The sequence below is a fragment of the Pseudomonas sp. PDM03 genome (assembly GCF_014852385.1).
Taxonomy (GTDB): Bacteria; Pseudomonadota; Gammaproteobacteria; order Pseudomonadales; family Pseudomonadaceae; genus Aquipseudomonas; species Aquipseudomonas migulae.
The window spans coordinates 854,583-912,253 of sequence record NZ_JACVBM010000001.1; the positions used below are offsets into that span (position 1 = coordinate 854,583).

A 57,671-nucleotide genomic window follows, 5' to 3' on the forward strand; every position below is an offset into this window, starting at 1 on the left:
TCTATCTGCCGGAACCAGTGCGGGAGATGGAAGATGTCACGCACGATCACGTACGCACCGGCCACGTTCGCCGGGCTCATGCCGGTCGACTCTTTGAGTCGCTGAACGAAGGTGATGCCCATGTGGTTCACCAGATCGTTGGCGATCTGAGTGCTGACGATCTCGCGCTTCAGACGGTGACGACGCATGGCCTCGGAGAACTTGCTCACCAGTGTTGGCGGGAAAGCAGTTTCCATGTCGCGGGTCAGGTAGTCGTCGTCCGGTACACGGGAGTCCAGCAACTGCGCCTTGAGGTCGATCTTGCTGTAGGAGATCAGCACCGACAGCTCGGCACGGGTCAGGCCGTGGCCTTCCGCGAGGCGTTCGTTGATCGCGTCTTCCGACGGCAGGAACTCGATGGCGCGATCCAGCTTGCCACGGCCTTCCAGATCGTTCATCAGGCGCTTGTATTCGGCAATCCGCACGAAGGCACGACGGGCCGCCAGGGACAGGGCCTGAGTCTGCTTGTAGTTGTTGCCCAGCACCAGGTTGCCGACTTCGTCGGTCATGCTCGCCAGTAACTGGTTACGTTGCTTGTCGGTCATGTCACCGGCGTGAACCACTTCGTTCAGCAGGATCTTGATGTTCACTTCGTGGTCGGAGCAATCCACGCCACCGGCGTTGTCGATGAAGTCGGTGTTGGAACCGCCGCCATTGAGGCCGAATTCGACACGACCCAATTGGGTCATACCGAGGTTACCGCCCTCGCCCACGACTTTGCAGCGCAGTTCGTTGCCGTTCACACGCAGCGCATCGTTGGCCTTGTCGCCGACATCGGCGTGGCTTTCACTGCTTGCTTTGACGTAAGTACCGATACCGCCGTTCCACAACAGGTCTACCGGTGCCTTGAGCAAGGCATTCAGCAGTTCGGTCGGGGTCAGCTTGTCGGCCTGAATGTCGAAGCGCTCTTTCATCTGCGGGGAAATCGCGATGCTCTTCGCGCTGCGCGAGAAGATCCCGCCGCCTTCCGACATGATGCTGGTGTCGTAATCCGACCATGCCGAACGTGGCAGATCGAACAGGCGCTGACGCTCGGCGAAGCTGTTCGCTGGCTCAGGGTTCGGATCGATGAAGATGTGCAAATGGTTGAACGCAGCGACCAGTTGCAGCTTGTCGGACATCAGCAAGCCGTTACCGAACACGTCACCGGCCATGTCGCCGACGCCCACTACCGTGATGCTGTCTTCCTGGACATTGATGCCGCGTTCGCGGAAGTGACGTTGTACGCCAACCCACGCGCCTTTGGCGGTGATGCCCATTTTCTTGTGGTCGTAACCGGCAGAACCGCCGGAGGCGAACGCGTCACCCAGCCAGAAACCGTAGTCGATGGCGATGCCGTTGGCGATGTCGGAGAAGGTTGCAGTGCCCTTGTCCGCAGCGACTACCAGGTACGGGTCATCGTCGTCATGACGCACGACGTTGGCCGGTGGTACCAGTGCGCCGTCTTTCAGGTTGTCGGTGATGTCCAACAGGCCCGAAATGAAGATGCGGTAGCAGGCGATGCCTTCGGCCGCGATCTCGTCACGGCTGCCGCCCAGAGGCAGGCGACGCGGCAGGAAGCCGCCCTTCGCGCCGACTGGCACGATGACCGAGTTCTTCACTTGCTGGGCTTTTACCAGACCCAGGACTTCGGTACGGAAGTCTTCTTCACGGTCAGACCAGCGCAGACCACCGCGAGCCACGTTGCCGAAGCGCAGGTGCACGCCTTCGACGCGAGGCGAGTAGACGAAGATTTCGAATTTCGGTACCGGCTTCGGCAGCTCTGGAATCTGGTGCGGGTTGAACTTGAAGCTGAAGTAGGACTTGTTCTGACCGTGTGCATCGGTCTGGTAGAAGTTGGTCCGCAGGGTCGCTTTGATCAGGTCGAGGTAACGACGCAGGATGCGGTCTTCGTTCAACACCTGGACGTCGTCCAGTGCTGCCAGAATCGCGTGTTCCAGACGTTGCTGCTTGTCTTCCAGATCGTCGGTGGCCAGCTTGCGCGCCAGGTAGAAGCGGGTCTTGAACAACCGGGTCAACTCGCGAGCGATGTCGGTGTGGTTGTTCAGGGTGCTGGCGATGTAGCCGAGGTCGAAGCCCAGGCGAATCTGCTTCATGTAGCGTGCGTAGGCACGCAGCAGCGCAACATCGCGCCATGGCAGGCCGGCGGTCAGTACCAGACGGTTGAATGCATCGTTCTCGGCATCGCCACGCACGATGTGGACGAAGGCGTCCTGCAAGGTGTCGTTGAGTTGCTGGATGTCGAGTTCCAGGCCTTCGGCGGCGGTGAACGCGAAATCGTGAATCCAGAACTCGCGGCCATTGTTGTGACGCAGGCGATACGGAAACTCACCCAGCACACGCAGGCCGAGGTTTTCCAGGATCGGCAACACGTCGGACAGGGCCAGCGGGGTATCGGCGTGATACAGCTTGCAGTGCAGCTCGCGCTGGCCGGAGACCTGACCCAGTGGCTGATAGAAGCTCATCACCAATGGATTTTTTTCGTTCAGGCTCAGCAGGTGCTGCATGTCGACCACAGCCGAATGCGCAGCGAAACGCTCGCGATAACCGGCCGGGAAGCCTTTCGGGAAGTCCGCCAGCACGTTGGTGCCGTGGGCTTCGCCGAAGCTTTCCACCACCAGGCTGGCGTAATCGTCCTGCCAGCTGCGGCAGGCCTGGATCACTTCGTTTTCCAGTTGCAGCGGGTCGATGTCCAGACGGTTCTTCGGATCGACGCGCAGAATCAGTTGCACGCGGGCCAGTACGGACTCGGAGAAGAAGGTCCAGAACTCGCAGTCCGAGGCTTTCAGGCGATCCATCAGCACTTGCTGGATCTTCTGGCGCACTTCGGTGGAGTAGATGTCACGCGGCACGTAGGCCAGGCAGTAGCAGAAACGGCCGTACGGGTCTTTGCGCAGGAACACGCGAATCTTGTTGCGTTCCTGGATCTGCACGATCGACATCACGGTGCTGAACAGCTCGTCGACCGGGGTCTGGAACAGGTCATCACGCGGCAGCACTTCGACCACCTGCGCCAGTTCCTTGCCCAGGTGAGCCTTGGCCTGGAAGCCGGAGCGGCGTTCGATCTCTTCGACCTTGCGGCGGATGTACGGAATGACCCGCACGCTCTCGCCATACACCGACGAGGTGTACAGGCCCATGAAACGGCATTCCTTGATGACCTTGCCGTCAGCGTCGATCTCGCGGATCGACACGTAGTCCGGGTAAGCCGGACGGTGTACGCGGCTTGGGTGCGCAGCCTTGGCGAACGACAGCAGGGTAGGTTCGCGCAGGTAGTTCACGGCGTAGTCTTCGATGCGCAGGTCATCGTAGGTCAGGCCGGTGCGCAGCAGTTTGGTCAGGCCGAGGAAGGAATTCTGGTCGTAAACGATGTGGCCGCCATCGGCTTCATCCTGAACCACGAACTCTTCGTAGCCGAGGAAGGTGAAATGGTTGCCCACCAGCCATTCCAGGAAGCTTTTGATTTCAGCTTTTTCTTCGCCGTCGACCGCAAATTTGCTGTTGTCGAGGCCGGTCAGGATTTCCTGGACCTTGGCTTTCATCGGCTCGAAATCGGCGACCGCGACGCGGACTTCACCGAGAACCTGTTCCAGCTCTTTGCTCAGGACATTCAGTTCTGCGGTGTTCGCGCAACGGTCGATTTCCAGGTACATCAGGGATTCTTGCAGGATCCCTTCGCCCTGGGTGCCTTTAGGCAGGATTTCCAGCAACTCGCCTTTGCTGCCGCGACGCACGCTCAGCACAGTGGTTTGCAGAGTATGAATGCTGTAGCCGCGACGGTTCAGCTCGGTACGCACCGAGTCCACCAGGAAAGGCAGGTCGTGATGCAGCACTTCGACCGCGGTGTGGGTCGACTGCCAGCCGTGGCGTTCGTAATCAGGGTTGAAGACGCGAACCTGCGGTTGCGCGTGATCGAAGCGCTCAAGCAGGCGCCACGCAGAAAGGGTGCAGCCGGCGAGGTCGGACAGCCGACGCTGGGTCAGCTCGTCAAGGGAAATGATGCCGAAGAATTGTTCAGCGAACAGCGCCACTTGTGGCAGTGCCTGTTCACTGATGTGCTGCGCCAGTGCCGCTTGCAGTTGGTGCTGGAAGTCGGCTTTGCTGGCTGCGGTGAAGAACGCCATCTGTGGTACTCCGCTTGGGCTTGTTATTGATGGAAGCGTCGCGTGCAAAACCCCTTTCGGGGCGATCCGTCACCCGGTTCCTGATTCTCGGGCAGAGGAAACAGGGTGACAGGTGGGTGAAGCTGGACGAGACACTCAGGTCACATTCACCTTCCATGAATGGGCATCTGCAAAAACGACTGGCAGATCGACAGCGCAATGTCTTTACAGGTGCTCATCCGTTGCGCAGCTTAACCAGTGCGGCAAGGCCCGTGCTTGCAGCGCTGCGACATATTCGGTCATCGGCACGCAGCCAACGCCCTGCGTATCGGACAACACTAGCAGTCGTGTAGGAAATTGGGTGTTTTATGCCCGGATTTACAGCACCTTCGTGCCAGAAATGACCAACAGCGCCCCGAATGTTCACGTCACATTCTCTGACAGTCAGCCGAGCAGAAATTCCCGAGGGCTGGCAGAATTGCCTTTTGTTGTGTTCACAACGCTCGCCGAGCCAGGAAATACCCATGAAAATGACCACCGCCCTGTTGATCGTCAACCCGTGTGACGAGGAAGAAGACAACATGGCCATGCTCGCCTGCCACAGCGATCAGGGTGAAATGTTCCTGATGAGCCGCTACCCGGACGAGGACGAGCTGGAGATCACCCTTGATGGCGAACCTTCAACACTGGACGGCGTGAAAGTGACGCTGAGCCCTACCCGCTTGCTGATCGAAATCGCTGCGGCGGATGCGGATGCGCTGAATGGTGATGATTCGCTGGAAATCATTCACAGCACTGATGCGGCGGATTTGGCCGAAGTAGAAGAAACGTTGCAGAACATTCTCAAGGGTACTGGCACCTATATAAGCGAGATTTGATGGTGCCTTGACTGGCCTCATCGCGAGCAGGCTCACTCCTACAATTGATCGTCGTACACCGTCAATGTAGGAGTGAGCCTGCTCGCGATGGGGCCGGCACAGCCACCCAATCACTCCCCTGCTACAAATCTCCAACAATTCCCCCGATCATTTCCTGCACTTTGCACAAAATGCCGTTAGTCGCCGCCCCCCGCGATAGATTAAAGTAACGCCCCCAGCCCTGGCGTTATTCGAACGTCTTCGGTCACCCTTTCCAGGAACAGTCATCGATGGAACATCGTGAAGCGCTGCTCGCGCTGCGAACCTTTCTTTCAACGCAGATTCTCGGCCAGGAAAAACTCATCGAGCGCTTGCTCATCGCCCTGCTTGCCGACGGCCACATGCTGGTCGAGGGCGCTCCCGGCCTGGCCAAGACCAAGGCTATCAAAGAACTCGCCGAAGGCATCGAAGCCCAGTTCCATCGCATTCAGTTCACCCCCGACCTGCTGCCTGCCGACATCACCGGCACGGAAATCTATCGCCCGGAAACCGGCAGTTTCGTGTTCCAGCAAGGCCCGATCTTCCACAACCTGGTATTGGCGGACGAAATCAACCGTGCCCCGGCCAAGGTCCAGTCGGCTTTGCTTGAAGCCATGGGCGAGCGTCAGGTCAGTGTCGGGCGCAGCACCTACGAGCTGTCGCCGCTGTTCCTGGTGATGGCCACGCAAAACCCGATCGAGCAGGAAGGCACTTACCCGCTGCCCGAAGCGCAGCTGGACCGCTTCCTGATGCACGTGAAAATCGGCTTCCCGGACGCCACCGTCGAACGCCGCATCCTGCAACAGGCCCGTGGCGAAGCCCTCAACGGCGAAACCAAACCGGAGCGCCGGGTCAGCCAGCAGGCCATTTTCGCCGCCCGCAAGGAAATCCTCGGTCTGTACATGGCTGACGCAGTGGAGGAATACCTGGTGCAACTGGTCATGGCCACGCGCACACCGGCCAAGTTCGACCCGGAAATGGCCGAGTGGATCGCCTACGGCGCCAGCCCGCGCGGTTCGATTGCCCTCGACCGCTGTGCCCGCGCCCACGCCTGGCTGGCCGGTCGCGACTTCGTCAGCCCGGAAGACATTCAAGCGGTGCTGTTCGACGTCTTGCGTCACCGCATCATTCTGTCCTTTGAAGCCGAAGCCGCTGGCATCGACCAGGACCGGGTGGTCCAGCGGATTCTCGACGTCGTAGCCGTCGCTTGACCCCGATGAACGTCATTCTGCCGCCCGAGCCGGGCATCCGCGTCAGCCTCGCCGAGCTGATCGAGATGCGCCATCGTGTGCGTGAAGTGCAGCTGTTTTCCACGCCGAGCCAGCGCAGCCCGCTGATCGGCCTGCACCACTCCAAGCTGCGTGGCCGTGGCGTCGATTTCGATCAGGTGCGGGTCTATCAGGCCGGCGACGACGTGCGCAGCATCGACTGGCGCGTCACCGCCCGAACCCAGGAACCGCACACCAAGCTGTTCCATGAAGAACGCGAGCGGCCGATTTTCATCATGGTCGAACAGAGCCGACGGCTGTTTTTCGGTTCGGGGCTGATGTTCAAATCGGTGCTCGCCGCCCAGGCCGCCAGCCTGATCGGCTGGGCCGCGCTCGGCCATAACGATCGGGTTGGTGGGCTGGTGTTCGGCGATAACGAACACTACGAAATCAAGCCCCGGCGCAGCAAACAAAGCCTGCTGCAATTTCTCAACCGGCTGGTGCGCGTCAATCAGTCGTTGCACACCGAAAGCGAGCAGAACCGCGATGCCCTCAACCTGGCCCTGCGTCGTGCCCGGGAGGTGCTGCGCCCCGGCAGCCTGGTGATCGTCATCTGCGATGAGCGCGCGCTGACTGAGGGCTCCGAGCAGCAATTGAGCCTGCTGTCGCGCCATTGTGACCTGCTGCTGCTGCCACTGTCCGACCCACTGGACCACGCCCTGCCCGCTGCCGGCCTTTTGCGCTTTGCCGAACGTGGCGCGCAACTGGAACTCGACACGCTGAATTTCGACCTGCGCCAGACCTACCGCGCCCAGGCCGAAGCGCGCATCGCCCATTGGGAATTGCTCGCGCAAAAACTGCGGGTGTTGTTGATGCCCCTGAGCACCCAGAGCGAAATGGTCGAACAACTGCGCGAGTACCTGAACCCGCAAAAACCGGGGAAATATCGATGAGCAGCCTCGATCAACTGCAACCGCTGATTTCCCCGCCGCCGATTGGCTTTTGGCCACCGGCACCGGGCTGGTGGTTTTTGCTGTTGTTACTGCCGCTGATCGGCTTCGGCCTGTGGAAGGCCCGGCGTTTCCTGCCGAACAAGCGCCCCATCGTTCGCGCCGAACAACCGCTGGACCCGGTGCGCATCGCCGCACTGGCCGAACTGGCGCTGATGCCCAAACCTTACGACGGCGCACCGGCCGGTGCCTGGCTGCAGCAACTCAATGGCTTGCTCAAACGCCTGTGCCGCAACCATTACCCCTACAGCCAGAGCCACACCCTCAACGGGCGCAAGTGGCTGGCGTTTCTCGACAACCGTTGCCCGGCCGCCGGGCTGACGCGCTGGATGGTACTGGTCGAAGGCGCCTACAAACCCGAATGCAAACTCGACGACAAGGCCATCGCCGGCCTGACCCAAGCCGTCGACACGTGGATTCGCAAACATGTTTGAGTTCGCCTGGCCGTGGATCTTCGCCCTGCTGCCGCTGCCGTGGTTGATGCGCATCGTGCTGCCGGTGGCCGACAGCGGCGAACCGGCACTAAAAGTCAGTTTCCTCAGTGACCTCGAAGGCCTGGCCCGACGCCGTGCCCGGGCTAACCTGCCAGCCTGGCGGCAACAAGCGCCGTTCATCCTGTTGTGGCTGTTTTTGCTGATCGCTGCAGCGCGCCCGCAATGGCTCGGCGAACCGTTGCCGATTGCCGCCAGTGGCCGTGACCTGCTGGTGGCGGTGGACGTTTCCGGCTCCATGGATTTCCCTGACATGCAGTGGCAGGACGATGAGGTCAGTCGCCTTACGCTGGTGCAACATTTGCTCGGTGATTTTCTGGAGCGGCGCGAAGGCGACCGTGTCGGCCTGATCCTGTTCGGCAGCAGAGCGTACCTGCAAGCACCGCTGACCTTTGACCGGCGCACCGTGCGGGTCTGGCTCGACGAAGCGCGCATCGGCATCGCTGGCAAAAACACCGCCATCGGCGACGCCATCGGTCTCGCGCTCAAACGCCTGCGCCTGCGTCCGGCGCAAAGCCGTGTGCTGATTCTGGTCACCGATGGTGCCAACAACGGCGGCGAAATCGACCCGCTGACCGCCGCGCGGCTGGCAGCCAAGGAAGGCGTGAAAATCTACCCGATCGGCATCGGCGCCGATCCCGAACAAAGCGGCACCGCAGGATTCCTCGGAATCAACCCGAGCCTGGACCTCGACGAGCCTGCGCTGAAGGCCATCGCCGCCGCCACGGGCGGCCAGTATTTCCGCGCGCGCGACGGCAAGGAATTGCAAACGATCAAGGAAACCCTCGATCAACTGGAACCCGTGACCCAGCAACCGACCCAGGCCCGCCCGGCGCAGGCGTTGTATCACTGGCCGTTGGCGATGGCACTGCTGTTGAGCCTGTTGCTGGTGGCGCGCGAACGCTGGCCGGATAACCCGTTGCAGCGCCTGTTTACCAAGGATCTGTTCTTGCAAACGCAACTGCCTGACTGGCGTCAGCGACTCAAGCGCCTGCGCCTGCGGAGGCGCCGATGAGTGCGCTGTGGCCTTACTGGTTCCGCCCTTGGTGGCTGCTGCTGTTGCCACTGCTCGGCTGGTTGCTCTGGCAACTCTGGCATCGACAGAAGCGCGCCGGGCGCTGGCAGATGATTCTGCCGCCGGCCTTTCATTCCGCACTGCTCAGTGGCGGCAACGGTCGCGACAGCAAATTGCCGTGGGTCGCCCTCGGTGTGGCGTGGCTGCTGACGATTCTGGCGCTGTTGGGGCCGAGCTGGGAGCGCGTCGAGCAAGCCAGCCAGAAACCGGCCGACCCGCTGGTGGTGATCCTTGAGCTGACCCCGGAGATGCTCGCCACCGACGTGACGCCAAACCGGCTGGAACAGGCCCGGCGCAAGCTGTTCGACCTGCTGCAAAACCGCAGCGACGCCCAGACCGCCATCGTCGTCTATGCCGGCAGCGCACACACGCTGGTGCCGCTGTCGGATGACCTGTCTACCAGCCGCAATCTGCTGGAGGCGCTCAAGCCGTCGTTGATGCCCCAGACCGGCCATCGCGCCGATCTTGCGGTGACCAAAGCCCTTGCGTTGCTGAATCAGAGCGCGTTGGGTGACGGCCGGATTCTGCTGATCGGTTCGTCCCTGACCGAACTGGAACGCGAAGGCATTCAGCAGGCGCTGGACGGCAAGGCGACCCGGTTTTTGATGCTCGGCATCGGCACCGCCGAAGGCGCACCGATCACTCAGGAGGACGGCAGTTTCCTCAAGGACGATCAGGGCGCGATTCTGGTGCCGCACCTGGATGAGCCGAACCTGAAAGCGTTCGTCAACGGCCTCGATGGGCGCTATCGCCACGCGCGCCTGGACGATGCCGACCTGCGCGCCCTCGGCTTGCTCGATGGCCCGCGCAACTTGCGCAATGACGGCCAGACCCTGCGTCTCGACAGCTGGGCCGATCAGGGCTACTGGCTGTTGCTGCCGCTGTTGCTGCTGGCGGCCTGCGCCGGTCGACGCGGCTGGCTGTTCTGTCTGCCGCTGCTGTTCCTGTTGCCGCAACCGAGCTATGCCTTCGATTTCGAAGACTTGTGGTTGCGCCCTGACCAGCAAGGCCTGCATCTGTTGAAAAAGAAGCGTCCGGCCGAGGCCGCGCAACATTTCCAGGATCGGCAATGGCAAGGCGTGGCGCTTTACGAGGCCGGCGACTACAGTGGCGCCGCCCAGCGGTTCGCCGAAGGCAATGATGCCCACGCCCACTACAATCGTGGCAACGCCCTGGCCAAAGGCGGTGAGCTGGAAGCCGCACTGGATGCTTACGAACAGGCACTGGAGCGGCAACCGGATCTGCGTCCGGCGCAGACCAACAAGGCCTTGGTGGAAAGCTTGATCAAGCAGAAAAACACACCGGCGCCCGTTGAACCGGACAAAACCGAAGGCGACGAGACCGGGACCCCGCAGGAACCACCGCCGGGCGCAGCCACCCAACAGTCGAATAGTGGCGAACCGAAGTCCGATGCCCAGACCACGGCACCCGATGCAGAACAGTCGGATACGACACCGGCGCGCCCCGGCACCAATGAGGTGCCCGGCAGCGAATTGGGCGACGAACAAAGCACCACCCCGCCGTTGCGCCCTGCCAGCGATACCATCGATGGCGAACAGCGCCAGGCGCTGGAACAATGGCTGCGCAAGATCCCGGACGACCCCGGCGAATTGCTCAGGCGCAAATTCTGGTACGAACAGCAGCAACATCAGGATCAGGAAAAAACCCGATGACCCGCTTCACCGCTTTCATGCTTGCACTGTTTATCTGGACCGTTCAGGCCCAAGCTGCGCAACTGGTCGCCAGTGTCGACCGCAGTCGCCTGAACTCCGGCGAAACGGTCGAGCTGACCCTGGAGTCCAACGATGTCACCCAGTTCGGCAAGCCCGACCTGACGGCGCTGGAGCCGCTGTTTGAAGTGCGCGGCACCCGCCAGGTCAACCAGTTGACGACCCTTAACGGCGGCAACGGCGCCACCACCCGCTGGATCATCACCCTGCTGCCTCGCCAGAACGGCAGCGTGGTGATTCCGTCGCTGCAACTGGGCGATGTGCAGAGCCAGCCGATCACCTTGCAAGTGGTCGAGAGCGAAACCCAGGACAGCACACAAAAACTGGCCCCGGTATTCATCGACGCCAGCCTCGATCAAAACAGCGTGTACGTGCAGGCCCAGGCGCTCCTGACCTTGCGCATCTACCATTCCGTGTCGCTGTATGACGACAGCAGCCTGACTCCGTTGCAGATTCCCGATGCGCGCATCGAGCAGTTGGGCGAGTCGCGCACTTACGAAAAAGACATCAACGGCCTGCGCCATGGCGTGATCGAATTGCGCTACGCGATCTACCCGCAACACAGCGGCCAGTTGACCATTCCGGCGCAGATCTTCAGCGCCACGCTGGTGGACGCGCAGCCGGCCAAGGACGTCGAGTCCCAGGTGCCGAAATCCGGCAAATTGATGCGTGTCAGCTCGGTCGAACTGCCGCTGACCGTCAAGCCGAAACCTGCCACTTACCCGGCTGACGTGCCTTGGCTGCCGGCCCGCAGCCTGACCCTGAGCGAGAGCTGGAATCCGGAACCGGATCACACGCAAGTGGGTGACTCGCTGACTCGCAGCCTGATTTTGGAAGCCGAAGGTTTGGCCAGTTCACAACTGCCGCCATTGCCGGCCACCGACGTCAACGGCTTGCGGCGCTATCCGGATCAGCCGGTGCTGGTCAACCAGAATAGCGAGCGTGGCCTGATCGGCAGCCGCGAAGACCGTGAGGCGCTGGTGCCTGTTCAGCGGGGGAACGTCGAGTTGCCGGCTGTGGATGTGGTCTGGTGGAACACCTTCGAAGATCATCTGGAACACAGCAGCCTGCCGGCGCGGACGCTGCAAGTGGTGAACAATCCGGGCCTGATGGTCGATACCCCGGCCGGCACGCCGCTGGTCATTTCCCCTGCCGACAATGAAGCGCTCTGGTGGTGGAAACTCAGCACCGTCATTCTCGCCTGCACCACCCTGCTGGGTTTCGGCCTCTGGTGGCGTGCCCGCTGGCAACCGGCGATCCTGCGTGCAGCCCAGACCGGCCCGAGCCCGCGCACCGTGCTCGACGACCTAAAGCGCGCCTGTCAGGCCAACGACTCCCACGCCACCCGCCAGGCCCTCGACGCCTGGGCCCGGCAACAACCGGAAACCCTGGCCGACATGGCGGCGCGATTCGTACCGTTGTCGGACGCGCTGGATGGTTTGAACGGGGCGCTGTACAGCGAAACCGGCCAGCATTGGCAAGGTGAAGAGCTGTGGCGCGCGATCAAGGCAATCCCGATTGCCGAGCGGGTTCAAGACCCGGTCGGCGACAGTGGATTGCCGCCGCTTTACCCGAAGTAACGTTCACTGACTGTTGAGACGAAACTCCTACGGATGACGCCCTGTCACGTCAGAACCTTCGACAGCGATCCGGCGCTTAACGGATCCTTCCTACGCTAAATATCGAAACGTCTGACTGTGCTATTCCGGCGATCCACGCAAAGTCCGGTGTCTTGAAATAGGCACAAGGAAATGTGGATGTTCAGCGCCGTCAAACCCGTCATTTTCAGACTCGATATTGAAGGTTTCCCCCACGACCTTCAGGTCGTCGAGTTCCGTGCCAAGGAAGCACTTAACCGGCCTTACGAAGTCAAGCTGGAGCTGGTCAGCGAGCGCCCCGACCTGGACCTCGATGCACTGTTGCATCGTTCGGCTTTTCTGCGCTTCGGTCCAGACGACGCGGGCCTTCACGGGCAGGTTTATCAAATCGCCCAAGGCGATAGCGGCAAACGCCTGACTCGCTATCAGATGACCTTGGTGCCCCGCCTCGCCTATCTCACTCACTGCCACAACCAGCGTATTTTTCAGCACCAGAGCGTGCCGAAAATCATCGAACAGGTGCTCAAAGAGCAGGGAATACAGCCCGATACCTGGCGTTTCCAACTGAGCGGCGAGTACCGGCCTCGGCTTTATTGTGTTCAGTACGAAACCGACCTGCATTTTCTTCAAAGGCTGTGTGAAGAGGAAGGTTTGCACTTCCACTTTCAGCACAGCGCCGAGGGGCATGTGCTGGTGTTCGGCGACGATCAAACCGGTTTTCCGAAACCAGAACGGTCAACCGCGTACAGGCAAGCCAGCGGCATGGTCGCCGAAGCGCCAGTCATCGACCAATTCAAGCTGCAACTGAATACCCGCCCGACCCACGTCAGCCGTCGTGATTACGACTTCGAGAAACCGAACCTGCAACTCGACAGCGTGTCTGAAAAACCGCTGGCCCCGCACCTTGAGGACTATGCCTTTCCAGGCCAGTTCCTCCATCGAGACCGTGGTAAACATCTGGCCAACCAGGCACTGGAACGTCACCGCGCCGACTACCAGCTTGCCAGCGGACGCAGCGACCAAAGTGCCCTGCGCAGTGGCCACTTTGTCGAGATGACCGAACACCCTCGCGCGCAATGGAACGGACTGTGGCTGTTGACGCAAGTCGAGCATGTCGGCTTACAGCCGCAGGTGCTTGAGGAGTCGATGCCTGACGCCAGCCCGGAGGATGGATTTCGTCAGGGTTACCGTAACGAATTTGTCGCCACGCCGTGGGAGGTGATTTTCCGACCGCCCCTTGATCACCCCAAGCCCCGGATGACGGGCAACCAGCACGCCGTCGTCACTGGACCGCCCGGTGAAGAGATTTATTGTGATCAGTACGGGCGGGTAAAAGTCCAGCTGCTCTGGGACCGCGACGGCCAGCGCAACGAACAATCGAGTTGCTGGTTGCGTGTCGCCACGGGCTGGGCCCATGACCGCTACGGCAGTGTGCAAATCCCGCGAGTCGGCATGGAAGTGCTGGTGGGTTTTACTGATGGCGATCCGGACAAGCCCGTCGTGGTTGCCTGCCTGCCCAACGCCGCGACACCGGTACCTCTGGATTTGCCCGCCGAGCACACCCGCAGCATTTTCCGTAGCCAAAGCAGTCCCGGCGGTGGTGGTTACAACGAGCTGCGCATCGAGGACAGAAAAGGCGCCGAGGAAATTGCCCTGCGCGCCCAGCGCGATTTCGTGCAGCACGTTCTGAACGATGAACGCCTTCAGGTCGACAACCAGCGCAGCGTGCTGGTCGGTGGCATCAGCAGCCACGAATTGCGCGGCGAAGAACGCCACTTGACCCAAGGCAACCGACTGACCGAACTCAGGCAGGATGATCACCTCGTGGTCCTTGGCTCGCAGCATGTTCGTGTCGCCAATCAACGACTCAGCGCTACGCAACAACTCCACTTCAGCGCCGTGCAACAAGTCGTGATCAATGGCGGGACGCACCTGGGGCTCGTGGGTGGCGGTCAATGGCTGGTGTTGGGGCCGGAAGGTATTTTCAGCAGCGTACCGATTCTGCAGGGCGGCTCACCGCCCATGAGCCTGCCGGCAGAGCCGCTGATGCCGGGCGCATTGCCCTTGCTGGAAGTGGCGTTTCACGTGGCGCAGCAACGCCGCGCCCTGGTTTCAACTCGTGCCTCGCGCTGCCTGATTTGCGAGGCCGCCCAAGCATGAAACTTTCGATTTCCCTGCCTGAAGACCTGCCCTGGAGCGAGCAGCAGGCGTTCCTGTTGCTGGACGGCACGACCTTCAGTGATTTGCCGCAGCGCTTGAAAACACTCAATCCCGCTGTCAGCACGATTGCGCTGTATGACAGTGCCCCCTTCACCGCACTGCGGGATATCTCACCGCTGCTGGTGGCCATTCCAGGTCCTGACGACCCGGTTTTTCAGTTCTATCTGCAACAGGCGCACGAAGAGTGGGGAGTGTTGTTGTTCAGCAGCCAGCCCGCACATGACGTCGCTCAACACTTACGCAAACTGCTGACCGTTGAGTTGCCCGAAGGCCTGCCGGTGGTTTTGCGCCTGGCCGATGCGGCCGTGGCACAGGCGCTGTTCGGCAGCGGCGATCAGCGTTTGTTCGGCCCGATTTCCTGCCTGGTGATGGCCGACAGCGTCGACGTCCATTGGCATCGTCATCACCCCTTGTTGAATGAATGCCCTGAGCTGCCGACGCCCTATCGCCTGAGCCCTGAACTGAATGCAGCACTGGAACATGTTGATCGGCGCCGGGCATTGCTCGAACTCGACGCCCATTTGCTCACGCACTTCCCTGCTCGCCACCGCGGCGAAACCGTCGCTCAACGCTGGCCATCGCTTGAACAACTGGAGGCGCAAGCCATCACCCTCGGCCTGAGTGGTCAATCCGAGCTTTTTTACTACGCCAACGTCATGGCCTGGCTGGACGGCTCGGCGCTCGAACAACATCCGCACATCGCCCAATTGCTTCACACGCCATCGCTGCAATCGCCCGGTGAGCGCGTCGCGCTGGCCGCAGATCTGGCCTGCCGCTTTGCCACTGAAGGGGAACGCTCATGACCCACCCTGCCAACCTTGCGGCGGCGGCCGCCTCGAAAACCGCCATCGGTTCCCCCGGTGCCTGCCCTCTGCGCAAAACCCAAGTGCAGTTGCTACCCCTGCGCTATGGCCTGGTGGAAAAGCCCCTCGACCCCGGCTCCGAACTGAAATTACCCTACGCCCTGACGGCCCGTCCGTTGGGTATTCGTATGCTGCGCGATGGCTGGTTGTATGTGATCGACAGCGTGACCGGTGAACTCCACGAATATCAGGTGCACAACGGCTTGATCAGCGCCCTCCTGCACAAGGGAAAAACGGTCGGCAGCGATCAGCGCACGCCCATTGAGGAACGTCCGGCGCTGATCTTTTCAAGACGCAGCACCCTGTATGTGAACTTTGCCGAAGTGCAATGGACGGCGACCAAATGCGCGCAAGTGCTCGACAGCCGCGAGGAACGCGAGCACTTCATGCAAGTCGTCGATCTGGGTCCGGTGGATTGCGACACCGGTGGTGAGCACTTGCTCACGGTCGACCAAGGCAGACAGTGGCTGGCGGAACTTGCGAACGTGCCGACCACACAGGCGCACACCGACGCCGTGACGCTGCCGACAGTGAAGGTCAGCGATGCCCCCGAGCACGAGCGTGAACCCTATTTGTGGGAGCAGCCACGGCGCTTTCGCGAGGCGCATATCGGTGAGTTTCTGGGCCAGGTGCGCGGACCTTATCAGGACGACACGCTGTTCCTCGTGGTGAATGACGACCTCGGTGTGCTGCGCGACCTGGCCGAGTACCAGGACACTGTCGTCGGTTGGGTCAACGACTGGATCAATGCCGATAACAACGAACGCGATTACCTGTTGGCCTGTTACATCGAATCCCTGAGCCAGCTCAGTGCCGAGGACATCAGTGCCCTGGGCAAGGCCGACACCCACCCGAAGGTCAAGGCACTGTTCGACGATCTGGAACAGCTGCCGGAGCCGGATCGCGAACGCACTCGCCAGGCCTTGCTCGACTACCTGAACAAGGGTGGCAACGTTGAACCGCTGGACGTACCGGCACCGCCGGAACTGGAGTCATTGCGCAATCAAGCCGTCGATGGCGCTCGTGAGCTGAACCGGTTCGACAGCCTCACGCCGGACTTCACGGCCGAAGAGCGCGCCATTGCAGCCGCCGATCGGCGCTTTTACACACGCAAACATTTCGCCGGCGCGCCCGACGCTTTCGTCGACCGTCACCTGCACACGCTGATTCACCTCGGCCAGGACCACCACCGACGTGTCAGTGAGGGGCTCGACGGCTCTTGGCTCAGCGGTAAACGCGGGATCAATGACTTGATCGACCGCCCGGCCATGGACGCGGCGCTGGATCGGCATCGCGACGACCTCAGCCGCTGGAACCGGATGCTCGATCGTCTCACCGCCGACCGCACAGGGCTGGTGGCGGCCGGTCACTTCCATCGTTCGGCCTGGTATTACGACGCTCAGGATCAACAGCAACTGCATCAGGCCTTCACCGCCGAATACGCCTGCCTCAAGGACATCTGCCGCAGCGACCACGCCAGCGCCATCCTGCTCGGTTATCTGGAGGAACACCCGGAACTGACCCGACCGCTGTTCCATACCTTGCCGCTGCGCCTGCAATCGGAAAAGGCCGCGCAATACACCAACGTGTTCAATGCCGTGATGGGGTGGTTCAACAACCTGCCGCTCTGGCTGGCCGAGCTGAACAAGATCGAACGACCGCACCTGCCGGCGCTCGACGACTTGCCGGAACACACCCGCACTGTCGCTGACGCAGCCCGGCAGAGCCTCAGCCCCGCGCTGAACCTGGGCCTGAGCCAGGTGCTGGAGGGGTTCGATCTGACGGGCGAGAAAATCCCCGACCTCGACGAGCTGTTCCGCAAACTGCCCAAGGCGCTATCGGGACGGATCCTCGACGCCGCAAGAACTACCGGCGTGACCTTCACCGTCGCCAGCCCGGCGGAACACGCGGCGTTGCAAACCCAGCTCAAGGAACTGCTCAGGGAACGCGACTATCTGCAAGTACTGACCCGCGAACGCAACCAGATCAACCACAACAAGAATCGCCAGGGGCACAAGACGCCACGGGCGATGGAGCTGCAGGACGAGATCCTGCGCGTGCGTCGGCAGTTGACGTTGCTGGAAGGACGATTGGCCGGCGCGTTGAGCCCGATTGCGGAACTGCCGGATCAGTCGGTGCGGTTGCATGGCGCGACACAGGCTCGGGCGGGAATGACGGTGGTGTTTCCACCGGCGCAGCAGATGGAGGTGCGGAGTTTGCTGAAGGATATTCGCCTGGGGGTTCAAGGCGTGCCGAATGGAGAGTTGATTCGAAGTGAGGGGATGGGGTTGTTGGTGTTTTTGGTGCAGGGGGTGAATTTGGTTTCGGTGGTGAGAGAGCTGACCAACCAATCCAAGAACAAGCGCGTCTGGATGCCCTTAGCCAGTGCGCTGGCAGCTACTGGTGCGGCGGGATTCACTGCGGCGCAGAGTCTGGCGCAAACCGCGCTAAAGGCGCAGAGCGCAGATCTCGTCGCAGGACTTCAGCTTCATGCCTTGCAGAATGTGCATGTGCAAGTGGGGAAAATGCATGTTGGCTTAGGCCTTTTTACGTACGGTTTTGGTCTTGTTGCTTCACTGTCCAGCTTCAATTCCCAGCAGCATAAATGGCAGCAGGCGATACGTACCGGAGATCGCGCTGAACAGAGTAGTGCCGCGCTTGCCACAGTGGGCGCAGGCGGCATGACGGGCATTAATGCTTATGGTTTAAGCCACACGACCCACGCTACCTTCAAAGTACTGACAGCAAGGGGGGCAGAAGCCCGAACGACTGCCTGGGCCGCCGCGGGCACTCGACTGTCCACGGTGTTCTTCCGCGTCAACCTGGCCGGCGCCCTGTTCACCGTATTGGAACTGGTCGGCACCTGGCTGTACAACCGCTACAACCTCAGCGCCCACGACAAATGGCTGAAAACCACACCATGGAGTCTGGATGCCGACAAGCGAGGCGACCATACCCTGGACGAATATCAACGCTATCTGGGTTATTTGCTCAACGCGCCATATGCGCAACTGGGCCCGAACGAGCATGACTCGTGGCTGAAAAACCTGCTGCTGAAAGCCAACCCCAGAGACATTCATCTGGTCCTGCCAAGGCACAAGCTCAGTGACTTTCAGCCACCGTTGAGTGGTCAACCGGCTCATCGCCTGGGGATCGGTGCACAGCGCATTTCCGTTCCCCTGCACAGCCGAGATGTGTCGCAAGAACGCAAGTCGATCATCAGCACTGAAGTGGTGAACAGTCTGCGCATCGCGCAAGCAGCCCCGGATCGGCTGGTGCTGTGCCTGCACTGTCCATTGGACACTGGCGCCGAATTTACCCCGGCGTCCGAAACACTGGAGCTGGCCGTCTGTATACAGACCTTGAACGCCAAGGGGGAGTGGGAATCGCAGATTGACGTTATTCACCTCAACCCGCGCGGTCAGGGCCATTTCCCTTCGTTACCCCGTCAATCCGTCACCGAGCATCCCCCGCTGTTGCTGGTTGAACCCCACCTGCTGGAGCTGGCTGACCATGCCCACCAAGATTGATGTATCTCCAACACCCTCGCACCTTGAGCCCTCCCGCAACGCCGGTGATGTCGAGCCGTTTCCGAGTGGGAGAATCACTTATCTCGCGCCGCTGCCATTGCCAACACCGCTGCCGCCGTTGGGGCCTCACATCGGGGAACTCAATGAGGTGTACATGGATTTCGGGCTGGGATCGCCGCAGATATTTTCATGGCAAGCCATATTAGGTGGGCCATTCAGTGTTGCTTTCTCGGTTGCGTTCCTGTTTCCACTCATAGGCGGTTTCATGTTTTTTTTGTTCGGGATGGGTTGGGACGATATATCTCACGCCATACAAGGAGTCTTCCATGCGTCCTACCCGCTAGCCGCACAGGGCGGTTTTCTCATGTTACTCATCGGCCTCGCCGTCTGGCTCTACAACCACAAAAAACGCCTCACCATCATCCCCACCCGCTTCAACCGCCAACGCCGCGAAGTCTGCTTCATGCCCGAAAACGCCACCGAACCCGTCTTCGTCCCCTGGGAATCCCTCTCCGCTTGGGTCATCGAAGCCCAAGGCGTCACCCAGTACGGCGTCCGTCGTCAATACGGCATGGGCATCGGTTTCCAGCATGGCGAAATCCTCACCAGCGTCGAATTCCCCTGCGCCGGCCTGCCCATCGCCATCAGCTACTGGGAAGCGATTCGCGGCTACATGGAGTACGAGGTCAACGACCTCAAATCCATTCAGGACCCGCTAGACCTGCAAGGCCCCGACGACCCGCCCCGCGAAGGCCTGCACACCTTCCACAACGCCCGCGCACGCATGCACGAGCAAATCCGTGACGGTTCCCGCAATCGAGTATCAGGTTTTTTCTGGTACCTGTACCACGTCATGACCTTGTGGACGATTCCCAACCACTTGGTCGAATGGGAAGTACGCCGCCTGCAGAAAATCGGCCCGCAGGCCATGCCCGACGCCATGCGCCAATGGTCCGAGCCGCTGCCGAAAGAACAATGGGCGAAACCCAGCGAAGAACTCGTGCGGATGAGCGCCCAGGTTCGCGCCTTGCACAAACGCCAGCCACGCCGACCGATCACCGAGATCTTTGCCGAGGTGCAGCGATTGAATCCGACGGACAAACGTAGAGCATGAAGTGTTTTGGCCGAGTGTATATGAACGCAAACGGCGAGTGGACTTCCCAAACCCACGCCGTTCGCGTTCCCCACCCCGAGGCAAGGCTCGTTTTTTATATTAGTGGAACGATACTGCTCGTTAGTCGGCTTATCCAAACACTGATCAAAGTCGGCGACAAGTAGAACCGGCGCGTTATTGAAATAGAAGGCCTGCACTTAGTTTTCAGTTTATGGTGCAACGACTTTTTTGGTTACCCGATCAAGAAGCTCGACTGGCTCCTGTCCCGGGAGAGGCTTGCCCGCCGGGGCCTCACTTTCAAGGGTATTGCGGGACGCACGAGACTGGCGCGCGTTGGGCGGGACTGCGTCGGGCAGTGGAGATACAGCGCGTAGTATCTGCGTCAACTCACCCATAGTTTCGCCATAGAATGCGCCAGACCCGCCCCTTATATACTGATTCATTCCGGCTCGTGTAGCGTTAAAGCAGCCATGATCAAACTCAATATCCCCTTTCCCTGCACTTACTTTGCACTCCCTGAGTTTCGCCTGTCGTGCAGTGCGATTACCCTCATACCAATGAATTGTTTTGAGGTTCTCAGGAGTACCCCTTGCAGCAGCCAAGTGTTTTTCTTTTTCAAGATCACTTCGCCTCCTACTTAGCGTTATAGATGCAGTTCGTGCATTCTCACACCACGTGTAATTCGGCACAGGGCTGTACTTTGTTAAATAGCTACATTCCCCTAGGGTTCGATATATTTCTGTTGGATTATCCATAAACCAACTAACAGTAGGCGCTTTGTCGTCTCCGCACCCGACCAATGTAAAAGAGAAAATCACTACAACAGAAAATTTTGCACTCGCCCCTATAAGTTTTGACAAGTGTAATGACTTCGTTTCTCTGGATTTTTTCATGGCGATATTCGCTCTTAAAAATGGCGACTTTGGCAAGCTGGCTCATTTAAAAATGCAGGGGTATTCAATTTTTTATGTAGGTCATTTCCGAATTTTTCTGCTTCCATAAGTTGGGAGAATCATTCACATCCCCCGTCCATTGCTTGGAGCAAATTTGATCGCGAAGGCATTTTTCGGAGGCAAGGTAAGTATTTGCCAGTAAACTCCCCCCCCTTTAGCCGCCTTCAATTCCCACGCGGCCATCACCTTATTTCCTACGGAGCTCGCCTTGCGTCTGTTTCACACCTCCGACTGGCACCTTGGGCAGAACCTGCACGGCCAGGAACGCGATTTCGAGCACGGCTGTTTCCTCGATTGGCTGCTGCATCAACTGAAACTGGACCAGCCCGATGTGCTGTTGATCGCCGGCGATATCTTCGACACGGTCAATCCACCGGTCAAAGCCCAGGAACGCCTCTACGATTTCATCGTCAGCGCCCACGAACAGCAGCCGAAGCTGACCATCGTGATGATCGCCGGCAATCATGACTCCGGCTCGCGCATCGAATTGCCTGCACCGTTGATGCGCCGTTTGCGCACGCATGCGCTGGGTCGTGTGTTGTGGCTGGATGACGGCCAACTCGACGCCGAGCGTCTACTGCTGCCACTGCCGGACGCCAAGGGCAAAACCGTCGCCTGGTGCCTGGCGTTGCCATTTTTGCGACCTGCCGAAGTGACCGGCGCGCACCTGGGCGACAACTACTTGCGCGGGATCGGTCAGGTTCACGAATGGCTGATCGAAGCCGCCAACGCCAAGCGCAAGAAAGGTCAGGCGCTGATTGCCATCAGTCATGCGCACATGGCCGGCGGTTCGGTGTCCGAAGATTCCGAGCGCAGCCTGATCATCGGTAACGCCGAAGCCCTGCCCGCCAGTCTCTTCGGCCCGAGCATCAGCTACGTTGCCCTTGGCCACTTGCACAAACCACAGAAGGTCAACGGTGAAGAGCGCATTCGCTACAGCGGCTCGCCGATTCCATTGTCGTTCTCCGAAATCGGTTATCAGCATCAGATTCTCGACGTCCAGCTCGACGGTGAAACCCTGATCAGCGTCGAACCGAAACTGATTCCCCGCGCCGTCAACCTGCAACGTATCGGCCCGGCACCTCTGGCTGACATCCTGCTGCAACTGGGCGACCTGCCGAACATCGACTTGCTCGCCGACATTCAGCGTCAGCCGTGGCTGGAAGTGCGGGTGCGCCTCGACGAGCCACAACCGGACTTGCGCCATCAGGTCGAAACCGCGCTGCAAGGCAAAGCCGTGCGCCTGGTGCGCATCGCCGCTGAGTACGCCGGCAACGGCAGCCGTGATGGCCTCGATGACGGTGCGACCCTGGTTGAACTGGACCAGCTCACGCCTCAGGAATTGTTCAGCCGCGCCTGGCAGGACAACTACGGCAGCGAGGTCGATGAGCAAACGCTGAAGGACTTCGCCGAGCTGTTGCAAGACGTGCAAATGGAGAGCGAACAGCCATGAAAATTCTCGCGATCCGTCTGAAAAACCTCGCCTCCCTGGCCGGGCCGTTTGAAATCGACTTCACCGCCGAACCGTTGGCCAGTGCCGGCTTGTTCGCCATCACAGGGCCGACCGGTGCAGGTAAAAGCACCTTGCTCGATGCCTTGTGCCTGGCGCTGTTCGGCGCCGTACCTCGGCTGAGCAACGCGCAAGTGTCGGCCAAAGCGCCGGACGCCGACGGCGAGATCAGCACCGGCGACCCGCGCACATTGCTGCGTCGCGGTACGGGTGAAGGCTATGCCGAAGTGGATTTCGTCGGCATCGATGGCCGTCGCTACCGCGCGCGCTGGGAAGCCAATCGCGCCCGGGAAAAGGCCGGCGGCAAGCTGCAACACAGCCGTCAGAGCTTGCGCGACATCGATCTGGATCAACTGCTGGCCAGTCAGAAGGTTGAATTCAAGGTCCAGCTCGAAGCTGTCCTGGGCTTGAACTTCGAGCAATTCACCCGTGCCGTGTTGCTGGCCCAGAGCGAATTCAGTGCGTTCCTCAAGGCCAACGACAACGAACGCAGCGAACTGCTGGAAAAACTCACCGACACCGCGCTCTACACGCGTCTCGGCCGTCGCGCCTTCGACAAGGCCAAAGAGGCCCGTGAAGCGCACAAGCTGTTGCAGGATCAGGCCACCGGCGTCACGCCGCTGTCGACCGAAGCCCGCGCAGAACTGGATGAACGCTTCAACGAAGCACAGCAGCAATTGAAGACTCAACAGGCGCAACTTAAACAGTTGGAGTTGCAACACACCTGGCTGAAAGAGCTGCGCCAATTGCAGGACGAGCAGCTCAGCGCCACCGAGCAACTGACCAGCGCCCGGCAGGATTGGGAAAACCTGGCCAGCGACCGCTTGAAGCTGACTCGACTGGAACAACTGGCACCACAACGGCACCAGTTCGCCCGCAAGACCGAACTGACCGCCCAGCTCACGCCCCTGGCCGCGCAAATCCAGCAGCACACCGGGCAAGAACAGGATCTGCAAACCCGTCAGACGCAACTCGAACACAGTCTCAGCGCAGCGCAAACCGCGCTGATCGAGGCACAAAGCCAACACACCTCAAGCGCGCCACTGCTGCGCCAGGCCTTTGAAGCGCAAAGCACCCTCGCCCGCCTGATCAAGGACACCGGCCTCAGCGCCGACCTCAAGCAGCAAGCGGAACGGGCCTGCTCCGAAGGCCAACAGACGATTCAAGGTTTGCTTGAGCAACAGAACCGGGTTGCCGAGCGTCTGCAACGGATTGCCGCCGAGCTTGAGCAAAGCACCCATCTGGCGCCGCTCAGCGATGCCTGGAACGCCTACCGCGACCGCTTGCAACAATTGATGCTGATCGGCAATCGATTGAACAAGGGACAGGCGGAACTGGCCTCTCTGGAGCAGAACGCCACCCATGCCGCCGAGGAATTGGCGGCGCAAAAACAGAATCTGGAAGTGCTCTACAAAGAGGCCGGCGCCGAGCCTGATGCGGTGGCCGAACAGATCCAGCTGCTGGGCACTCTGTTGCAGGACAACCGCAAGCAACTGCGCGCCATTGAAGAGCTGACGCGACTGTGGACTGGCCAGCAGGAACTGGACAAGCGCATCGCCGAATTGCAGCAACGTCAAACCGTTGCCCAGCAGGAGCGCGACCGCCTGACCCAGGACGGGGTGAAAACCAAAAACGAATTGACCGTGGCCGAACAGACCCTGACGGTGACCCGCGAACTGCTGGAACGTCAGCGTCTGGCACGCAGCGCCAGTGTCGAAGAACTGCGCGAGCAACTACAGGATGATCAGCCCTGCCCGGTCTGCGGCAGCCCGGACCATCCTTATCATCAGCCCGAAGCGCTGCTGCAAAGCCTCGGCCGCCATGATGAAAGCGAACAGGCCAACGCGCAAAAAGCGGTGGATTCGCTCAAGGAAAAACTCACCGACCTGCGTACCGAAGTCGGCGGCGTGATTGCGCAACAGAAGGAATTGCTGCAACAGCAGGAACAACTGCTCGCTCAGCAGCAAAGCCTGGCCCCGAGCCTCGATGCGCACCCGTTATCCGCGCAGCTTTTCACACAGGACAGCGCCAAACGCGATGCCTGGTTGAACCAGCAAAACAGCCAGTTGAACCAAAGCATCACGCAGGACGAACAGCGCCAGACCGCCCTGCTCACCCTGCAGCAGGACGCCACGCGCCTGCAACAGCAACTGCGCAACGCCGAAACCGCGAGTCAGCAGGCGACCCAGCATCTGGCCAACCAGCAACGCGAGTTGAGCAATGACCGTCAGCGCCTGGACGAAGAGCTGATCGCCTTCAGCACCCTGCTCCCGGCCGACACACTGGACGCCTTGCGCAACGAACCGGCTGCGACCTTCATGCAGCTCGACCGGCAGATCGCCCAGCGCCTGGAGCAACTCGACCAGCAACGCGATGAACTGAGCGAACAGCTACAACGCCAGCAGACGCTGGAGAAGGAACAGGATCGTCAACTGACCCGCGTCCAGCAGCTGGAAACAGCTCAGCGCCAGTTCACCACGCTCACCGAGCAGCAACAGGCTTGCCAGCAGCAACTGACGCAACTGCTCGGCTCCCACAGCAGCGCCGAACACTGGCAACAGCAACTGGATCAAGCCGTCGAACAGGCGCGCAATGCCCAAGCGACAGTCAGTCAGGAACTGCAATCGGTGCGCACGCGCCTGGTGCAACTGGCAGCGGAACTGAAAGCGCAGCAAGACCGTCTGCTCGCCCTTGAAAGCGAAGATCGTGAACTGGGCCTGAAGATTGCCGACTGGCGCGCCTTGCATCCGGAACTGGATGACGGCGGCCTTGAGCAGTTGCTGAGCGTCGACGACCAACAGGTCAGCGAATTGCGTCAACGGTTGCAGCACAACGAAAAAGCCATCGAACAAGCCAAGGTGTTGTTGCAGGAACGCGATAAGCGTCTGGCCAGTCATCAGGCGCAGCACAACGGTAATCTCGATGCCGCGCAACTGGCCACCGCCCTGTCCGAGCTGCAAAACCAGTTTGCCGCCAGCGAGCACCGTTGCGCCGAACTGCGCGCCGAACAGGCCGAGGACCAGCGCCGGCAGAACGCCAATCAGGCTCTGGCACAACAGATCGCCGACGCTTACAGCGAGTATCAGCGCTGGGCACGCTTGAATGCCTTGATCGGCTCTGCGACCGGCGACACCTTCCGCAAGATCGCCCAGGCCTACAACCTCGACCTGCTGGTGCATCACGCCAACGTGCAGTTGCGGCAACTGGTGCGGCGCTATCGCCTCAAACGCGGCGGCAGCATGCTGGGCTTGCTGGTGATGGACACCGAGATGGGCGACGAGCTGCGCTCGGTGCATTCGCTGTCCGGCGGCGAGACGTTCCTGGTGTCGCTGGCCCTGGCATTGGGCCTGGCTTCGATGGCGTCGAGCACGCTGAAAATCGAATCGCTGTTCATCGACGAAGGCTTCGGCAGCCTCGATCCGGAATCCCTGCAACTGGCGATGGACGCCCTCGATGGCTTGCAGGCTCAGGGCCGCAAGGTCGCAGTGATTTCCCACGTCCAGGAAATGCACGAACGGATTCCGGTGCAGATCCAGGTCCACCGTCAGGGCAACGGCCTGAGTACCCTGGAGGTGAAATGACCACGCTGTACTCCTTCCGCCGCTGCCCGTACGCCATGCGGGCGCGGATGGCCCTGCGTTACTCGGACGTTGCCGTGAACATCGTCGAGGTCAGCCTGAAGGCCAAGCCTGCCGAGATGCTCGCACTGTCGAGCAAAGGCACGGTGCCGGTGCTGAGCGTCGACGGCCAGGTCATCGATGAAAGTCTGGCGATCATGCACTGGGCATTGGCGCAGAACGATCCGCAGGATTGGTTACTCAAGGATGATCCTGCGGGGCAAGCGCAGATCGCGGCGCTGATCGAAGAGAACGATCAGGTGTTCAAGGTGCACCTGAATCGCTACAAGTACGCCGAGCGTTATCCCGAGCAGCCAATGGCGTTTTATCGCAGCGAGGGTGAGGTGTTCTTGCGCAGGCTGGACGCGTTGCTGGAGGGCCGCGATTACTTGCTGGCGGTGCATCCGAGCCTGGCGGATGTGGCGTTGATGCCGTTCGTTCGGCAGTTCGCCCATGTCGATCGCGAGTGGTTCGGGCAGACGCCTTACGTGCGGTTGCAGGCGTGGTTGCAGCGATTCCTGGAATCGGACCTGTTCACATCAATCATGAAGAAATGATCCCCCTGTAGGAGCGAGGCTTGCCCGCGAAGGGGTCATCAAGTCTGCCAAAAGCTTCGCGGGCAAGCCTCGCTCCTACAGGGGGCGGTGGCGTATCAGGCGAACACTTCACACATCTGCAGCACCGAGCAATCGACCTGGAACGGCCCGAAGAAATCGCCTTGGCGTTTGATCGGTGGATTACCGGCCAGCAGGCCCATGGCCTTTTCGGTTTCGATGCTGCGAGCGAGGTTGTGATTGGCTTCGATAGCGCGAGCCACGGAACCTGCCGAGGCTTGTCCGATGCCCAACAGTGATGAGCCGTTGGTCATGAACGCCAGGAAGGCGATGACCCAGAGTTTGCCCCCTTTCATGCCCCTGTCACTCCCGCCACGTCTGCGTGATCGATCACGGCGTTTTGTGCGCGGTGCTCGAACTGAATGGCGGGATAAGCGACCTGAATCGGTGCGTCGATTTCGTGTTGCGATTGCGCGGTAATGCTGACAACCAACACCAGCGCCACGTAAAGACCGATGGCCAGGTAGGCGCCGTGTTTGGCAGAAGTGAGGATTGCGCTGGCCATGGTGTTCTCCGTGGGCATGTTTCAGTGCCCACAGAATCGATCAAAAAAGCTGTGATAACCACTCAGGGTTATCCATAGTCACCATCAGCTTCGTTGATCATTAAGCCAGTCTATTTCAGCCTTCGATAAAACTCATCATGCGCTCTCGGGCAGCGTCAGGCTCGCCAGGAACGGGCGTTGCGGCAGATAAAATAGGGGTTGAATAGAGGAATAGAAGTACCACGGCCAGACGCATCGCCATGCTGTCGATCCTTTTTATAGTAGAAGGAGTCAATAAATCAGCGTCAAATTTAAACTCATGGCCATGTGATATCAAGCGCAGCATTAATAGCAATATGATGCTGTCGTAAACGCGTTATGCAGGAGCGACATCACTCAGGCTTTCTCGAAGCTTTTCAGCTTGATCCGCGCAAGTGACTTCGCTCCTGCATAAAGGGTGCAGGGCTTGGCTTTCAGGCTTGGGTTTTGTGATCCAGCGCTGCGTAGAAGTTGGCGCTCTGTTGCAGGTATTTCTGGGTGTAGCTCTGGGCGTGGGATTTTTTGTCGCTGATTTCAACGTTGGCGCTGGCTGGCAGAGCAACGGTGGCAGAGATGGCGGATGCGGCGATGACAGAGAAGAGATTGAAGTTCATGGCGGTATTCCTCGGATTCAGTTGGCTTGCTTGCCCGGTGGGGCCGTGAAGCAAACTTAACTGCCGAGGCTGACGCCTTGAAATCTTTTGTAGCAGTAGCAGATATCAGCGTCATTAATAGAAGGATGCAGGCCCCATCAACCGGGGCCTGCGGCCTATTGACGCACCAGGAATTTCAGATCGCTCGGGGCATCCATCGGCAGTTTCTGCACGGTTTTACCCAGCAGACCGCTCTTGGCATCGCGTTCGAGGACGACAATCTGGTTGCTTTTCTGATTGGCGATCAGCACGAACCTGCCACTCGGATCGAGGCTGAACTCGCGCGGGTGATCCCCTTCCACCGAACGGCGTTGCAGCTCTTTGAGGTGGCCGGTCGCCGGGTCAATGGCAAACACCAGCAACTGATTGGCAGTGCCACGGTTGCTGACGTAGAGGAACTTGCCATCCTTTGATGCATGCAACGCTGCGGCGGCTTTGTCCGAAGTCGGTTGCCCGGCCGCCAGATCGACCATTTGCGTTTGCTCAAGCGTGCCGTCGCGGTAATCGAACACCGCGACCTGCGCGCTCATTTCCATGGTCAGCCACGCGTGTTTGCCATCGGCACTGAACAGCAAATGCCTTGGTCCGCTGCCGGGCGGCAACTGGACCGACGCGGGTGTGGCCGCAATCAACGGCAAGTCCGGGTTGGCCTTCGGATCGAAGCGATAGACAAAGATCTTGTCCGCGCCCAAATCATTGGAGAACACAAACTTGCCATCCGGCGAGGACACCGTCGAATGCACATGCGCCGACATCTGCCGCTCGGGGTTGACCCGGCTGGACGGATGACTGCTCATTTGCACAACGGTTTTGAGCGTGCCATCGGCGCCCACCGGCAACACCGCCAGCGTGCCGCCCGGGTCTTCAGCCACCGAATAATTGCTGACGAACAGGTGGCTGGCATCGCCACTGAGGCTCGAATGGGTCGGCTCGTTGCCCAGGCTCTGGACCTGATTGATCAGGCGCAGCGCATGGGTTTTGGCGTCGATCGCATAACTGCTGACGCGCCCGACCGGGTCTTTTTGTCCCGGGCCGTTTTCGTTGACCACGAACAGGTGACGTTGATCGTTGGACAGGGTCAACCAGGACGGGTTTTCGCTGTTGACCACTTGCAACGGCTTGGCGTCGAGCTGCCCGGTGGCGCTGTCGAAACTCAGGCGATAAATGCCCTGGCTTTGCCCGGCGGTGTAGGAACCCACGAGCAATTGATAGTCGTCGGCGGATGCGGCCTGAACACCCATTGCGCCGATGCTGCCGGCGATCAACAGCGGCCAGAGATTACGCATCCTCTTGTTCGTCGTCTTCGTTGTCGCCACTGACAACGTCGCCGAGGCAGACCAGGCGGTGTTCGCCGCCGTTGTCCTTGATCAGCCAGCTCTGCAAAGTCGAATCGAAGGTTGCCGCTTGAACCTGAGCGGGGGTGAATTCCCAGTGTTTGGCCGCTCGACCGTCCATGCATTCGATGTGCAGATTGTCGTCGACATCAAGGGCGAATTCGAAGGCATGCAAGCCGTCGATTTCCACCATTCCGCAGTGTTCGAGGGCGTTGAGCAAGGTGTCGGTTGAGGCAGTCATGGCAGTCAATCTTTGAAGGGGAAAGACGCAATGATAGCGCAATGTGGAAGCCGCTCTGAGCCGACCACAAAACTCCTGCCCCCCACAGCCCCTGTAGGAGCAAGCTTGCTCGCGATGACGGTGGCACATTCAGTATCAATGCGACTGTCACACCGCTATCGCGAGCAAGCTTGCTCCTACAGGGGATCGCGTTCAGCCGTTAGAGCGCATCACGCGACGGCTGTCCATCCACCAACCGCTGAATACGCAGCGGGTTGCCGTTCTTCAACGCCTCCGGCAGCAGGCTGTCGGGGTAGTTCTGGAAGCACACCGGCCGCAGGAAGCGGTCAATCGCCAGCGTGCCCACCGAAGTGCCGCGCGCATCGGACGTCGCCGGGTACGGCCCGCCATGGACCATCGAATCGCAGACTTCCACACCGGTCGGATAGCCGTTGAGCAGGATTCGCCCGACCTTCTGTTCCAGCAACGCCGTCAATTCGCCGAACTGCTCGAAGTCTGCCGGTTCGCCAATGATCGTTGCCGTCAGTTGTCCGTGCAGGCCATTTAAAGCAGCGCTGAGTTGCGCCTGATCCGCCACCTCGACAAACACCGTGGTCGGGCCAAAGACCTCTTCCTGCAGCACTTCATCACCGTCGAGCAACAGACTGACATCGGCCTTGAACAACTGCGGCTGCGCCTGATTACCTTGCTGCGGATTACCCGCCAGGTGCGTCACGCCCGGGTGCGCGAGGAGTTTTTGCAGGCCTTGGCCATAACTGCTCAACGTCCCGGCATTGAGCATGGTTTGCGCGGGCTGATCGTTGATCAACCCCGCCACCTGCTGCACAAACGCACTGAACTGCGCCGAGCGAATGCCGATCACCAGGCCGGGGTTGGTGCAGAACTGGCCACAGCCTTGCACCACCGAAGCGGTCAGGTCACGGGCCACGCTTTCAGCGCGAACGGCCAGGGCCTGGGGCAAGACGATCACTGGGTTGATGCTCGACATCTCGGCAAACACCGGGATCGGTTGTGTACGCGCAGCGGCCATGTCGCACAACGCCCGTCCACCCTTGAGCGAACCGGTGAAACCGACTGCCTGAATCGCCGGGTGCTTGACCAGCGCTTCGCCGACCCCGCCACCGTAGATCATGTTGAACACACCGACCGGCATGCCGGTTTTTTCCGCAGCGCGCAGGATTGCATCAGCGACCTGCTCGGCCGTGGCCATGTGACCGCTGTGCGCCTTGAACACCACCGGGCAACCGGCGGCCAGGGCGGAAGCGGTGTCGCCGCCGGCGGTGGAAAACGCCAACGGGAAATTGCTGGCGCCAAACACGGCGACCGGGCCGAGGCCGATGCGGTACTGACGCAGGTCGGGACGCGGCAACGGCTTGCGCTCCGGCAGGGCCAGATCAATCCGGGCGCCATAGAAATCACCGCGCCGCAGCACTTTGGCGAACAGGCGCATCTGGCCGCTGGTGCGACCGCGCTCGCCTTGAATGCGGGCGGCAGGCAGCGCGGTTTCGCGGCAGACCACGGCGACAAATTCATCGCCCAACGCGTCCAGCTCATCGGCAATGGCATCGAGGAATTGCGCGCGGCGCTCGGCGCTCAGGCTGCGATAAGCGGGGTACGCGGCAGCGGCAGCCTTGGCGGCGGCATCGACTTCTTCCGGCGTGGCCTGATAGAAGTCGTGAGGTAACGCCTCGCCGGTACTGGCGTCGACGCTCTGGAGTTTGACGCTGCCGCAGGCACTGCGCTGGCCGCCAATATAGTTGTGACCAAGAATCATAGGTTGCTCCTTAAAGAATGCCGATGGTGCCGGGCTCGAAAGCCGCTTCAACCAGTGCGATACCGTTGATCAACGGCGCACCGAACTCGGCCTGACTGATCTCGAACACATCCCCCGGCCGGGTGCGAATGCCGTCGGCAAAGGACAGAGTCGCGGTTCCGAAGAAGTGAATGTGCACGTCCCCCGGGCGCAGGAACTGGCTGTATTTGAAATGGTGGTATTCGAGGTTTTCCAGGCTGTGGCACATGTTGGCCTCGCCGGTGAGAAACTCGTTCTGCCACAGCACTTCGCCGTCGCGCAAAATGCGGCTGGTGCCCGCCAGATGCTCCGGCAGCTCACCGACCCGAAGCTCCGGCCCGTAACTGCAACTGCGCAGTTTGGAATGCGCCAGATAGAGGTAGTTCTTGCGCTCCATGACGTGATCGGAAAACTCGTTACCCACCGCATAACCGAGGCGATACGGCTTGCCATCGTGACCGATGACGTAAAGACCGCTGAGCTCGGGCTCCTCTCCGGCGTCTTCGGCAAACGGCGGCAGCGGGAACGGTTGACCGGGGCGAACGACGATGCTGCCGTCACCTTTGTAGAACCATTCCGGTTGCACACCGGCCTGCCCCGCTGCCGGTTTGCCGCCCTCCACGCCCCACTTGAAGATGCGCAGGGTGTCGGTCATCGTTGCTTCGTCGCCGGCCTGCTGATGCATCTTGTCCCGCGCCGAAGCACTCCCCAAATGGGTCAGGCCGGTGCCGCTGACGAGCATGTGTGCTGGGTCCGGATGGTCCAGCGGCGGCAGGATGCGCAGTTTCGCCAGCAGATCTGCATAGTCGTGGCTGATACCCACGCCCAGGGCGTTCACTTGCTGCTCAAGGCTGACTCCCGCCTCGATCGCCGCCAACGCCAGATCGCGCACCGTGCGCGCGTCCTGCACCTCGCGGACCAGACCGTCCTCGACCACGCCAACCCGGCGCTCGCCGTTAAACAATTCGAATTGAACCAAACGCATGAATTTTCTCCTGTAAGCAATTCTCAAAAACACCGCAGAACCCTGTAGGAGCCGGCTTGCCGGCGATAGCGATCGGCCTGTCGACAATGATGCCGGATGTGCCGACGCCATCGCCGGCAAGCCGGCTCCTACAGGTCCGGATCAGGTGCGGGAAGCGCCACGTGCGCTGGCTGCAAACTGGTCCGCCGGCAGCACATGCTTGCGCTCCAGCAACCGATAAACCACGCCGGTCAAAATCAGCCCGAACACCATCACACCCGAGAGGAAATACAGCCCCGAAGCCAGGTTGCCGGTGTATTCCTTCAGCGCGCCGATCACGAACGGACCGATGTAGCCACCGAGGTTGCCCACCAAGTTGATCAGCGCGATCCCCGCCGCCGCACTGGCACCGGCGAAGAACCGGCCCGGCAACGTCCAGAACACCGCAGTGCAGGAAAACAGGGCGAATGCCACCAGGCACAGCGCCGCCAGTTGCAGCACCGGCACCGTCAGCCAGGCACTGAGAAACAAGCCGATGGCACCCAACACATACAGCACCGCGAGGTGGCCGTAGCGATCATTCAAACGGTCGGAACTGCGCGGGATGATCAAGAGACCGATGATCCCGAAAATGTACGGCACCGACGACACGAACCCCGTCACCAGATCAGTGCCACCGAACTGCTTGATCAACGTCGGCAACCACAAACCCAGGCCATAAATGCTCAGGGTGACCGGCAGATAAAACAGCGCCAGCAGCAACACGCGTTTGTCCTTGAGCGCATGCAGCGGATTGCCGTGGCGGGTCTGGCCGTACTCCTCAAGGTCCTTTTTCAGTTCGCCGGCCAGCCAGTCTTTCTCGGGCTGATCCATCCATTTCACCTGTTGCGGACCGTCAGGCAGCCAACGCAGCACCGGCCAGGTCAGCAGGATCGCCGGGGAACCGATGACGATGAACAGCCACTGCCAGCCGTGCAATCCGAGGATGCCGTCCATGCCGAGCAGGCCGCCGGACACCGGGCCGGTGATCAGCATGGCGATCGGTTGGGAGAGGATGAACAGGCCGAGGATCTTGCCGCGATGGCGAACCGGGAACCACTGCGTGATGTAGTACAGAACGCCCGGGAAGAACCCGGCTTCGGCGGCGCCGAGCAAAAAGCGCATCACGTAGAAGCTGTGCGCCCCTTGAACGAAGGCCATGCCGATGGTGATGGCGCCCCAGGTGACCATGATCCGCGCAAACCATCGCCGCGCGCCGAAGCGTTCGAGCATCAGGTTGCTGGGGATTTCCAGCAGGAAGTAACCAATGAAAAACAGCCCGGCACCGAGGCCGTAAGCCGCATCGCCGATACCGATGTCGGCGCCCATGTGCAGCTTGGCGAAGCCCACGGCGGAGCGATCCACATAGGCGATCAGGTACAGCAGGATCAGGAAGGGAATCAGTTTCAGCGTGATGCGACGAATAAGCCGCAGTTCCTGGCTCATGAGATCGGTCTCCGATTGTTGTTGTTATAGAACCTCGGGGGACGCCTCTCGCCAAAAACTGCCAGGGCCTTCCCTCCGTTGGAGCGGACTATATAGTAATACTATTTACGCAACAACACTTCCAAACAGATCGAATTGCGCTTATGTTACGCCTCAGTCAGAACAATATAGTCATACAATAAGAGAATCGATCATGTCTGATAAGAAACCCACCCTGCGCTCCGCCCAATGGTTTGGCACTGCCGACAAGAACGGCTTCATGTACCGCAGCTGGATGAAGAATCAGGGCATCGCCGACCACCAGTTCCACGGCAAACCGATCATCGGCATCTGCAACACCTGGTCGGAACTGACCCCGTGCAACGCGCATTTCCGCCAGATCGCCGACCACGTCAAACGCGGCGTGATCGAGGCCGGCGGTTTCCCGGTGGAATTTCCGGTGTTCTCCAACGGCGAATCGAACCTGCGCCCGACTGCCATGTTTACCCGCAACCTGACGAGCATGGACGTCGAAGAAGCGATTCGCGGCAACCCGATTGACGGCGTGGTACTGCTGACCGGTTGCGACAAAACCACCCCGGCGCTTTTGATGGGCGCGGCCAGTTGCGACGTACCCGCCATCGTCGTCACCGGCGGGCCAATGCTCAACGGCAAGCACAAGGGCCAGGACATCGGCTCGGGCACCGTGGTCTGGCAGCTCAGCGAACAAGTGAAAGCGGGCACCATCTCCATCGATGATTTCCTCGCGGCCGAGGGCGGCATGTCCCGTTCCGCCGGCACTTGCAACACCATGGGCACCGCATCGACCATGGCGTGCATGGCCGAAGCACTCGGCACTTCCCTGCCCCACAACGCCGCAATTCCGGCGGTGGATGCGCGCCGTTATGTGTTGGCGCACATGTCCGGCATGCGTGCGGTGGAGATGGTCCGCGAAGACTTGAAACTGTCGAAGATCCTCACCAAGGAAGCTTTCGAAAACGCCATTCGGGTCAACGCCGCCATCGGCGGTTCGACCAACGCCGTGATCCACTTGAAAGCCATCGCCGGCCGCATCGGCGTGGAACTAGAGCTGGATGACTGGACCCGCATCGGGCGTGGCATGCCGACCATCGTCGACCTGCAACCCTCCGGGCGCTTCCTGATGGAAGAGTTCTACTACGCCGGTGGCTTGCCTGCGGTGTTGCGTCGCCTCGGCGAAGCCAACCTGATTCCCAATCCAAATGCCTTGACCGTCAACGGCAAGACCCTCGGCGAGAACACCAAGGACGCGCCGATCTACGGCCAGGACGAAGTGATCCGCACCCTCGACAACCCGATCCGCGCTGACGGCGGCATCTGCGTATTGCGCGGTAACCTGGCGCCACTCGGCGCGGTGCTCAAACCGTCCGCCGCCACGGCTGAGCTGATGCAGCATCGCGGGCGTGCGGTGGTGTTCGAGAACTTTGACATGTACAAGGCGCGGATCAACGATCCGGAGCTGGACGTGGATGCCAACTCGATTCTGGTGATGAAAAACTGCGGGCCGAAGGGTTATCCGGGCATGGCTGAAGTCGGCAACATGGGCTTGCCGGCCAAACTGCTGGCCCAGGGCGTGACGGACATGGTGCGTATTTCCGATGCGCGCATGAGCGGCACCGCGTACGGCACGGTGGTGTTGCACGTCGCACCGGAAGCGGCGGCCGGCGGGCCTTTGGCAGCGGTGAAGGAAGGTGACTGGATCGAGCTCGATTGCGCCAACGGACGTCTGCACCTGGACATTCCGGACGCCGAACTGGCGGCGCGCATGGCCGATCTGCAACCGCCGCAACAGATGATCCTCGGTGGATATCGCCAGCTGTACATCGACCATGTGTTGCAAGCGGATCAGGGTTGCGACTTCGACTTCCTGGTCGGTTGCCGAGGTGCCGAAGTCCCCCGCCACTCCCACTAACCCCACACCCCTTGTAGGAGCCGGCTTGCTGGCGATAGCGGTGGGTCAGTCGACACATCTATCGCCTAAAAGGACGCCATCGCCAGCAAGCCGGCTCCTACAATTGATCTTCATAGGATTCAGGATTGCTTGCTCTGGCGACCGTCCTCGCCGCGCCTGCTATCATGCGCAGCACCTCCCCCGCACAGGATCGCGCCGTTCCCCATGGATTACCGCAAACCCTCCGATCGCAAAAGCATGCACTCGCGCATTGTCCAGGAACTGGGCATGCAGATCGTTTCCGGACGCTTCAAACCGGACGACAAACTGCCCGCCGAAGCCCTGTTGTGCGAGGAGTACGCGGTCAGCCGTCCGGTGCTGCGCGAAGCCACTCGCGTGTTGGTTGCCAAAGGCCTGGTGTATTCCCGTCCGCGTGTCGGCACGGTGGTCAAGCAGCGCAAGGAATGGCACATGCTCGACCCGGACGTGCTGCACTGGCTGATGCAAAGCAGCCCGCAGAATCAGTTCTTCGATCTGCTGACCAGCGTGCGCAGCATCATCGAACCGGCAGCGGCTGCCCTCGCCGCGCAATTCGCCACCGACGAAGACATTGCCTCTATCGGCGAAGCCTACCAACGCATGGAGGCCGCGCCGACGCCTGAAGCCCTGTTGCAACCGGACCTGGATTTCCACAGCCGCATCGCCGACGCCACTCACAACGACCTGCTGGCGAACCTGTGCAACATGCTGTCGGTCGCGATTGCCGAAGCGTTGAAGCATTCCAACCAGCGGCCGAACCTGCATGAATTGGCGTTGCCACGGCACAAGGCGATTCTCACCGCCATCGAGAACCGCGATGCGCTGGGTGCCCGGCATGCGACGCTGGTGCAGCTGGACGATGCGCGCAGTGCGCTGAATGTGGTGCTCGGCGCCGATCCCTCATAAAACACGACCCACTGTAGGAGCCGGCTTGCTGGCGATGGCGTCTGTTCAGACGATAAATATGTTGGCTGACCCACCGCCATCGTCGGAACGCCGCCCGCAGCAAGCCGGCTCCTACAAGGGTTACGTTGATCTTCAGATGTAAAAAAGCCGCAACCCTGGTTGCGGCTTTTTCGTTTCTGGCCTGAATACAGGCCTTAGCCTATCGCCTCGCCCAATGTGCGGTACCCGGCTACCGCACATCCCTTTCGATTCGGTTTTACGTTGAGGAATCACTCATGCAAAGGATTGCATCATGCCCACACCTGCATCACCACCCGCCGCCGCAAGCGACACCGACATCATCGCGCGCGCGGTTCATACCCGATTCAATAGCCGACCGACCTTACGCTCGCAAACCGCCCGCCTGCTCAAGGACGGTATTCTGGAAAAGTACCCACAACTGGCGTTCGACCCTGAGCGAACCAAAATTGCCCAACCGATCCCGGATGGCGCCTGGCGGCTGACGCTACTTTTGGACGTGGTACTCGATTACCTGGCCAGCGGCGCATTCCCCGATCTCAGCGAGCAATACGGTCGCAGCTGTTTTTTGACAAACCGTGCCCCCGCGCAACTTACCGCCGACAACACGACATCGCGACTGCCCGACCTGCAAGTGATTGCGCAGGTCATCCGTGAATTACCCGACATTTTCTACATCGGCGCTCAGGAATCATTGGCCGCCTGCTGGAACGAACAGGACGAAACCGGCGTCAGCCGCTGGCAATGGTTGGGGAACCTGCTCGCCGGCGTGTTGAAAACATCCGCAACGCGCCTCGCGGCAAGTGATGCCGAGCAGGCTGGGATTCTATTGGAGCTGGCCCGCCAACCCGACAACCGCGAGCGCCTTCAGCGTCCTTGGGCCAAAGGTGCAATTGAAGCCTGCACGCTTCAAGTCACGCTGAGCAGGGGCGAAGTGTCTTTCACGCTGCAAGCGCCGGATATCCTGGTGATTTGCGGCGAGACTCATTTGTTGTGCAGCGTGACCGGTAACATCGAATCGTTCCCGTCCCTGCAAACCTTCGGTGCCGCGTGGGGCGCGCGGTTTCAGCAAGACTTCACGGCAGACTCCATCACCTGGAAACGTTTTGCTCCGGACGGCAACATCTTTGATACCCAGGCAGCTCTGCTGCTGAACCGGCAACTGGAAGATTTGCAGTCGCTCAAACTGCCCGCACGCCAAAGCCTGGCTGACCTTGAAAAGCGTTTTGACGCGATCACCGATGTCGCCGCACTGTTTATCGGCAGCGACAACCACCCGACGCACCTTCACGCTCTACAGACAACGATTCCCGAGTGGTTGCAGGGCGCCAGCGCCACAGAGCGCATGGCCTGGCGTAAACACACGTTGTCGATGGCCAGTGTCAAACAGCAGACACAGGGGCGCTCGTTGCCCGACGACGTCGTTGACCTTCGCACGTTCGCCAGAAATGCGCTGCATGAGCAAATGCTCAAAGACCAGCCCTTGGCGCCCGGCTACAAGTCCGATGAACTGGAGCTGACCTTTCACGTGCCTGTCGGCGACTTGGGCAGTGGCTACCTCGAACCCGTCAAAATGTCCCTGACCGACCTGGCGATAAAAAACCTGGCCGGCAAACCCAAGGGCCGGATGACCCTGCGCCACACCGAAAACCAGCTGATTCAAGACTGGACCACCGAGGCCTATTTGCTGGATCTGGTGAGCCGGGTCGATGTCGGAAAACATTATCCCGAGTACATTGAGGCGCAGTTGCTTGGCAACAGTCCCGAGGCCAATGAGCGACTGCGACTCTTCGGCCTGGAACTGAGCCTGCATTTACCGCTGCGCGCCCTTGAGCATTCGATCAAGGGCGAGCACGGCTTCACCTCCGTGGGCTATCGATATGTCGATGCGGTGTTCCAGCCGTTGGCCGCCGAGCGCATCGTCGAGGAACAGTCCGTCGTCATCAGGCCATTGGCGTTTCAACGCAAGGTCGGGGCCTCGTGTGATGTGGCCGGCAACATGTTCATCATCGAGCCGAAAGACTTGAAGTCAGACGGCCCGCATATTCTTTACCGACCACTGTACTCAGAGCCCCTGCACCAATACCCCAACCGTCAGGACTTGCTGAGTGCCATTGCACAAACCGGCCCGTTGCAAACCAGCGTGCTGACCTGGCTGCCGGATCGCGCACGGCCGATCTACGACAACAACGGCTTCACCGAACCCCACATTGTCCACTTCCATGCCGGGGACGAATTTACACTGCATGAAAAGCCCCAACCGGCGATTCTGGCTGGCGACGAAGCGGTTGGCGACTGGCTCAGCGCGCTGGAAGAGGGTCGATTGCTGGCCAGTCTGTTCGTCAGCAATGCACGCACACTGATCGATCTGGCGGATCGACAATCGGTGTCGAATGCCGAGAGCCGCTGGGCGATCATCCTTGAGGGTGGCTGGCTGGTGTTCAACAACCTGATTCTGCCGTTGTTGCGCGGCCCTGCCATGGTGGTGGGCTGGATGCTGCAAATCGCCCACAGCCTGATCAACGATCTGCCGGCGCTGGACAGTGATGACCCGAAGGCGCGGAATCAGGCATGGATCGATGTGCTGTTGAACATTGGTCTGTTGGTTCTGCATGTCGCTCGAGAGGAAGCAGCCCCAGCACTTTCCGACAGCGCAGAGACGGCAGTTCCGGATGCCCTCGCCTCCTTGCGCCGTCCTGCGCAGACATTTTCATGGCCCGCCGAATCGACCATTACCCAGGACACTCCGGGCCTGCCCTCCGAGCCGCCGGGCAGTGGCAAGACCCTGCTCGACTTCAACCAGTCGAGCGCGCGCGATTCGGCAGCGGCCCGACTGTTCAACACGTTACGCGAGGTTCAAGTGCCATGGCCGATGCCCCTGCCAGAGCCCGTTAGCACCGGCGTGTTCAAAGGTTTGTACCGGATCGGCAATCTTTGGCACGCCACCGTCGCCGGCCTGCTGTTTCGCGTGAGCATCGTGCCCGGGTTCGGCGAGGTGTATCTGATACATCCGGAGCACCCGGATCATCCCGGCATCAAGCTCAAGACCAATGGAGCGGGCCGCTGGACTCTGGATCAAGGGTTGAAACTGGTTGGCGGCGGGCGCAATTCGAGAATCAGCGCCCAGCGAGAAATCACGGAACAACGCATCAACCTGCTGGAACTCAATCGTCAGGAATTCGTGGCTCAGCAAGTGCGGGTGCAGAAGCGCGTCGACATCGCTGAAAACCTGATGCAACTGAAAAAAAACGATCCCGCCAGCAATGAACTCGATCGCGCCACGTACAGGCAACGGTTCGTTGATGAGCTGGACAAACAGACCGAAAGCTACGCCACGCTGCTGGCCGAGAAAAGGGAATTGGCCGAGTTGACGAAATCCGATCCCGATCCTGTGCACTTGTGCAGCCTGTCGGAAAACCTCATCAACAATGCCCGTAAACGGATCGTCATCGCTGACTGGGAGCGCGAAGCTGTCGATCAAACCTATGCGGATTTGAGAAACGGTGTCGGGCATTTGCATGATGCGTTGATCCGCGAGGGCGACGTGGTACTGGATCGCTATTTTGAGTTCATGCGCAAAACCTCAGAAATCAACGAATCCATGATCAAGTGTCTGGATCAGATAGACAGCCGACTGCAGGAACTCAAGCGGGTCCCTCGTCTGGGCATCGAGTACTGGAAGAGACTGACCGGCAACAGGCCCGAAAATGAAATGACGGCGCTGCGCGTCAAGTGCTATCAGCTGAGTATTTTGCGCCTGCTCAGTCTCAAGGCCCTCGGCAGCAACACCATGGGTGTGCTCGAACATACCGTCAGCCCGCTGTTGTTGCACTCTCGCTCGCATGCCGAACTGCAAACGGAGCACACCTACACCAACAGCGACCGGATCGCCGTTCTGGAGAACCTGGTCGATCAGTACAACAAGGCACAGGACGGCCTTGAGGCAATAGGCATTTTCAGCACAGAAGAACTGCAGGCACACCCCTTCAATCGTCTGCGCGAGCTCATTGACCAGCTGCGTATCGATGCCGAACGACGTCTGGCGGAAGCGCTTCAACTGCTGCCACAACCGGAGGAGCCTTCAACGTCGGCATCGGGCCCCAAACCGCCGGTGAAACGTCCCTATTCATGGTCCAGTCGCAAGCGGGTGATCAAAACTGCCAAAGGCACATTGATCGGCGATCTTCGACAACGGGTCGCTCATCAGGAAGGAGACATTGTCGACATCAACCATCCGTTCGAAGAAAGGCCACTGGCTTCGTTCCACAAGCACGAGCCCAATGTCTGGGTAGAAATTGTCGATGCCAGACCCGCAGCTACCAAGGCAACGCGCCCCTACCAGCAGCTCAAGGGCGATGCCCGCAAGGCGTTGGCCGATGTCGATAAAAACGTGCAGAAGATCGAGGGTTACGCGCAGCGCGCCAGTTCTCCCAAGGAAATCGAAGAGCAATTGCAACGCGAGGCACAAAAGCTGATCGGGTACGCCGATGGGCTGGAACAACACGAAAGTCCCCCGGCCAACCGCGAAACAGACGTTTCGCTGATCAGCGGACTCCGCGACAAGGCGCACGTTCTCGAGACCAAGGCCACCGAACTTCGCACCCGCATGACACTGGCCCGGCCGCCCAGTAGCGAGGGGGTGGAGTATCTGTTGCGACGCAATGCAATTTTTGCGCGAATCATCGGCAACCGGGTTCAGCTGAAAACCGGGCGGCGTGACTTCATGCAAGAGTACGTCTTGTTGAATGAAGACAATCAACCCTGGTGGTACGGGCATTTTCACTACGCCAATGCGGATGATGCCAAGGCTGACTACACCCAGGCGCATCTGAAAACCAGGGAACAACGCTTCGAAACCTACGAATCGGCCATGGCCAAGGCCAAGGATCCGAAGCAGAAAATCGAAATTCATCACGGAATCATCAGCAAGGAACTGGCGAACAGCGATTTTCTACCGTTGCAACCCCGCTGAGTTTTCCAATCACCCATAAAAAAAGCCGCAACCCAAGGTTGCGGCTTTTTGGTTTTGCCTGAGGTTTAGTGAGCGAACAACGAGTTGCCCTTCTGCCCCGCCAGCTTCTCCGGTTTGATCAGGAACCGAGCCAGCGCTGGCAGCAGCCACAACGCGCCGAACATGTTCCAGAGCAGCATGAAAGTCAGCATCAGGCCCATGTCGGCCTGGAACTTGATGGCCGAGAAGATCCAGGTGCACACGCCGATCGCCAGGCACAGGCCGGTGAACAATACGGCTTTACCGGTGGACTTCAGCGTCTGGTAATACGCCTCTTGCAACGGCAGACCGGCACGCAGGAAACTTTCCAGGCGGCTGTAGATGTAGATGCCGTAGTCCACGCCAATCCCCACACCCAATGCCACTACCGGCAAGGTCGCGACTTTGACGCCGATCCCCATGAAGGCCATCAGGGCGTTGCCGAGTACCGACGTCAGCACCAGTGGCAACACGATGCACAAAGTCGCCGCCCAGGAGCGGAAGGTGATCATGCACATGGTCGCGACGCAGATGTAGACGAGGATCAGGATGGTCAGCTCGGATTCCTTGATCACTTCGTTGGTGGCCGCCTCGATGCCGGCGTTACCCGCCGCAAGGATGAATTCCAGGCCTTCCTTGTTGTTTTCCTTGGCGAAGTCCTGCACCGCATGAACTGCGCGATCCAGGGTGGCAGCCTTGTGATCGTTGAGGAACACCAGCACTGGCGCCAGGGAGCAACTGTTGTTGTACAGGCCGTCAGCGCGGGCGATGGAGTTGTTCAGCACGTCCGGGTTGCGCGACAGGGTTTCCCATTTCAGGTTGCCCTCGTTCATGCCCTTGATCATCTGCTTGGACACGGTCACCAGCGAGATCGCCGACTGCACGCCCTCGGTGTTCTGCATCTTCCACATCAGTTCGTCGATGGGTGCCATCGCTTCATAGCGCGAGCAACCTTCGGACTTGGTCTTGACCATCACCACCAACACGTCGGAACTGGTGGAGTAGTTGCTGATGATGAAGTTGTTGTCCTTGTTGTAACGCGAATCCGGACGCAGCTCTGGAGCACCTTGATCGAGGTCGCCGATTTTCAGGTTTTGGCTGTACCAGAGGCCGCCACCGAAGGCCAACAGGGCCAACACGATCGATACCGGGGCGACTTTCGGGCTGGCGAAGTTGGACAGCAGGCGCCAGAACGGGTGTTCGCGGTGCGCGTCTTTCTTGCTGCGCTCGACAGCGCGCTTGCTGATGCCGACGTATGAAATCGCCACCGGCAGCAGGATCAGGTTGGTGAACACGATCACCGCCACACCGATGGATGCGCCGATGGCCAGTTCGCGAATCACGCCGATGTCGATGATCAGCAATGTGATGAAGCCCACCGCATCCGCAAGGATCGCGATCATCCCCGGCAGGAACAATTGGCGGAAGGTGCGCCGCGCCGCAGTCAACGCGTTGTCGGCCTCACTGGACTGCAAGGCGATACCGTTGATCTTTTGCACGCCGTGGGAAATACCGATGGCGAAGATCAGGAACGGCACCAGCATCGAGTACGGATCCAGCCCGAAGCCGAAGAAGTGCATCAGGCCGAGCTGCCAGATCACCGCCACCAGCGTCGTGCTCAACACCGCCACGGTGCTGCGCATGCAGTTGGTGAACCAGTACAACAGAATCAGGGTGATAACGAAGGCGACACCGAAGAACATCACCACCATCACCAGGCCATCGATCAGGTCGCCGACTTTCTTGGCGAAACCGACGATGTGGATCTGCACGTTGGGGTTCTGTTTCTCGTACTTGTCGCGGATCTTTTCTTCCAGTTCGTGGGAGAACTTGCGGTAGTCCAGGGCCAGCAACTTGCCTTGATCCTGCGGATCCGGGTAGGACTCCAGCAGCGGGATATCGACGATGCTCGACTTGAAGTCGTTGGCCACCAGACGCCCGACCTGACCGGACTTGAGCACGTTGTTGCGCAACAAGTCGAGGCTTTGCTGGGAGCCGTTGTAGCTCTGCGGGATCACTTCACCGCCGGCGAAGCCCTCCTCCGTCACCTCGGTCCAGCGCACGCTCGGGCTCCACAGCGACTTGAGGCCGGAACGGTCGACGCCGGAGATGTAGAACACCTCGTCGTTGATCTGACGCAGGGTCTCCATGTACTCCTTGGAGAAGATGTCGCCGTCGGTGGCTTCAACCGAAATGCGAACGGTGTTGCCCAGGTTCGCCAGGTCGTTGCGGTGCTCCATCATCTTTTGAATGAACGGATGCTCGAGCGGGATCATCTTTTCGAAACTGGTGGACGGCCGAATCAGCGTCGCTTGCCAGAACAGGAAAATACTCACCAACAGACAGATCACGATCACTGCCGGGCGGTTGTTGAAAATCAGGCGTTCAAGAAACGTCGCCTTGTCTTGGTGATGGCTGCTCAAGGATGTCATAGACCCGCCTTCTTATTATTTGCCCGGCTCATTTGGACGACCCGTTTTTTCCATTCTCTGCACCGGCGCCGGTTGGCGAGGTGACGCGAACGCCGCCCTGTCCTGCCAAAACCAGATTGCCGTCGCCCGCCGCAGTCACCGCCGAAACCGAAATGCGATCCGGACGGTTGAACACGCTGAAGGTTTCGCCGTTGTCGTTGCTGCGGATCACCGAGCCACCGTTGCCGACGATCACGATGGAACCGTCGTCGAGCAAGGTCGCACCGGACAGACCGAACTCCAGCGCACCACGGGTGGCTTTCAACTCGACCGGCTCCCAGGTGGTGCCGAAATCGGTGGAGCGAAACAGGTTGCCCCGCAGCCCGTAAGCCAGCAGCGTGTTGGCCTCGGCGGTGCCGATCACGCCGAACAACGAGCCTTCATAGGGGCCTTCGAGTTTTTCCCAGGTCTGCCCCCAGTCGGAGGAACGGAACATGCTGCCCTGCTCGCCGACGATGAACAGCCCGGCATCCTTGATCGCTGCAATGGCGTTGAGGTGGTACTGGTCTTCGTTGTCCAGGCGATCGCTGGCGTCTTCCCAGGTCTTGCCGCCGTCGGTGGTGGCCACCAGCGCGCCGTAAGCGCCTACGGCGAAGCCGTTGCTGGCATCCTGGAACCAGACGTCGAGCAGGGGCGATTCGCGTTTCAGGTCTTCATATTGTTTGGTCCAGGTGACGCCGCCGTCCTCGCTGGCGAGGATCTGTGCGTCATGCCCGACGGCCCAGCCGTGTTTGTCGTCGACAAAATAGACCGAGGTCAGCAGTGCCCGGGTCGGCACCTTGGCCTGGGTCCAGGTCGCGCCCTGGTCATCGGAATACAGAATGTGCCCGCGATCCCCGACTGCCACCAGGCGCTTGCCGGCGTGCACGACGTCGAGCATCAGGCTTTTGCTGGCTTTGGCGGATTCAACGGAATAGACAACGTCGGTGGCTGGCGCCGCATTGGCCAGCGCAGGTGCCGACAACACGGCACAGCCCAACAGCGAGAGCGCTGTAGCCAACAATGCGAATTTGCGCAGTGCCGGCGGGCGGCAGATACCCACACCCATGACAGGCTCACTCATAGACCTTCCCCCATTATTATTGTTAGGTCGTTCAACCTTTCAGGGCGCCGTAAGGGGTGCTCATCGGGATTGGATGGTTAGGAGCATAGTCCTGAAACCCGCAATCCAGAGCCCCTTCGGAAGCTGGCTTATCCTATCGGGGTTTGGAAAGGTCTGACAATCGACGCCACGTTATCTTTTGTTAACCTGGGGGGATGGGGGTTTTTCTGAATGTTGGGGTATCAGGTGGGGTGATTTGGGGTTTGTGGTTGGTGTTTTGTGTACATATCCATTTTTTCGGTAACGGCTTCTATTGGTTCCGCTCTTACAGCGGGTCACTTGGAAGAGCCCCAAGTAACCAAGGGCTCTTGCCCCTTTCGTTCGGTGGCTCGCCTAGGCTCGCCATGCCCTCGCTCCGGTCCTGCTCCGTGGGCCCGCCGCCATCGGCCATCCATGGCCGGGGGCGGCTAACCCGGCATCCATGCCGGGTTGCCCACTGCGCAGAACCTCCACTCGGCCTCTCGAGGGGGCGCTCAGATCAAGAGCTGAAGGCGAGCTAACGCTCGGCCTGATGAGTGGTGAGAAGCAAAAGCGTACGCGATTCCCTGTAGGAGCCGGCTTGCCGGCGAAAATCGTTTGCACACCGAGTTCATTCAGACAGCACGCGTTATCGTTGACGTCCATCGCCAGCAAGCTGGCTCCTACAATTTTGACCGTGTGAACCCAATCACCGTGTAGGAGCCGGCTTGCTGGCGATAGCGGTGGGTCATCCAACATATTTATTGACTGGACGGACGCCATCGCCAGCAAGCCGGCTCCTACAGGGGGATGCGTACGATCAAAGAGCCAGGTCGGCTGGCAGGCCGCCTCGCTTTTGCTTTGGCTTTTGCTTGGTTTTTGATTTTGATCTGCCCCGTCGGAAGGCCGAGTGGAGGTTCTGCGCAGTGGGCACCGCGGCAAGGATGCCGCGGTAGCCGCCCCCGGCCATGGATGGCCGATGGCGGCGGGCCCACGGAGCAGGACCGGAGCGAGGGCATGGCGAGCATTAGCGAGCCACCGTACGTCAGGGGCAAAGCCTTTTGGTTCCTTTTCGGCGTTTGGAAAAGGGACTCGCCGTAAGGGCGAAACCATAAGCAGCCGTTACCGCAGCAATGGATATGTACACCATCAAAAAACTCATAGCCTGACACACAGCCATCGCCAGCAAGCCGCCTCCTACAGGATCCGGGTGAACCCTGCGGAAGCAACGCCAGACTCAGGCCAGGCTTTTGCTGACCACTTCAAACACATCACTGGACAGTTGACCCGAAGCACGAATCCGCTCCAGCTCCCCTTTCATCAACGCCTGACGAGCATCGTCGTATTTGCGCCAGCGCGTCAGCGGCGCCAGTTGGCGAGAAGCAATCTGCGGGTTGAACCCGTTCAGTTCGATGACCAGATCCGCCAGGAAGCGATACCCCGAACCATCCGCCGCATGGAAGTTGATCAGGTTCTGCCCGGCAAACGCGCCGACCAACGCCCGCACCTTGTTCGGGTTCTTGATGTTGAACGCCGGATGCTGCATCAACTGACGCACACGTTCCAGCCCACCCGGCAACGTACTGCCCGCCTGAACGCTGAACCACTGATCCATGACCAGCGGATTGTCCTTGAAGTGCTCGGCAAAACCGGCCAGCGCCAGGGCTTTTTCCTCTTCGAACGGCGAATTCACCAACACCGCCAATGCCGTCAGGCGCTCGGTCATGTTGTCGCTGGTCTCGAACTGCTCAAGCGTCGCCGCCATTACTTGCGATTGACCGCTGAGCATCAGGTACGACAGCGCAATGTTCTGCAAGGCGCGACGGGCAAAGTGTTCGGCTTCGGCAATGTACGGGGTTTGTTTCGACAAATCGCGGTTGGCCTGGTAACGCGACCACAACGCCTCGAACAAACCGTCTGCCAACGCCTTGCGGGCAAACTCGCGAGCGATGTGGATGGCGTCAACGTCAGCCACTTCGCTGATCTCGGTCAGATACGCCTCACCCGGCAGCGAGAGCATTTCGGCGACCATTGCCTGATCCAGCGACTCGTCCGACAGCACGGTGCGCAAGGCCGAAATCAGGCGCTGATCCAGCACCAGTTTCTCGCCCTTCTGCTGCTGGGCGATCAGCTCTTGCAACACTTGCACCGACAACTGCTGACCGGCATCCCAGCGGTTGAAACCGTCGCTGTCGTGCTGCATCAGGAACATCAGTTGGTCGCGGTTGTACGGGAAGCTCAGTTTCACCGGCGCTGAGAAGCCGCGCAGCAATGAAGGCAGCGGTTGTTCAGCGATATCGACAAAGGTGAAGGTCTGTTCGGCTTCGGTCACCGAAATGACACGCGAGGTGCCCTGAGCGCTGGCTTCGCCGGACAGGCGCAAGGCAACAGGCGCGCCTTTGGTGTCCAGCAGGCCCAATTCGACCGGGATCACGAACGGCAGTTTTTCAACCTTGTCCGGAGTCGCCGGGCAGCTCTGACGGAACGTCAGGCTGTAGGTTTTCGCTGCTGCGTCGTAGGACTCGCTCACCGCCAGACGCGGTGTGCCAGCCTGGCTGTACCAGCGTTTGAACTGGGTCAGGTCGACACCGTTGGCATCTTCCATGGCTTTGATGAAGTCATCGCAGGTCACGGCCTGGCCGTCATGGCGCTCGAAATAAAGGTCGCTGCCTTTACGGAAACCTTCGGCGCCGAGCAAGGTGTGGATCATGCCGACCACTTCCGAGCCCTTTTCGTACACGGTCAGGGTGTAGAAGTTGGAAATCTCGATGAAGCTGTCCGGGCGCACGGCGTGAGCCATGGGGCCTGCGTCTTCGGCGAACTGGTGAGTGCGCAGGTAAGCCACGTCCTGGATGCGCTTCACGGTGGCCGAGTTCATGTCGGCTGAGAAACCGGAATCGCGGAACACGGTGAAGCCTTCCTTCAGCGACAACTGGAACCAGTCGCGGCAGGTCACGCGGTTGCCCGACCAGTTGTGGAAGTATTCGTGGGCGACGATCGCTTCGACACGCTGGTGCGCGGCGTCGGTCGCGGTTTCGGCGCGAGCCAGCACGGCGCTGGAGTTGAAGATGTTGAGGCCCTTGTTCTCCATGGCGCCCATGTTGAAGTCGTTGACCGCAACGATCATGAAGATGTCCAGGTCGTATTCACGACCGTAGACTTCTTCGTCCCAGCGCATGGATTTCTTCAGGCTGTTCATGGCGTGCTGGCACTTGTCGATGTTTTCCGGTTCGACGTAGATGCGCAGCGCCACGTTGCGCTCGGTCATGGTGGTGAAGGTGTCTTCGACGCACCACAAATCACCGGCCACCAATGCGAACAGGTAGGCCGGTTTCTTGAACGGGTCTTCCCAGGTCGCCCAATGGCGGCCGTCTTCGCCAGGACCGCTGGCAATCGGGTTGCCGTTGGACAGCAGCACCGGGTAGCTGTGCTGTTCCGCGACGACCGTGGTGGTGAACGTGCTCATCACGTCCGGGCGGTCGAGGTAATAGGTGATCTTGCGGAAGCCTTCGGCCTCGCACTGGGTGCAGAACATCGTGCCGGACTTGTACAGGCCTTCCAGCGCGGTGTTGGTTTCCGGGTGAATGCGTACGCTGGTGTCGACCGTGAAGCTGGTGCTGGCCGGATGCAGCGTCAGGTGGTTCTCGGTCAACTGATAGTCGGCAGCCGTCAGTTCGCGGTCGGCCAGGGTCACCGACAGCAGATCGAGTTGCTGACCGTCCAGCACCAGCGGCGGCAGGCCCGGGCCACGCTCAGGATTGCGGCGCATCACCAGTTGCGCATGGACCAGGCTGTGGTCCTCGAACAACTCGAAGGTCAGGTGCGTCTCGTCGATCAGGTACTCAGGCGCCTGATAGTCTTTCAAATAGATCATCTTCGGTTGTTCGGTGCGCATGCTGGAGTCCTTACTGATGCACGGCGAGCTGATAAGCCGTGTATTTACGAATATTGATCACGCCGGTATCGAAGATCAGGTACTGGCCCTTGATCCCCAGCAGCGTGCCTTCGGCAATCGGGTTCTTGTCCAGGTTGAAGCTGACGATTTTGGCCGGGTATTGCTCCACCGGATAACGGATTTCCAGCGGCTCGGCATCGCTAATAGTCTGGATCGCCTGAAGACCAAATCGTTCCTGCAAGGCTTGCAGGCCTTCGGCGCAGCTTTCAAACAGCTGATCACGAACTTCGGCCAGGTCCACCGAAACCGCTTCGCCCTTGAGTAAAGCACGCCAGTTGGTCTTGTCCGCCACCTGACTGCGGAACAGGTCTTCGACGAAGCCTGACTGCTGACGGGTCGCGACACGCATGATCGGCAACGCCTGACGAGCGCCCTGGTCGATCCAGCGCGTCGGCAGTTGGGTCGCGCGGGTAATCCCGACTTTGACCCCGGACGAGTTCGACAGATACACGATGTGATCGGTCATGCAGAACTTCTCACCCCACTCCGGCTCACGGCAGGTGCCGGCGTCGTAGTGGCAGCGCTCCGGGCTCATGATGCAGACATCGCACTGCGCCAGTTTGGTCATGCACGGGTAGCAGTAACCCTGGCTGAAACTGGTTTTGGTTTTGCGTCCGCAATGGGAGCAGTGGATCGCCCCCAGGTATTCCAGACGTACCGTGGTGCCGATCAACGGGTTGACCGGCACTTCGACATCGTCCAGACGAAACGCGTACTGCACGTCGGCCCCATCCAGGCGGGCCGACATTTTACTGATTGCACCGCGGCCAATCTCGATCAATGGATGGCATCCGACTTGAACAGGATATTAGGCACTTCAATCGACTTCGAGCCGCATTCCTGCACGCCCATGTAACCGGTGCGCTGGTCTTCGGGCAGGTTCTGGATTTCCCAGGCGATCATCGCTTGCAGCGACAGTTCGCGTTGCTCGGCGGTGAGTTTGCCACCGTCGGACCATTTGCCGATTTCCACCGCCAGTTTCAGGCTCTGGTAGATATCGGGGGTGATGTTTTTGATCATTTCGTTAAAAGAGGACATCAAGGTCTCCGAACTTACATAACTTTTTTAGGCGGCCAGTTTACGGCGGTTGTACAAACCACCCAACAAACCGGTGAAGCATCCGATGAGTAACCCGCCGACGTGGGCGGCGTTGGCGATTTCACCGAAGCCGATCATCGAGACCAGCCCGGACAGGCACAGCAGCAGCCACACCAGCATCATCACCAGGACCCCGCGAGGCAGGCGATAAGCGCGGTTTGGCGACAGGAGCTGAAAGATCCAGCAATGCCCGAGCAGGCCATACAGCACGCCGGACAACCCGCCAAACAAGGTCGGGCCGCTGAAATAAAACTGCGCGTAGTTCGACACCAGGGCGAACAGCAGAGTCAGGCCGATCAGGTTGATGCCGCCTTGACGCGACTCAATGCGTCGCCCCAGTTCCCAATACCACATGCCGTTCATGGCCAGGTGGAGGATGCCGAAGTGGATCAGCATCGGCGTCACCAGACGCCACCACTGCCCCGCTGCCAGGCTGTCGGCCAATGGCGTGAAATGGATGTATTCGCCGACCACCCGGAAATCGAGGAAGGTCAACCAGCGCATCGTCTCGAGGTTTTCGCCCAGCAGCGTCACCGCACCGACGATCAGGCTCAGCAGCAGCACCGCCGCCGTCGCTTTGGCGTGGCGCAATTGCTCGACGAAACCGGGACGCTTCGCGGTTATCGCCACCGGGATGTCCAGTTGCTGATCGGGATCACCCGTCGGAAAACGCTCATACAACGCACGCACGTCTTCACTGATATTGGCGGGCACCCACAGCACCTGCTCGCCCAGCTCTTCGCTGACCCGATGCGGCACCTGCATGCGTTGCAGCAGTTTGACGAACCCGCTCAGATCCACCGCCAGCGGCAGGCGTAAAACCGCCACGGCGCTCATCGCAGTGCCTCCGGCCGTTCGACGTCGACCCAGACGAATTTGTGCGGATCGAGCCGGGTTTCCTGGTCCAGTCGATAGGCGACCAGCTTGCCGTAAAGCACCGCGCTGTAATCCAGGCAGGCCAGGTTCGGGCGGATCGGCGCCGGTTTGCCGCTGCGCCAGTAGTGGCCGACGAACAACAAGGGCTCGTCAACGCCATAACGCAGCAAGGTGTTTTTCTCGGTGGACGACAGCGGCGTCCGGGCCACGGGTTCCGGTAAAGCGTCAGGCTGGAACACGATGTCTCCGTAGGTTTGCGGGTCGTCTTCCCAGAATTTGGTGCGGAAGAACGAGCGCGTCAGGCCATCGCCGCTGGTCATGGTCAACCCGTCAGGCAAGCGCATGTCGGTGCCGCGCAGCAAACGGTCGAACACGGTGCAGGCAAAACTGCCCGGCACGGCCGAGGCCTGGAGGAAATGTTCATCGACGCAGCCGTCGTGAAACAGAGCGCGTAGCGGCTCGATCAGGCCCGAATCCCAGCAGGCGTGGACCACACGGAAACGCCCGGCATCCACAAACAGCGGCAGTTCGTAGAACCATTGCTGGAAGTCATGCCAGTCGGCGGGATGGTCTTCAAACTGGGTCAGGGTTTCACCCAGCAGGCGCGCATGACGCGGCGTGTGTTCACGGACGAATTGCTTGCCGCTGCCCGGCGGCGCTGGCGTGCTCCAGCCGAGTGCGTTGAATTCATGGTTGCCCATGATGCACAACGCCTGGCCGGCCTCGACCATGTCGTGGACGATGTGCAGCGCCTCGCGAATCCGCGGGCCGCGGTCGATGATGTCACCGACGAACACCGCCATGCGCGACGGATGCCGCCAGACGCCGCCCTGTTTGTGATAACCGAGCAGGTCGAGCAAGTGCTCAAGGGTCAGGGCGCAACCGTGCACGTCACCGATAAGGTCATAACTTCGCGCGGGATCGAGCATCAGTCGCCTCCACCCCCCAACTTGCTGCCCCAGCCGAGTTTGGTCCGGCAGACTTCGTAGTAGTTGTGGTCAAGCGGATGAATCAGCCGCAGCTTCTGCGCTTTCTTGCTCACGGTGATGGTGTCACCCGGCGCGCAGGTGAAGTGGTTCTGCCCGTCACAGGAGACTTGCGGGTAGATCTGCATATCCTTGGACACGACGATTTTCAGCTCACTGTTGCCATCGACCACAATCGGTCTACCCGACAAGGTATGGGGGTACATCGGCACAATCACAATAGCGTCAAGTTTGGGGTGCATGATCGGGCCGCCCGCCGACAGCGCGTACGCGGTCGAACCGGTCGGCGTGGCGACGATCAGGCCGTCGGCCTTCTGGCTGCAGACGAACTGGCCGTCGATGTACAGCTCGAACTCGATCATGCGTGTCGATTTGCCGGGGTGCAGCACCACGTCGTTCAGCGCATCGCCCTGGCCAATGGCCTCGGCGTGGCGGCGGACTTCGGCTTGCAGCAGGAAGCGGTTTTCCACCAGATAGTGGCCGTCGAGTACTTCGGCGACTTTGACTTCCAGTTCATCGGGGCGAATATCGGTCAGGAAACCGAGGCTGCCACGGTTGATGCCGAGCACCGGAATATTGTGTCGGGCCAGTGCGCGTGCGGCACCAAGCAGGCTGCCGTCACCGCCGACCACAATCACCATGTCACAGACTTCACCGAGCATCTTGCGCGACGAAGTTTGCAGGCCATGACCCGGCAGGACTTCAGCGATGGTGTCTTCGAGGATCACGTGCAGGTGACGATCGAGCAGAAACCGTTTCAGTCGGCGGACGGTATCCAGCACCTGCGAACTGCCCAGGCGACCGATGATGCCGATATTACGAAATTGCTCCATGGTGCCCCTACGGTTTGCGACGGCGAAAACCACGATTATGGGCGAAAGCGCGGGATAGACAAAATCCTTTCAGCCACAAGGGCGCACTCAGGTTTAGGGCTATGCTCGCAAGATGATCCTATTTCCCGATTTGCTGCAGTTACCCCACCAGTTGCGCCACCCCGAGGTCCGCGACCTGGCCTGGGTCATCCTCGCGCCGCCGATGCTGGAGGTCACGCCGTGGCCGCAACGCCATCCACTGGCCGGCAGTGACTGGGTGCAGGCGCCGGAACGGCTGGAACTCTGGCTACGGCAACTGGATCACGACAGCTACGACTTGCTGCACTGGCTGGCCCAGGCCCGGACCCGGCGCTTGGGTCTGTATTACGAACGGTTGTGGCAATACGCCGTGCGCCATGCACCGGGCATCAATCTGATTGCCGCGAACATGCCAATCCGTCGCGAAGGCCACACGCTGGGCGAACTGGACATGCTGCTGCGCGATCGCGACGGCGTGCATCACCTGGAACTGGCGATCAAGCTTTACCTCGGCCCGCAAAACGGCGCGGGGCATAACACCGCGCAATGGCTGGGGCCGGGCTGCCATGATCGGCTGGACCGTAAACTGGCGCACCTGAGCCAGCATCAGCTGCCGATTTCCGCGCGACCGGAGAGCCGCGAGGTCCTGGCGGCGCTGGATATCCAGCAGTTCAGTGCGCATTTGTGGCTGGGCGGCTATCTGTTGTATCCGTGGCCGGGGCAATCCGAGCCCCCAAGTGGTGCGCACCCGCAGCATTTGCGCGGTAGCTGGCTGCATCAAAAGGACTGGAATGATTTTGTCACGCAGCGGCCATTCGGTCGCTGGCAACCCCTGCCCCGCCATGCCTGGCTGGCACCGGCGCACTACCCGGCCGAGCAGACCTGGAGTACGCAACAGCTGCAAGCGTGGCTGAGCGATCTGGAACCGCTGGCGCCGGCGCAGTTGCTGGTTCGGTTGATCGAAAATGCGAATGGGGAGTGGGAGGAAGCGGAGCGGTTGTTTCTGGTGGCGGATCTTTGGCCGAATGTGCCGGGTGGGGGTTGAGATTTGCGGTATCCGGGAGGACGTCATCGCCAGCAAGCCGGCTCCTACAGTTGTTCACAAGTCCTGTAGGAGCCGGCTTGCCGGCGATAGGGTCGATGCGGTCTAAACGGACAACCGCACAGCCAACGCCGCCAACGTCACCAACAACACCGGCACCGTCAACACAATCCCGACCTTGAAGTAATACCCCCAGCCGATCCGAATGCTCTTGCGCTCCAGCACATGCAGCCACAACAACGTCGCCAGACTGCCAATCGGCGTAATCTTCGGCCCCAGGTCACTGCCGATCACGTTGGCGTAGATCATCGCCTCCTTCACCACTCCGCTCGCCTGACTCGCATCAATCGACAGCAGACCAATCAGCACCGTCGGCAGGTTATTCATGATCGACGATAGAAGCGCCGTCAGCACACCCGTGCCCATGGCCGCGCCCCAGACGCCGTAACCGGCAAAACCGTCCAGCCAACCCGCCAGATACCCGGTGAGCCCGGCATTACGCAGACCGTAGACCACCAGGTACATGCCCAGCGAGAAAATCACGATCTGCCATGGCGCTTCTTTCAGCACCTTGCGCGTGGAAATCTTGTGGCCTCGGGCAGCAATGGCCAGCAGCAACGCCGCGCACACCGCCGAAATGGCACTGATGGGAATACCCAGCGGTTCCAGCGCAAAACACCCGATCAACAGGATCAGCAACACCGCCCAACCGGCATAAAACGTCGCCTTGTCATGGATCGCACTGGACGGATGTTCCAGTTGCTCAGGGTCGTAATCCTTGGGAATGTCGCGCCGGAAAAACCACATCAACACCGCCAGTGTCGCCGCAACGCTCACCAGGTTGACCGGAACCATCACCGCCGCGTAGCGATTGAAGCCGATGTGGAAGAAGTCGGCGGAAACGATGTTCACCAGGTTCGACACCACCAGCGGCAGGCTGGCAGTGTCGGCAATAAACCCGGCGCCCATCACGAACGCCAGGGTCGCCGCCGGGGAAAAGCGCAACGCCAGCAGCATGGAAATCACGATGGGCGTGAGGATCAGCGCCGCCCCGTCATTGGCAAACAAGGCAGAGACCAGCGCGCCGAGCAGCACCATGTAGGCAAACAACTTGCGCCCACTGCCCCGCCCCCACCGCGCGACATGCAGCGCCGCCCAGGCAAAGAACCCCGCCTCATCCAGCAACAGGCTGATGATGATCAGCGCGACAAAGGTGCCGGTGGCGTTCCAGATGATCTGCCACACCAGCGGAATATCACTGAGGTGCACCACACCGAAAATCAGCGCCAGCACGGCGCCGAACACCGCACTCCAACCGACACCGAGGCCTTTGGGTTGCCAGATCACCAGGGTGATGGTCAGCAGGAAAATCAACGACGCAATGAGCATGCAAAGCAGCCTTCAACAGAAATCAGGGATTAACAGCAACGTACAGGTCGATCGGTCATGGCTTGAAGGCGTGCGACATCGGCAGCCAGCCAGCCTTGATGTTCAGCCAGCGCGCCGTGCAGCAGAGTGACGACCCAAGGCGCCAGGTCCGGGTGCAGGCGATAGAACACCCATTGCCCCTGACGGCGGTCCGCCAACAGACCATTGCTGCGCAAGAGCGCCAGATGACGGGAGATTTTCGGCTGACTCAAGTCCAGCCCGGCGGTCAACTCGCACACGCACAACTCGCCTTCACGGGCGATCAACAGCGCGATACGACTGCGCGTGTCATCGGCCAGGGCCTTGAAAACATCGACGGGACTGTAAGAGTCGGACATACAGGGAAACGCCTCCGGACAAACGAGGCGTGAATATATGGAATTTCGAATATCCAGTAAAGCAAAGTCTGGAAACGATTATTTGATGCCGCCGCTGCCGAGCCTGCATTTGGCAGCGGCTATCAAAGTGATATTCAGACTTTCTTATGCTGCTCGACCCACAGCCCGTAAGCATTGATGAAACTCTGCAAAAACGGCTTCACCGTCTCGGACAATCTGCCCGCTTCATCGAAGGCCGAACCGGCACCGCTCAAGTAGGCTTCCGGTTGTTGCATGCAAGGCACATTGAGAAACACCATGGACTGGCGCAAATGATGGTTGGCGCCAAACCCGCCGATAGCCCCCGGTGAACAGCTGATCACCGCACCCGGCTTGCCACCCCAGGCGCTCTTGCCATATGGCCGCGAACCGACGTCGATTGCGTTCTTCAACGGTGCAGGAACCGAACGGTTGTATTCCGGGGTGACGAACAGCAACGCGTCGGATGAACTCACTTGTTGCCGGAAAGTGCTGTAGGCTGCCGGCGGTGATTCGCCATCGATGTCTTCGTTGTAGAGCGGCAAGTCGCCAATTTCGACGATGTTGAGCTTGAGATTTGCAGGTGCCAGATCGGCCAGGGCCAACGCCACCTTGCGGTTGATCGATTCCTTTCTCAAGCTGCCGACCAGAACGGCGATCGTGTAGACATTGCTCATGGAAGATTCTCGACTGTCCGATGGAAAGAGCTTGTAGTTATAGATGACGATTCAAGCAGTGGGCGACTGAAAAACGCCGCCCCTGACTATTTTTTTCCTGTAGGAAAACTTACCTCGCCCAACCACGGTCTACAGAACCGCAAATTGAGTGATTTATCTCCAGAGGTTCTAAGCAGATGGCAGCAGTACTCGTCAGTCAGTTCCATGCAAGAGACGCGGAAGGCCGTGTCTATTCCGTGCATGAGTTCCAGGAATCCACCCCTTCGGCAGACGGCCTCACCGCTGTCACCACTTACAAGCTGGCCATTGGCGATCGCGTCAACAAGCTTGATGAGAACGAGTTTCTGCTGGTGCAATCGGGCGTCACCCTCATTCGTGAACCCGAAGCCAGCGTCGCCTCATAACCTCGCGTTATGAGCAGAAGTCTTATGCGCGGACTTGGGTTAGGATTCAGCCACTGACTCCCTCACCTGCTGAACATGGACTTCACGCATGCGTTTACGTCATATCGAAGTGATCCAGGCGCTCCTGCAGACCGGTCACCTTGGCACCGCCGCCGAATGGCTGCAGTTGCCACTGGCCGAGGTCGAAGGCATTCTGCGTGACGCTGAGAGTCAGTTGGGTTTCATGCTGTTTTCCAGCGTGCGTGGACGCTTGCAAGCCACGCGCGAGGCGCGGGAGCTACAGGTCGAAATCGCCCACGTCTACGATGCGCTCGAGCCGGTCCTGCGACTGGCCAGCAGCCTCAAGCAATATCAGGCCCCACCCCTTCGCATCATTTGCACGCCGCCCCTGGCACAACAGTTGTTGCCACAGAGCATCGCGGCGTTGCGCCGGCGTCTCCCCGACGTGCCTTGCAGCCTCCTGAGCCAACCCACCCGCGACATCGTCAGAAGCCTGCTGCTGCGCGAAAGCGATCTGGGCCTGAGCCTGCACGATCCCGACCACGCCGATATTCATTGCCAGGTGATTGCCCAGGGCAAACTCCAGCTGCTGGCCCCCCATGGCTGGCTGCAACCGAAGCAAAAGTACATTTCGCTGCAAGACCTGGCGGGGCAGTCGATGGTTGGCCTGGAAGGTCATGATCCGCTGAGCCCGGCGCTCGACAACAAACTGCACGCCCTGCGCCCTGCCCCGGTGATTCACACCCGGGTTCAGACTCACCAGATGATGCGCAGCATGGTCGAAGCCGGTGAAGGCCTGGCGATTGTCGACCCGTTCACCGCGCTCGGGGCCAAATCCGCCGGCCTGGATGCCTGCCCGCTGGCGCCCGCCGTGCCGATCAGCGTCTACGCCCTGACCCTGAAGAACGGCGAGCCTTCCCCCGCCCTTCAGGCACTGCTGGACATCATCACGGAACAAGCCGTGGCGATGTTGGCGAACTGATCGGGCTTTCCAGCGGGTTGTCGAATAATCGATACCAGAACAATGCGATTTCGGCGGTGT

At 60.1% G+C, this 57,671-nt stretch carries 42 protein-coding genes (2 of these 42 cut by a window edge); 20 read left to right on the plus strand and 22 right to left on the minus strand.

What is annotated here, in order from left to right; translation table 11 throughout:
* A protein-coding gene (locus IB254_RS03915; RefSeq protein WP_192416479.1) for an NAD-glutamate dehydrogenase crosses the window boundary here: on the minus strand, positions 1–4,163 show its 5' portion. The gene continues 742 nt to the left of window position 1, outside the view; the window shows 4,163 of its 4,905 coding nt (coding positions 1–4,163); its start codon is at positions 4,161–4,163; its stop codon lies off the left edge, out of view.
* Between the two features lie 503 nt (positions 4,164–4,666).
* Between IB254_RS03915 and IB254_RS03920 the strand changes: the two genes are divergently transcribed.
* The 14 genes from IB254_RS03920 (at position 4,667) to IB254_RS03985 (ending at position 26,514) form a co-directional block, all read left to right on the plus strand.
* Positions 4,667–5,020 carry a hypothetical protein gene (locus IB254_RS03920; protein WP_192416480.1) on the plus strand — a complete coding sequence of 118 codons (354 nt, stop codon included), beginning with the start codon at positions 4,667–4,669 and terminating at the stop codon, positions 5,018–5,020.
* A 269-nt stretch (positions 5,021–5,289) separates the two neighbouring features.
* Positions 5,290–6,249 carry an AAA family ATPase gene (locus IB254_RS03925; protein ID WP_008030123.1) on the plus strand — a complete coding sequence of 320 codons (960 nt, stop codon included), beginning with the start codon at positions 5,290–5,292 and terminating at the stop codon, positions 6,247–6,249.
* 5 nt (positions 6,250–6,254) lie between these two features.
* Positions 6,255–7,199 (plus strand): DUF58 domain-containing protein, encoded by a 945-nt coding sequence (locus tag IB254_RS03930; protein ID WP_008042897.1) that lies wholly within the window; start codon positions 6,255–6,257, stop codon positions 7,197–7,199.
* Positions 7,196–7,690, plus strand: a complete 495-nt coding sequence (locus IB254_RS03935; protein WP_008030120.1) for a DUF4381 domain-containing protein — start codon at positions 7,196–7,198, stop codon at positions 7,688–7,690. The genes IB254_RS03930 and IB254_RS03935 overlap by 4 nt, the downstream gene beginning before the upstream one ends.
* Positions 7,683–8,762 (plus strand): vWA domain-containing protein, encoded by a 1,080-nt coding sequence (locus tag IB254_RS03940; RefSeq protein WP_008042895.1) that lies wholly within the window; start codon positions 7,683–7,685, stop codon positions 8,760–8,762. The genes IB254_RS03935 and IB254_RS03940 overlap by 8 nt, the downstream gene beginning before the upstream one ends.
* Positions 8,759–10,495 carry a VWA domain-containing protein gene (locus IB254_RS03945; protein WP_192416481.1) on the plus strand — a complete coding sequence of 579 codons (1,737 nt, stop codon included), beginning with the start codon at positions 8,759–8,761 and terminating at the stop codon, positions 10,493–10,495. Before IB254_RS03940 ends, IB254_RS03945 begins: the two co-directional genes overlap by 4 nt.
* A complete protein-coding gene (locus tag IB254_RS03950; protein WP_192416482.1) occupies positions 10,492–12,132 on the plus strand; it encodes a BatD family protein in 1,641 nt (546 codons plus the stop codon). The genes IB254_RS03945 and IB254_RS03950 overlap by 4 nt, the downstream gene beginning before the upstream one ends.
* Before the next feature lie 177 nt (positions 12,133–12,309).
* Positions 12,310–14,310: a type VI secretion system tip protein VgrG gene (locus IB254_RS03955; protein ID WP_192416483.1), complete on the plus strand. Its 2,001-nt coding sequence runs from the start codon at positions 12,310–12,312 to the stop codon at positions 14,308–14,310.
* On the plus strand, positions 14,307–15,173 hold the full coding sequence (locus IB254_RS03960) for a DUF4123 domain-containing protein (RefSeq protein ID WP_192416484.1): 867 nt from the start codon (positions 14,307–14,309) through the stop codon (positions 15,171–15,173). Before IB254_RS03955 ends, IB254_RS03960 begins: the two co-directional genes overlap by 4 nt.
* Positions 15,170–18,763, plus strand: coding sequence for a toxin VasX (locus tag IB254_RS03965; protein ID WP_192416485.1), 3,594 nt, complete (start codon positions 15,170–15,172; stop codon positions 18,761–18,763). The genes IB254_RS03960 and IB254_RS03965 overlap by 4 nt, the downstream gene beginning before the upstream one ends.
* A gap of 364 nt (positions 18,764–19,127) precedes the next feature.
* A complete protein-coding gene (locus IB254_RS03970) occupies positions 19,128–19,877 on the plus strand; it encodes a hypothetical protein (RefSeq protein WP_225602236.1) in 750 nt (249 codons plus the stop codon).
* A gap of 1,161 nt (positions 19,878–21,038) precedes the next feature.
* Positions 21,039–22,283: an exonuclease SbcCD subunit D C-terminal domain-containing protein gene (locus IB254_RS03975; RefSeq protein WP_192416487.1), complete on the plus strand. Its 1,245-nt coding sequence runs from the start codon at positions 21,039–21,041 to the stop codon at positions 22,281–22,283.
* Complete coding sequence (locus tag IB254_RS03980) at positions 22,280–25,921, plus strand: SbcC/MukB-like Walker B domain-containing protein (protein WP_192416488.1); 3,642 nt, start codon at positions 22,280–22,282, stop codon at positions 25,919–25,921. Before IB254_RS03975 ends, IB254_RS03980 begins: the two co-directional genes overlap by 4 nt.
* The gene (locus tag IB254_RS03985) at positions 25,918–26,514 is read left to right on the plus strand and encodes a glutathione S-transferase (RefSeq protein WP_192416489.1); all 597 of its coding nucleotides are present in this window, start codon (positions 25,918–25,920) and stop codon (positions 26,512–26,514) included. The genes IB254_RS03980 and IB254_RS03985 overlap by 4 nt, the downstream gene beginning before the upstream one ends.
* Positions 26,515–26,609: 95 nt before the next feature.
* On the opposite strand, the gene IB254_RS03990 is transcribed toward IB254_RS03985, so the two are convergent.
* The 9 genes from IB254_RS03990 to IB254_RS04025 form a co-directional block, all read right to left on the minus strand.
* Complete coding sequence (locus tag IB254_RS03990) at positions 26,610–26,867, minus strand: hypothetical protein (protein WP_008030107.1); 258 nt, start codon at positions 26,865–26,867, stop codon at positions 26,610–26,612.
* On the minus strand, positions 26,864–27,076 hold the full coding sequence (locus IB254_RS03995; RefSeq protein ID WP_008030105.1) for a hypothetical protein: 213 nt from the start codon (positions 27,074–27,076) through the stop codon (positions 26,864–26,866). The genes IB254_RS03990 and IB254_RS03995 overlap by 4 nt, the downstream gene beginning before the upstream one ends.
* 115 nt (positions 27,077–27,191) lie before the next feature.
* Positions 27,192–27,317, minus strand: a complete 126-nt coding sequence (locus tag IB254_RS29640; RefSeq protein ID WP_008030104.1) for a hypothetical protein — start codon at positions 27,315–27,317, stop codon at positions 27,192–27,194.
* Between the two features lie 211 nt (positions 27,318–27,528).
* Positions 27,529–27,708: a hypothetical protein gene (locus tag IB254_RS04000; RefSeq protein WP_008030101.1), complete on the minus strand. Its 180-nt coding sequence runs from the start codon at positions 27,706–27,708 to the stop codon at positions 27,529–27,531.
* Positions 27,709–27,863: 155 nt separating this feature from the next.
* Positions 27,864–29,033, minus strand: coding sequence for a lactonase family protein (locus IB254_RS04005; protein ID WP_192416490.1), 1,170 nt, complete (start codon positions 29,031–29,033; stop codon positions 27,864–27,866).
* Positions 29,026–29,322: a DUF5629 family protein gene (locus tag IB254_RS04010; protein WP_192416491.1), complete on the minus strand. Its 297-nt coding sequence runs from the start codon at positions 29,320–29,322 to the stop codon at positions 29,026–29,028. Before IB254_RS04010 ends, IB254_RS04005 begins: the two co-directional genes overlap by 8 nt.
* Positions 29,323–29,521: 199 nt before the next feature.
* Complete coding sequence (locus IB254_RS04015) at positions 29,522–31,096, minus strand: aldehyde dehydrogenase (NADP(+)) (RefSeq protein WP_192416492.1); 1,575 nt, start codon at positions 31,094–31,096, stop codon at positions 29,522–29,524.
* Between the two features lie 10 nt (positions 31,097–31,106).
* Positions 31,107–32,099 (minus strand): AraD1 family protein, encoded by a 993-nt coding sequence (gene araD1 / locus IB254_RS04020; protein ID WP_192416493.1) that lies wholly within the window; start codon positions 32,097–32,099, stop codon positions 31,107–31,109.
* Positions 32,100–32,240: 141 nt separating this feature from the next.
* A complete protein-coding gene (locus IB254_RS04025; protein ID WP_192416494.1) occupies positions 32,241–33,563 on the minus strand; it encodes an MFS transporter in 1,323 nt (440 codons plus the stop codon).
* A gap of 193 nt (positions 33,564–33,756) precedes the next feature.
* On the opposite strand from IB254_RS04025, the gene IB254_RS04030 reads away from it, so the two are divergent.
* From IB254_RS04030 to IB254_RS04040, 3 genes are all read left to right on the plus strand, one after another.
* Positions 33,757–35,493, plus strand: a complete 1,737-nt coding sequence (locus tag IB254_RS04030; protein WP_008030087.1) for an IlvD/Edd family dehydratase — start codon at positions 33,757–33,759, stop codon at positions 35,491–35,493.
* A 204-nt stretch (positions 35,494–35,697) separates the two neighbouring features.
* Positions 35,698–36,417, plus strand: a complete 720-nt coding sequence (locus IB254_RS04035) for a FadR/GntR family transcriptional regulator (RefSeq protein WP_008030085.1) — start codon at positions 35,698–35,700, stop codon at positions 36,415–36,417.
* Between the two features lie 292 nt (positions 36,418–36,709).
* The gene (locus IB254_RS04040; RefSeq protein ID WP_192416495.1) at positions 36,710–41,407 is read left to right on the plus strand and encodes a dermonecrotic toxin domain-containing protein; all 4,698 of its coding nucleotides are present in this window, start codon (positions 36,710–36,712) and stop codon (positions 41,405–41,407) included.
* A 65-nt stretch (positions 41,408–41,472) separates the two neighbouring features.
* On the opposite strand, the gene IB254_RS04045 is transcribed toward IB254_RS04040, so the two are convergent.
* The 8 genes from IB254_RS04045 to IB254_RS04080 form a co-directional block, all read right to left on the minus strand.
* Positions 41,473–43,857 carry an efflux RND transporter permease subunit gene (locus IB254_RS04045; protein WP_008030082.1) on the minus strand — a complete coding sequence of 795 codons (2,385 nt, stop codon included), beginning with the start codon at positions 43,855–43,857 and terminating at the stop codon, positions 41,473–41,475.
* A 28-nt stretch (positions 43,858–43,885) separates the two neighbouring features.
* Positions 43,886–44,959 carry a WD40/YVTN/BNR-like repeat-containing protein gene (locus IB254_RS04050; RefSeq protein ID WP_008030080.1) on the minus strand — a complete coding sequence of 358 codons (1,074 nt, stop codon included), beginning with the start codon at positions 44,957–44,959 and terminating at the stop codon, positions 43,886–43,888.
* A 1,234-nt stretch (positions 44,960–46,193) separates the two neighbouring features.
* A complete protein-coding gene (gene pepN, locus IB254_RS04055; RefSeq protein WP_192416496.1) occupies positions 46,194–48,851 on the minus strand; it encodes an aminopeptidase N in 2,658 nt (885 codons plus the stop codon).
* Positions 48,852–48,861: 10 nt separating this feature from the next.
* Positions 48,862–49,692: a DUF2797 domain-containing protein gene (locus IB254_RS04060; RefSeq protein WP_192416497.1), complete on the minus strand. Its 831-nt coding sequence runs from the start codon at positions 49,690–49,692 to the stop codon at positions 48,862–48,864.
* Positions 49,689–49,949, minus strand: coding sequence for a YeaC family protein (locus IB254_RS04065; protein WP_008028592.1), 261 nt, complete (start codon positions 49,947–49,949; stop codon positions 49,689–49,691). The genes IB254_RS04060 and IB254_RS04065 overlap by 4 nt, the downstream gene beginning before the upstream one ends.
* Positions 49,950–49,976: 27 nt before the next feature.
* Positions 49,977–50,846, minus strand: coding sequence for a rhomboid family intramembrane serine protease (locus tag IB254_RS04070; protein WP_192416498.1), 870 nt, complete (start codon positions 50,844–50,846; stop codon positions 49,977–49,979).
* Positions 50,843–51,817, minus strand: a complete 975-nt coding sequence (locus IB254_RS04075) for a metallophosphoesterase (RefSeq protein WP_177318166.1) — start codon at positions 51,815–51,817, stop codon at positions 50,843–50,845. The genes IB254_RS04070 and IB254_RS04075 overlap by 4 nt, the downstream gene beginning before the upstream one ends.
* The gene (locus IB254_RS04080; RefSeq protein ID WP_007988608.1) at positions 51,814–52,704 is read right to left on the minus strand and encodes an NAD(+) kinase; all 891 of its coding nucleotides are present in this window, start codon (positions 52,702–52,704) and stop codon (positions 51,814–51,816) included. The genes IB254_RS04075 and IB254_RS04080 overlap by 4 nt, the downstream gene beginning before the upstream one ends.
* Positions 52,705–52,816: 112 nt before the next feature.
* Between IB254_RS04080 and IB254_RS04085 the strand changes: the two genes are divergently transcribed.
* On the plus strand, positions 52,817–53,767 hold the full coding sequence (locus IB254_RS04085) for a DUF1853 family protein (protein WP_192416499.1): 951 nt from the start codon (positions 52,817–52,819) through the stop codon (positions 53,765–53,767).
* Positions 53,768–53,869: 102 nt separating this feature from the next.
* Here the strand turns inward: IB254_RS04085 and IB254_RS04090 are convergent, their stop codons facing one another.
* From IB254_RS04090 to IB254_RS04100, 3 genes are all read right to left on the minus strand, one after another.
* Positions 53,870–55,153 carry an arsenic transporter gene (locus tag IB254_RS04090; protein ID WP_008028602.1) on the minus strand — a complete coding sequence of 428 codons (1,284 nt, stop codon included), beginning with the start codon at positions 55,151–55,153 and terminating at the stop codon, positions 53,870–53,872.
* Between the two features lie 29 nt (positions 55,154–55,182).
* A complete protein-coding gene (locus tag IB254_RS04095; protein ID WP_008028603.1) occupies positions 55,183–55,530 on the minus strand; it encodes a metalloregulator ArsR/SmtB family transcription factor in 348 nt (115 codons plus the stop codon).
* Positions 55,531–55,664: 134 nt separating this feature from the next.
* A complete protein-coding gene (locus tag IB254_RS04100) occupies positions 55,665–56,225 on the minus strand; it encodes an NADPH-dependent FMN reductase (RefSeq protein WP_192416500.1) in 561 nt (186 codons plus the stop codon).
* Positions 56,226–56,401: 176 nt separating this feature from the next.
* Between IB254_RS04100 and IB254_RS04105 the strand changes: the two genes are divergently transcribed.
* On the plus strand, positions 56,402–56,629 hold the full coding sequence (locus IB254_RS04105) for a hypothetical protein (protein WP_008028606.1): 228 nt from the start codon (positions 56,402–56,404) through the stop codon (positions 56,627–56,629).
* An 88-nt stretch (positions 56,630–56,717) separates the two neighbouring features.
* Positions 56,718–57,611 carry a LysR family transcriptional regulator gene (locus IB254_RS04110; RefSeq protein WP_192416501.1) on the plus strand — a complete coding sequence of 298 codons (894 nt, stop codon included), beginning with the start codon at positions 56,718–56,720 and terminating at the stop codon, positions 57,609–57,611.
* On the opposite strand, the gene IB254_RS04115 is transcribed toward IB254_RS04110, so the two are convergent.
* On the minus strand, positions 57,577–57,671 hold the end of the coding sequence (locus IB254_RS04115) for a GNAT family N-acetyltransferase (RefSeq protein WP_192227359.1). 520 nt of this gene lie beyond the right edge of the window; 95 of the gene's 615 nt are visible here — the last part of the coding sequence; its start codon lies beyond the right edge, outside the window; the stop codon is at positions 57,577–57,579. The two genes, IB254_RS04110 and IB254_RS04115, sit on opposite strands and share 35 nt — an antisense overlap.

Excerpts from the sequence above, each read along its gene's own strand:
- IB254_RS03920 (WP_192416480.1), top strand. The coding sequence starts at position 4,667 with ATGAAAATGACCACCGCCCTGTTGATCGTCAACCCGTGTGACGAGGAA.
- IB254_RS03925 (WP_008030123.1), top strand. The coding sequence starts at position 5,290 with ATGGAACATCGTGAAGCGCTGCTCGCGCTGCGAACCTTTCTTTCAACG.
- IB254_RS03930 (WP_008042897.1), top strand. The coding sequence starts at position 6,255 with ATGAACGTCATTCTGCCGCCCGAGCCGGGCATCCGCGTCAGCCTCGCC.
- IB254_RS03935 (WP_008030120.1), top strand. The coding sequence starts at position 7,196 with ATGAGCAGCCTCGATCAACTGCAACCGCTGATTTCCCCGCCGCCGATT.
- IB254_RS03940 (WP_008042895.1), top strand. The coding sequence starts at position 7,683 with ATGTTTGAGTTCGCCTGGCCGTGGATCTTCGCCCTGCTGCCGCTGCCG.
- IB254_RS03945 (WP_192416481.1), top strand. The coding sequence starts at position 8,759 with ATGAGTGCGCTGTGGCCTTACTGGTTCCGCCCTTGGTGGCTGCTGCTG.
- IB254_RS03950 (WP_192416482.1), top strand. The coding sequence starts at position 10,492 with ATGACCCGCTTCACCGCTTTCATGCTTGCACTGTTTATCTGGACCGTT.
- IB254_RS03955 (WP_192416483.1), top strand. The coding sequence starts at position 12,310 with ATGTTCAGCGCCGTCAAACCCGTCATTTTCAGACTCGATATTGAAGGT.
- IB254_RS03960 (WP_192416484.1), top strand. The coding sequence starts at position 14,307 with ATGAAACTTTCGATTTCCCTGCCTGAAGACCTGCCCTGGAGCGAGCAG.
- IB254_RS03965 (WP_192416485.1), top strand. The coding sequence starts at position 15,170 with ATGACCCACCCTGCCAACCTTGCGGCGGCGGCCGCCTCGAAAACCGCC.
- IB254_RS03970 (WP_225602236.1), top strand. The coding sequence starts at position 19,128 with ATGTTACTCATCGGCCTCGCCGTCTGGCTCTACAACCACAAAAAACGC.
- IB254_RS03980 (WP_192416488.1), top strand. The coding sequence starts at position 22,280 with ATGAAAATTCTCGCGATCCGTCTGAAAAACCTCGCCTCCCTGGCCGGG.
- IB254_RS03985 (WP_192416489.1), top strand. The coding sequence starts at position 25,918 with ATGACCACGCTGTACTCCTTCCGCCGCTGCCCGTACGCCATGCGGGCG.
- IB254_RS03990 (WP_008030107.1), bottom strand. The coding sequence starts at position 26,867 with ATGAAAGGGGGCAAACTCTGGGTCATCGCCTTCCTGGCGTTCATGACC.
- IB254_RS03995 (WP_008030105.1), bottom strand. The coding sequence starts at position 27,076 with ATGGCCAGCGCAATCCTCACTTCTGCCAAACACGGCGCCTACCTGGCC.
- IB254_RS29640 (WP_008030104.1), bottom strand. The coding sequence starts at position 27,317 with ATGGCGATGCGTCTGGCCGTGGTACTTCTATTCCTCTATTCAACCCCT.
- IB254_RS04000 (WP_008030101.1), bottom strand. The coding sequence starts at position 27,708 with ATGAACTTCAATCTCTTCTCTGTCATCGCCGCATCCGCCATCTCTGCC.
- IB254_RS04005 (WP_192416490.1), bottom strand. The coding sequence starts at position 29,033 with ATGCGTAATCTCTGGCCGCTGTTGATCGCCGGCAGCATCGGCGCAATG.
- IB254_RS04010 (WP_192416491.1), bottom strand. The coding sequence starts at position 29,322 with ATGACTGCCTCAACCGACACCTTGCTCAACGCCCTCGAACACTGCGGA.
- IB254_RS04015 (WP_192416492.1), bottom strand. The coding sequence starts at position 31,096 with ATGATTCTTGGTCACAACTATATTGGCGGCCAGCGCAGTGCCTGCGGC.
- araD1 (WP_192416493.1), bottom strand. The coding sequence starts at position 32,099 with ATGCGTTTGGTTCAATTCGAATTGTTTAACGGCGAGCGCCGGGTTGGC.
- IB254_RS04025 (WP_192416494.1), bottom strand. The coding sequence starts at position 33,563 with ATGAGCCAGGAACTGCGGCTTATTCGTCGCATCACGCTGAAACTGATT.
- IB254_RS04030 (WP_008030087.1), top strand. The coding sequence starts at position 33,757 with ATGTCTGATAAGAAACCCACCCTGCGCTCCGCCCAATGGTTTGGCACT.
- IB254_RS04035 (WP_008030085.1), top strand. The coding sequence starts at position 35,698 with ATGGATTACCGCAAACCCTCCGATCGCAAAAGCATGCACTCGCGCATT.
- IB254_RS04040 (WP_192416495.1), top strand. The coding sequence starts at position 36,710 with ATGCCCACACCTGCATCACCACCCGCCGCCGCAAGCGACACCGACATC.
- IB254_RS04045 (WP_008030082.1), bottom strand. The coding sequence starts at position 43,857 with ATGACATCCTTGAGCAGCCATCACCAAGACAAGGCGACGTTTCTTGAA.
- IB254_RS04050 (WP_008030080.1), bottom strand. The coding sequence starts at position 44,959 with ATGAGTGAGCCTGTCATGGGTGTGGGTATCTGCCGCCCGCCGGCACTG.
- pepN (WP_192416496.1), bottom strand. The coding sequence starts at position 48,851 with ATGCGCACCGAACAACCGAAGATGATCTATTTGAAAGACTATCAGGCG.
- IB254_RS04065 (WP_008028592.1), bottom strand. The coding sequence starts at position 49,949 with ATGTCCTCTTTTAACGAAATGATCAAAAACATCACCCCCGATATCTAC.
- IB254_RS04070 (WP_192416498.1), bottom strand. The coding sequence starts at position 50,846 with ATGAGCGCCGTGGCGGTTTTACGCCTGCCGCTGGCGGTGGATCTGAGC.
- IB254_RS04080 (WP_007988608.1), bottom strand. The coding sequence starts at position 52,704 with ATGGAGCAATTTCGTAATATCGGCATCATCGGTCGCCTGGGCAGTTCG.
- IB254_RS04085 (WP_192416499.1), top strand. The coding sequence starts at position 52,817 with ATGATCCTATTTCCCGATTTGCTGCAGTTACCCCACCAGTTGCGCCAC.
- IB254_RS04090 (WP_008028602.1), bottom strand. The coding sequence starts at position 55,153 with ATGCTCATTGCGTCGTTGATTTTCCTGCTGACCATCACCCTGGTGATC.
- IB254_RS04095 (WP_008028603.1), bottom strand. The coding sequence starts at position 55,530 with ATGTCCGACTCTTACAGTCCCGTCGATGTTTTCAAGGCCCTGGCCGAT.
- IB254_RS04100 (WP_192416500.1), bottom strand. The coding sequence starts at position 56,225 with ATGAGCAATGTCTACACGATCGCCGTTCTGGTCGGCAGCTTGAGAAAG.
- IB254_RS04105 (WP_008028606.1), top strand. The coding sequence starts at position 56,402 with ATGGCAGCAGTACTCGTCAGTCAGTTCCATGCAAGAGACGCGGAAGGC.
- IB254_RS04110 (WP_192416501.1), top strand. The coding sequence starts at position 56,718 with ATGCGTTTACGTCATATCGAAGTGATCCAGGCGCTCCTGCAGACCGGT.